Genomic DNA, 54,839 nt, shown 5'->3' with positions numbered 1-54,839 from the left:
GTGTGGGACCTGACCACTGGAGAACAGGTCCGTCAGCTCGTCGGCCACACCGACTGGGTCTTTTCGGTGGTGGTGGCGGAGCTGGATGGCCGCCCCCATGCCGTCACTGCCAGCAGCGATGGGTCGGTGCGGGTGTGGGACCTGACCACTGGAGAACAGGTCCGTCAGCTCGTCGGCCACACCGACTGGGTCTTTTCGGTGGTGGTGGCGGAGCTGGATGGCCGCCCCCACGCCCTCACCACCGGCTACGTCGGGTCGGTGCGGGTGTGGGACTTGGCTACCGGAGAACAGGTCCGTCAACTCGTCGGCCACACCGGCCCGGTCTGGGCGGTGGTGGTGGCGGAGCTGGATGGCCGCCCCCATGCCGTCACTGCCAGCAGCGATGGGTCGGTGCGGGTGTGGGACTTGGCTACCGGAGAACAGGTCCGTCAACTCGTCGGCCACACCAGCTCGGTCCGTTCGATGGTGGTGGCGGAGCTGGACGGCCGTCCCCACGCCCTCACCACCGGCTACGACAAGTTGCTGCGGGTGTGGGACCTGACCACCGGAGCCTGTCTCACCACTTATCGCCTGCCTGTCGCAACGAGCCCCATAGCTGTTGCCGCCGACGGCACTGTCGTTCTCGGTGTCGGCGACGACGTGGTCGTCCTCAGCCTGACCCCCCTCATTCGGAGGCTTCCATGACCAGCACCGCCACCTCTCCCCTTCGCATCGTCGCCGTGCACGGTGTGGGCAACGGCTTTGGCCCCGAGGTGTCCGGCGCCCGCCTCGAAGAGCTGCGGACGCTCAAGGCCCGAGCGTGGGCACGGCAGCTGACCCTCGGGCTCGACGTCGCCCCGGACCGGGTCGCTCTCGACTTCGCGTACTACGCGGACAGGCTCGTCAACGGTCCGGTGATTCAAGGGGCAGGGAGCCCCGACGCCCTGGACGACCCACTGGCACAGGAGATGCTCACCGCATGGGCACGGCAGCTGGGGGTTCCCCAGGAAGTGTCACAGGGCCACGCCACAGTTCCCCTGCGGGTACTGGCGTCTTGGGTGGCCCGGAGGTTCAACCTCGCCGAAGGTCCCCTGCGCGTCTTCATCCAGCTGCTGTTCCGCGAGGTGGCCGCCTACCTACGGGCCGAGAACGCCCCGGAACGCGTAGCGGCGCGCGACGAAGTAGCCCTGCGGATCACCCAGCACGCTCCCCGCATCGTCATCGCACACTCTCTGGGCTCCGTCGTTGCCTACGAAGCCCTGCACGCCCACCCGGAACTGCGACCCGAACTGTTCCTCACCCTCGGCTCTCCCCTGGCGCTGCCCCGCGCCGTCTTCGAGCGTCTCACCCCCGCGCCGCAGGGCGCCGGCCCGGCACGAAGGGGAGCGCGCCTGCCCGGCGGAACGCGATGGGTCAACATCGCCGACCCAGGCGACCCCGTGGCGATCCCGCCGCAGTTGGGTCGGTTCTTCGACGGGATCGCCCTGGACCACACCACCGTCATCAACCCCCTGTTCGGCTTCCACCACGCCGAGAACTACCTGAGATCCGCCACCACAGCCGCCACCATCGCCCCCTACCTCGAACCGTGATCCTCCGCGCCTTCTTCGCCCCGACCGGTCCGAGCACTACCTCGCCCTCGTCGGTATCGCCGCAACTCTCATCTGCCGCTGCCTCACCCAAATGAGACATGGTCGAAGCCACACAACCTCCTGCACGCCTTTCAACCGCCCCGGCCTCACGACCCGGGGCGGCTTTGGCCTTGCGCACGGCGGATCCCAGACTTCAAGAGGTCGACCTTCTTTTCCGTCGACGCAGAGGCGACCGCCTCAGCTTCTTCGCGATCTCGGGGACGGGGACACCGCGATCTCGGGGACGGGGACACCCTTGTCCTTGAGGGCGACGGCGACGACTCGCTCTGCTCCCCGCACCCGCGGGGATGCGATCTCCGCCGGGCCCGTCGGAGCCGGTCAGGGTGTGGCGGTGAGCCCCCAGCGGCCGGCCTTCCCGGTCCCGGTACCGAGGAACGTTCCCGCGTACGGATCGTCCGGGTCGCCCGCGGTGAACGGCAGCCGGCTGCCGGGCCACTCGCCGGCCGAGACCATCATGGCGTGCAGATCCGTGGCCCGGTCGATCCGTAGCAGCCCTTCCCCATGCGGAAAGGTGTTCAGGCCCTCCTCCGCCTCTTCGTCGCCGACCAGCAGTGCGGGCAGCGGTTGGCCGCCGCGTTCCCACAGCCACCGGATCTGGTCGGGCAGCGGGCGCCCGAGCGTCTCCGCGCAGCCGGGCTCCTGCTCGAATCCGGCCGGGTCCGGTGCCTGCGGGTACAGTGCGTCATGCACGTCAACCTATAGAGGCTGTACGGGACGGCTCTCTCAGTCCTTCCGTCGTCGGCCGCCCCGTGAGGACGGAACGTCGGGGCCGGCCCGGAACCGCTGCCGGTACTCCGTCGGTGTTGTGTCGAGTTTCCGGCGGAACGCCCGGACGAGGGTGTCGGTGGTACCGAACCCACAGGTGGACGCGATGCGTTCGAGCGTGGCATCGGTGGATTCGAGCTGGTTGCGTGCCCTCTCGACGCGGACCGACTCGACGTACGCACTCGGGGTCATGCCGAGCTCGGCCTTGAAGATCCGGGTGAGCTGCCGCTCGCCGACATGGGCGTACGCGGCGAGGTCCGCGACGGTGAGCGGTGCGCCGACGTTGCCCATGACGTGGTGGCGGAGGTCCTCGATGCGCCGTGTCGTGGAGAGGGGTTCGAGGGGGACGCTGAACTGGCTCTGTCCGCTCGGCCGCTTCAAATACATCACGAGTTGCCGGGCGACACGCAGCGCGACGCTCTCGCCGAAGTCGTCGGCGACGAGGGCGAGCGAGAGATCGAGACAGGCGCTGATGCCCGCTCCGGTCCACACGTCGCCTTCGCGGATGAAGATCGGGTCCGCGTCGACCTCGACCGCGGGATGGTCGGCGGCGAGTTGCTGCGCGGTCGACCAGTGGGTGGTGGCGCGCTTGCCGTCGAGCAGCCCGGCGGCGGCGAGGATGTGTGCTCCGACGCAGACCGATGTGACCCTCCGCGTCCTGGCGGCGAGTGCCCGCACCCGGTCGACCACGGCGGGGTCGGTGAGTGCGTGTACGCGGCGCCGGTCGTCCACTTCCACCGATCCGGGCACCAGGAGGGTGTCGATGCTTCGTGTGGCCGCCTCTTCGAAGGTGATGTCGGGGAGGATGCGCACGCCGGCGGAGGTGGTGACGGGGTCCAGAGTCTCGGCGGCGAGGAGCACGGTGTAGCCCGTCTCGTCGTCCGTCTCGCGTCGCAGGAGGGCGAACACCTCCGGTGGGCCGGTGACGTCGAGCAGATCGACGCCCTCGAAGAGGACGATGACGACGAGTCGTTCGATGGTGCTCATGCGGTCTCCGTCCGGTCGGTACCTGCGATGTCGCCAGTTGCGATGTCGGTATCGCCGGTCGGTACCCGCGATGTCGGTACCCGCGACGGCGGTATCTGCGATGTCGGTGCCTGTGATGTCGGTATCTGCATGTTAGACGGCATTGCAGACACGTCTCGGCCGACCGTAGCGTTCTGGATGCGGCTCACCGAGTGGGTGGGCGACAAATCCTGGCCCGACACGAGGCGGTAATTCCATGGCTACGACGACTCTGCGCGAACTCAACGGCTTCGATGAGACGCCCGCGTCGCTCGCCGATTCGACCCTGATCCTGGTCGACTACCAGAACACCTATGTCGGTGGCGTGATGGAGCTGGAGGGCTGGCAGGCCGCGCTCGACTCCGCCGCCGCGCTGCTGGGCCGGGCCCGTGAAGCGGGTACGAAGGTCATCCACGTCATCAACGACGGCGGCGAGGGCACCCCGTACGACATCCGGGCGGAGATCGGCCGGATCCACCCGAGCGTGGCGCCGGTCGAGGGCGAGCCCGTCGTCGTGAAGAAGGCCCCGAACGCCTTCGTCGACACCGACCTGGCCGAGCACGTCGACGCCGCCGGCAACACGGACGTCATCGTCGCGGGCTTCATGACGCACATGTGTGTCACGTTCACCACGGAGGGCGCTTTCCTGCGCGGGAACCGGCCCACGGTGGTGGCCGACGCCTGCGCGACGCGCCCGCTGCGTTCGATCGGCACCGAGCTGACCGCCGATCAGATCCACCGCAGCGCGCTCGCCACGATCTCCGACCTCTACGGGGTCGTCGTCGAGTCCGGGAAGTCCCTGACCTGATCCGCCCGACCTGTCTGATCCGCCTGACCGGCCTGACCTGTCTGATCCGCCAGACCTGTCTGATCCGTCCGACCTGCCTGACCTCTCCAACTCGCCGGGACCGCTCTGCCGGGACCGATCCTCGGGGGCGCTCCGCCGTTCCGCCCCGCTTCGGGCCGCGCGCCCAGCGCCGCGCGCAGTGCCGGGGCGAGGACACGGCGGGTCTCGGACGGGGTGAGGGCCGATGGGGTGGGGAGGGGGTTGAGGTAGCGGGTGTAGATGAGGCCGCCGAGGATCGTCACCACGGCCGTGGCGCGTGCGGTCGCGTCCCGGCCGCCGATAAATTCAACAAGCCGGGCCAGCAGCTCGTGTTCCAGGTATTCGCGGATCACCTCGGCGGCCTCCTCGCCCCGGGTGCTGAGCTGCCGGAAGTCGGAGTCCTCCCACAGATCGGTCACCGCGTCGATCAGACGGTCGGGGAGGGTGACCGGATCGCCGCCGAGGACATCGTCCACCGCCAGCGCGTTGGCGCACTGGAACTGCATCACGTCCGCGAACAGGCCCTTCTTCGAGCCGAAGTGGTACGCGATCAGCGCCGGGTCGACCCCGGCCGCCCCGGCCACCGCGCGCAGCGTCGTGCGCCGGTAGCCACGCTTCAGGAACAGCGTCCCGGCCGCGGAGACGATCGACTCGCGGGTCGGCGGGTTGCCGCGGGGGCGGCCTCGGGTGCGGGCGGAGGCAGGAGGGGCGTTATTCATCAGCGTTGAGCCTGCGTTCGGTGACCGGGACAGTCAAGGGCGTTCCGCGAACCACACGAAGGGATGGCCCGACATGATGCGTACCGCAGCCCTCGGCGCAGACGGACCAACAGACCGCCACCTCACCGGACACGACCCGGGAGGGGGCGGGGGCCGGCGGGCCGGGAGGGAGAGGGGGCCGGGCGGGGGTGAGGAGCGAGTGGGCCGGGCGGCCACCGAACTCCCGGCCACCACACGGGCGTTCCTCGCCCGCCCCCACACCGCCACCCTCACCACCCTGCGCCCCGACGGCACCCCGCACGTCACCCCCGTCCGCTTCACCTTCGACACGGCCACCGGCCTGGTGCGGGTGACCACCCGGGCGGGAGCGCGCAAGGCCCGGAACGTGGCGGCGGGCGGCCGGGCGGCCCATGTCGCGCTCTGCCAGGCGGACGGCTTCCGCTGGGTCACCCTCGAAGGCCGGGCCACCGTCACCGACGACCCCGTACGCCTGACCGAGGCGGTCCACCGCTACACCGCCCGCTACCGCGCGGCCCCGCCCACACCCGAGGACCTGGTCGTCATCGAGATCGCCGTCGACCGCGCCCTGACCCTCAACCTCTGAGCCCCCTCACGGAAAGCGAAGCGATATCGCGATGCCCACCCTTCCCGTTCTCGATTCCACCATCCACCACCGGGAGTCCGGTGACCCCGACGGGCTGCCGTTCGTCTTCCTGCACGGCAACCCCACTTCCTCCCACCTGTGGCGGAACGTCCTGCCGGGAGTGGCCGCGCCCGGCCGCCGCCTGCTTGCCCCCGACCTCATCGGCATGGGCGACTCCGGCAAGCCCGATCTCGCCTACTCCTTCGACGACCACGCCCGCTACCTCGACGCCTGGTTCGACGCCCTCGGCCTTGCCGAGGCGGTCCTCGTCGGCCACGACTGGGGCGGGGCGCTCGCCTTCGACCGCGCCGCACGTCTCCCGGACCGCGTCCGTGGCATCGCCTTCACCGAGACGATCGTCAAGCCGCTGGTCGGCGACGAATTCCCGGCGGCAGGACGGGAGTTGTTCACGCTGCTGCGTGCTCCCGGGGTGGGCGAGGAGATGATCCTGGAGAAGTCGCTGTTCATCGAGGGGCTTCCGGACACACTCGCCACCCCGCTCGACCCCGCCGACCTGGAGATCTACCGCCGTCCCTTTCCGACCCCGCACAGCCGCCGCCCGGTACTGGCGTGGACGCGCATGATGCCGCTGGACGGTGAGCCCGCAGACGTCGTGGCCCGCGTCGAGCACTACGACGCCTGGCTGGCCGCCAGCCCCGAGGTCCCCAAGCTGCTCGCCGCGTTCGAGCCGGGTCCGGGCGCGATGACCGACCGGGGGACGGTGGCCTGGTGCGAGGAGAACATCGCGGGCCTGGAGGTGTCCCGGCACGGTCTCGCGGGCCACCACTCCCCGGAGGACCGCCCCGAAGAGCTGGCCGCGGCGATCAACGCCTGGGCGGACCGGCACGCGCTGGCGCGTCGGTAGGGGAGCCCGCTGCCAGGGGCGGGCCGCCCAAGGTGCTGCCGGTCGAGGGCGAGGCCCAGGCGGCACGGGCACAGCCGAAGAGTGCTTTCCGCGGACGCGTTCACGGCGTCGCCGAACCCGGTCGCCACTGCCCCATCGCCGGCCTGATCATCATGGACAATGCCGGGAACGTCGCTCTGTACGGCTCGGAGTCCGGCGTACCGGAGTCCGGCGCACCGGAGTCCGGCGCACCGGAGGCCGGCGCACCGGAGGCCGGCGCACCGGAGGCCGGCCTGACGATCATCTCGGCCTCCCGGCACGTACCCCATTGCTCTGCAACTGTCCGATCAGGCATACGAGTTCTTGTCCCCCGGCTACCCGAACGGCACTTCGATGCCGGGTGGGCCGGTGACTCTGACGGGTACCCAGTAGTGCCCCCGCCCCCCGCTCCCGCCCCCGCGCCGGAACCCCGGAGCTCGTACGTAGGGACCGGACGGACGGTGCGGCATTGCCGCTCCTCGCGGCGGCTCGTCGGAAGGTGCCCGGTCTCGTTCCGAGGCCGGGCATCGCCGTCGGTGACGCCAAGAGCGCCCCCAGGGCTGCTGCTTCGTCATGCCCTGACCTGAAAGTCCAACATTCTTGTGACGTGCGACACATTTTAAAGTCCGCTTAAGGTGCCACATCACCAAAAGTCTTTTTTGGGGTTGATTGCGGCTAGTTGACGCCCAACTCCCGCGTGAGTCAGAGTCACCACATCCCCACAAGATCCCCCCGGTTCCACCATGACCTGGAGTTCCCGATGTGCCCCGGCCGCCCCCGGCCGTCATCCCGGCTGCCCTGGCCGTCACCTCGGCTGCTGCGGCCCCACACCCCCAACCGCGTGGATTTTCCGTCCGCGTCGTGCCCTGATCGCGCCCATGAACCTACCCGTTTGGACAAGGAGCTCAGAGTAAGTGAGCTTTCAGCAATGCACGTCGTGCGGATCGGGGCGTGACTCCGCCTCAGGGCCTGCCTGTGACTGCATGCCGCCCGGTGAGAGGCTCGTGTTCGGAAAGATAGCCGCACCTCATCAAGTCGGCGACGGCGTCCGTGAAGCGGACATCGAACTCTTCGACGACGCCGTTCACGCTCCCCGGCCGAGGTACTCACCGCTCCCCTCCCGGCAGGCCCCGCGCCGCCAGGATTCCACCGCACCCGTCCGGCGCCCGGTTCCCGGAAGGGGCAACGCGAAGGACGGCACCTCGGGAAGCGAGGAGGACAAGGGGAAAGGTACGGGGAAGGGGAAGGGAAAGGGGAAAACCAGTTATCCCGTGCTGTTGATCGGTGTCACGGTGGCGGGTATCGGTGCCGCGATCGCTGTCTATCTGGTCTGTGTCGCGATAACCAATCAGCATTCCGGCTACATTTCCTCGTCCTTCTCGGCCGCCTCCCCCTCCGTCTCCGCGGCGCCCTCGAAAGAGGTGCCTCGCACGTCCCTGCCCGCGGCTCCTGCGACCATTCCCGCAAGACCGGTACGGGAGCTTTCCGGAACCCCTGTGGCGCCGTCGGCACCGCCTTCGCGGTCCGCCACTCCTCCTTCTCCTCCTCCGCCTCCCTCGCCCACTCCGCCGCCCCCTTCGCCGCCCGCGAACGCCAGGTCGACGGACCGGAACACCATCGGTCTGGGCAGTACGGGCCCCGAGGTCAAGGACCTTCAGCAGCGGCTGGGGCAGCTCTACCTGTACCTCGGTTCGCCCAACGGAATTTTCACGCAGGATGTTCAAGTGGCGCTGAGTCGATTCCAGAAGGCGCGGAACATTCCCGAGGAACTCGGGACCTACGGGCCGTTGACCCGCGAGGCGCTCGTGGCGGAGACGAATTCGTCCGACCATGATTCCTATGCCCAGGCGGCCCCGCAAGGGTGGCATCGGTAATAGTTCTTCCGGCGTGAAGGTGATTCAGATTTCACGCATGGTTCCAGTGGGGCGTGAATAATGCCCCGTATTCTCCAACGATAGGGTGAGAAAAATTATGCGAATGAGTGGAAGTGCCGTTGCGGGAAGAAGCGGCGCAGTCGCGCTGGTTCTCTCTCTCGGCCTGCTCGGCAGCGGAACTTCCCATGCGGCCGTTCCCACCGACGTTTCCGACAGGTCGAAGTCGTGCCCGGCCTCCGGTGAGGTGCCGGGCATCGGTCACAACCCGATGTTCACCGACGGCAACGTGGCCCTCTTCGCCGGTGGGAACTACACCGTCGACGGCGGTTCGGCCGAGGCGGAGGGGCTGCTCGTCGTCAAGGGCGACGCGACCTTCGCGAAGGACTCGGGAGGAACGTTCAACGTCGGCCGGGTCGGCGCGGGCTCCGGCATCCTCCCGGAGTCGGGCGATGTGATGCTCGCCGTCGGCGGGGACCTGTCGATAGCCAAGGGAACGACCGTCGACGTCGGGCACGGCCTCACGGCCGGCCCCCGCTACGGCGGTTCCGTCCACGTGGGCAAGGGGATCGACGAGAAGGGCAACCTGGAAACGAACGGCGGCGAGCGCAAGTCGGGCGTGGGAGCCAAGGAGGCCCTTAGCCCCTACGACACGTTCGACCGGACCATCGGCGACGAGTCGTCGTCCCTCGGAGCGCTGAAGCCCACCGGCACGACCGTGAGCGAAGGCGGCACGGTGACCTTCAAGAGCACCGGCGCGAGCAAGGGAAACCTGCAGGTCTTCGAGATCTCCGCCGCTGATCTCGACGGCACCTCGACGTTCCTCTTCGAGGGCATCCCGGACGGTGCGTCCGTCGTGGTCAACGTGACCGGATCCCACACGGTGTCCGTCGCCCCGATGTCCGTCGGCTTCAACGGGGACCGTGCCGACACGTACGACTCGCCCGTCTTCGGCGAGGCCGCCTCGCGGATCCTGTACAACTTCGAGGGCTCCACCTCGCTCACCCTCGGCGGTGGGGGCAACTTCATGGGGTCGCTCCTCGCCCCCAAGGCCTCCGCCGATCTCACCGCGAGCACCAACGGCCGCGTGTACATCGGCGGCGACGTGAAGACCCACGGCTCGGGCAACGAGACCCACAACTACCCGTGGTCCGGCTCCCCGGCGTTCAAGTGCAAGCCCAAGCCGTCCCAGCCCGAGAAGCCGGCGCCGCCCGTACCGACCACGCCCGGCAAGTCCGTCTCTCCTTCGCCGACCCAGCCGGGCGAGTCGACTCCCCCGCCCACCGAGTCCACGAAGCCGTCCCAGCCGGCCCCCACGGAATCCGAGTCGACTCCCGCACCCACCGAGTCGTCCCCGGCCCCGTCCAAGGGCGAGGGTTCCCTCGCCACCACCGGTGCCCAGGTCACCATGTACGCGGCCGCGGCCGCCGTACTGGGCGCCCTCGGGTTCGGCCTCCTCGCGTTCACGCGCCGTCGCCGGAGCCGCGCGTAGCCGGCCGGCACCGCAGAACCACCGGCGGGGCGACGGCCGACCGTCGCCCCGCCGGTCCCGGGCGAGTCCGTCTGGCTACGACGTGCTCTGTCGGGGGAGTCGTTCTGTTACGACGTGCTCCGTCGGACCGCGGCCAAATCCTGGGGCACCGGCGGCAGTTCGGCATGCGTGACCTTGTAGCCGCCCTTGGTCACCGGGGCGTACGGTGCGGGCGCCATGCAGGTGCCGACCGTGGCTTCCTCGGGCGCGGCGTCGCCGTTCGGCACCAGGTTCACACCGTTCCAGGAGAACCCGACACGGTCACCGGAGCGCTGCCCGCTGCCCTTGCCGCCGTCGTAGACGCTGAAACCGATCCGGCGCCCGACATCGGGCGGCCCGCCGGGGCCGACCTCGGTGATGACCGCCGTCAGCGTCGCGGTGTGCGGACCGGTCACCAGACAGTCCACCCGCCCCTTGGACGTGTACGTGGTGTTCCGGTCGGCGGAGTAGTGGGAGATCTTTATCGTGCCCCGGGCATCGGTGGGGAGGCCCGTGGGGATCCCGGGCAGTGGCCGGCTGTACGGGGCGGCATGAGCGTCGAAGGTGAACGAGCGGATGTCGTCGTCCTCGTAGTAGGGCAGTACGAACTCCGCGCTTCCGGTGACGCTCGCGTAAGCCGGCTTCGCCCCACGTGACTCGGCAGTGGCGGAAGCGACCGAGGCGCCGCTCAGCGGCAGGCAGATGGCGAGTGCGGCGAGCACTGCAGTCGTCCTGCGGCGGGACATCGAAATCACTGTGTTCTCCCGGGAGTTGGCGTTCTTTGGTGGTGCGATCCATCCTTCACGCCCCCGCCTCCCGGCCCATCGGCCACGATCCGTAGATCCTGACGCGCCCACCTCAACCACGAGACGTATCGGCGTCAGCCTCCGGTCGCACGGGGCAGTACGTCTGAGGTTCCGGGTGCGGTTGGGGCGACGGTTGCCCTGTGACGGGAGGTTCACGGCTGTGTCCCGGCTGTGTGCCAGTCGGCGTCCGGCCGAAAATCGCCGGTTAGCCTGGCGGCGCTCAAGGGGTCCCAGGGGGACGTCGGAACAGCTGGACGGAAGAGGGAACAGACGTGAGCGGTCGTGGCGGGCAGATGGTGTCGCGCAGGCGGATACTCGGGCTGGCCGGGACAGGGGTGGGGCTGGCCGTGTTCGGGGCCGGACTCGTGGGGTGCGGCCCCGAGGAGGCTGCGGGCACGCCGAGCGGCAGCTCGAAGCCGGGCGGGGGTGAACAGGGCGGCGGTTTCACCACTCCGCCGCCGGGCACCGCGCCCGAGCCGCTGTGGCGGGCGGCAGCCGCGAACACCAGTCTGTCCGGCAACGAAGCGCTCGCGGTGATCGGGAACGTGGCCCTGGTGTCGGGCGATCCGCTGGTGGGACGGGACATGACCACCGGCAAGGAGAAGTGGTCGCGCCGCGGCGTCACCACACCCGGCGCCAAGCTCATCTTCGGCGGCGGCACGCTCTACCTCGCCAGCGCCGAGTACGACGGCGACGTGGTGGGACTGGATCCGGCCACCGGCAAGGAGACCTGGCGCAGCCGACTGGGCAAGCAGTACGAGCAGCCGCGCCCGATCGCCGCCGACGACCGCCATGTGTACGTACTCGCCGGCATCCTGGAGAAGGACTTCACCTCGCCGAACAACGTGATCGCCGCGATCGACACCACCTCCGGCAAGGTCGCCTGGCGCGAGCAGCGCGACGCGGGGACCGAGGAGTTCGGCATCACCGCCGCGGCCGTCGACGGGCGCCTGGTCTACACGGACTACCGGGAGAACGTGACCGTCCGCGACACGGCGACCGGCCGGCAGCTGTGGACGAAGAAGATCAGCCGGTCCAACAACCGCCGCTTTGCCGTGCACAAGGACCTGGTGATCGTGGCGGACGGTCGGCGGCTGCGCGCCTTCGACCTCGCCGGGGGCAAGGAACGCTGGTCGCTCCGGACGGAGGAGTTCAGCGCGTTCAACGACCCGCATGTCCTGGACGGGGTGCTCTATGCGGCCGACAGCGCACGCGCCATGTGGGCGGTGGACCCCGCCACGGGCAAGCAGATCTGGCACAACGAGGACCTGCGGGACAAGGCGACGCAGGCGTGGCAGTTCGCCAAGGTGAACGGCACCCTGTACGGCGCGACCGAGTTCGACAAGGCCGGCGGGGTACACGCCTTCGACGTGGCGACCGGGAAGCTGCGCTGGACGTACAACGACAAGAGCGGCGACATCCAGCAGTGGTACGTGGCGGCGGCGGGCGACCGGCTGGCCGTGATGCACGGAAAGCGGATCTACGCCCTCCCCGCCGTGTGATTCGGGCGTCCGGGCGTCAGTGTGGTCCGGACGTCTGTGTGGTCCGGGCGGTTCGCTCGATCCGGTGTCCGGGTGGTCCGGGCGTTCGTGTGGTCCGGGCGGTTCGCTCGATCCGGTGTCCGAGTGACTCGGGCGTTTGCGTGGTCCGGGCGTTCGCTCGGTGCCGGTGCCGGTGCCGGTGCCGGTGCCGGTGTCCGTGTGATCCGGGCATCCCGGGCGGAGTTCCGGACCTGCGGGACAGCGCTCATGGCTTCACGCGGCCGGCCCGGAACTCCAGGTAGCGCTGCTCGGCGATGCTGGCAGTGGCCTTCGCGGCGCGGCGGTAGTGCTCGTACGCACCGGCCGTGTCGCCGGTCCTCTCCAACAGGTGCGCGCGTACGGACAACAGCCGGTGGTGCCCGGCCATCCGCTGGTCGCCGTCCAGGGTGGCCAGCAGGGCCAGCCCGGCCGGCGGGCCCTTGGTCTCGGCGAGTGCGATCGCCCGGTTGAGGGTGACCATCGGGTTGGGCGCGATCCGCTCCAGTACCAGGTAGAGGGCGTGCACCTGCGGCCAGTCGGTCTCCTTCGCCGTGGCCGCGTCGGAGTGCGTGGCGGCGATCGCGGCCTGCAACTGGTACGGGCCCAGCGCCGGACCGGCCAGCGACGACTTGACCAGCCCCAGCCCCTCGTCGAGCAGTTCGCGGTCCCACTGCGTACGGTCCTGCTCGTCCAGCGGCACCAGGTCGCCCGCCGCCGACGTGCGCGCCGGGCGGCGGGCGTGGGTGAGCAGCATCAGCGCGAGCAGCCCGGTCACCTCGCCGTCCCCGGGCAGTTGCGCGTGCACCGACCTGGTCAGCCGGATCGCCTCGTGCGCGAGGTCCGCGCGGTGCAGCTCGCGGCCGGAGGAGGCGGTGTAGCCCTCGTTGAAGATCAGGTAGAGCACGTGCAGGACGACCCGCAGCCGCTCCTCGCGCTCCGCGCCCTCCGGTAGCCCGAAGGAGCTGCCGGCGGCCTTGATGCGCTGCTTGGCCCGGCTGATCCTGGCCGCCATCGTGGCCTCCGGCACCAGGAACGCGCGGGCGATCTCGGCAGTGGTCAGACTGCCGACCGCCCGCAGCGTCAGGGCGGTCTGGGAGGCCGCGGTCAGCGTCGGATGGCAGCACAGGAACAGCAGGACGAGCGTGTCGTCGGTGTCCGGCACGTCCTCGGGCACCACCTCGGCGGCCGTCGCCGACTCCCGCTCGCGGCGGGCGTGGTCGCTGCGCAGCTGGTCGATGAGCCGCCGGGACGCGACGGTGACCAGCCAGCCGCGCGGGTTGTCCGGCACCCCCTCGGCCGGCCACTGGACCGCGGCGGCGAGGACGGCCTCCTGCACTGCGTCCTCGCACTCTTCGAACCGGCCCTGCCGGCGTACCAGGGTGCCCAGGACCTGCGGCGTGAGTTCACGCAGCAGGTCCTCGATGGCTGGTGCTGTCATGCCTCCAATTGTCCGTCGGCGAACATCACCTGCCGCACCTCGATGCCCAGACCGTCGATCGCGGCATCCGGGATCCGCGCCGCCAGCTCGATCGCCCGCTCCTTGTTCTCGCAGTCGACCAGGTAGAAGCCGCCCAGGTACTCCTTCGATTCCAGGAACGGCCCGTCGGTCACCACCGGCTGGCCGTTGCGCACGGACACCACGACGGCCTGGGACGGGTCGACCAGCGCCTGCGTGTTGATCAGCTCGCCCGACTTCTTCAGCGCCTCGATGAACTCGCCGTGGCCGCCGCCGATCGCCGCCTTCTCCTCGTCGGTCAGCGCGTCCAGCACGGCCGGGTTGATGTGCATGCTGATCAGGAACTTCATCTCTGGCACTCCTCGTGATTCGCGGGCCCGGTCGGGCCCTTCGCCCAGTGGGTCGGAGCCGACGCGGCCGTCTTGACGTCCCCGCCGGAACTTCCGCGGAAGATTTTCGCCGCCGCGCCGCCCGTACCGATGTCAAGAAACTCCCGGCAGCTCCGACCAGTCGGCGACACATCGAAAGAACAGGGAGTTTCCGACATGCGAGTCAACCGGGCATGGCTGGGGCTGGTCGTCCTCATGCTGCCGACGTTTCTCGTCGCCATGGATATGACGGCACTGCTCCTCGCGCTCCCACAACTGAGCGCCGACCTGGGGGCCACCGACGTCCAGCAGCTGTGGATCAGCGACAGCTACGGACTCATGGTGGCCGGCCTGGTCATCACGACCGGCACGCTCGGCGACCGGATCGGCCGCCGACGGCTGCTGATGACCGGCTGCGCGGCCTTCGCGGTGCTGTCGGTCGTGGCCGCCTTCGCGGTCGACCCGCTGATGCTGATCGTCGCCCGAGCACTGCTGGGCGTCGCCGGGGCGACCCTGGTGCCCTCCACCCTCGCGCTGATCACCAACATGTTCCGCGACGAACGGCAGCGCGGGCGGGCCGTCGCGGTCTGGGCGACCTGCCAGTTCACCGGCGGCGCGCTCGGCCCCGTACTCGCCGGATTCCTCCTCCAGCACTTCTGGTGGGGCTCGGTGTTCCTGGTCGCCGTGCCGGCCATGGTGGTGCTGCTGCTCGCCGGGCCGGTCCTGCTGCCGGAGTTCCGCAGCGACCGGGCCGGGCGGCTGGACCCGCTCGGCGTCGGGCAGTCGCTCGCGGCGGTGCTCCTGCTGGTCTACGGAATCAAGCGGCTGGCCGTCGAGAGCGTGGGCGCCGGGAGCGTGCCCCTCGTCCCGGTGGGCGCGGTCGTCGTCGGCGCGGCCGTCGGCGTGCTGTTCGTACGCCGGCAACTGCGGCTGGAGACGCCGCTGCTGGATCTCCGGCTGCTGCGCGGCCGCCCGTTCACGGCCGTGCTCGTCGCGCTGGTCTTCGCCGGCATGGCCATGGCCGGTACGGGGTTGCAGGTGACCCAGTACCTCCAGAACGTGCTGGGCCATTCGCCGGTCGCGTCGGCGATGCTGTTCGCGCCCATGGGCCTGGGCGTGGCGGTCGGCACCATGACCGCGCCGGCGCTCGCCCGCCGGATGAAGCAGCCGACCGCGATCGCCGGCGGGCTCGCGGTATCGGCGCTGGGCAGTCTGCTGCTGGTTTTCGCCGACGGCGGGCACGCCCTGCCGCTGGTGATGACCGGTATCACCGTACTGGCGCTGGGCACCGGGCCACTGTTCGCGCTGGGCACCGGGCTGGTCATCGGGTCCGTGCCACCGGAACGCGCGGGCTCGGCGGCGTCGATGTCGGAGACCGGCAACTACTTCGGCGGCTCGCTCGGCTTCGCGCTGCTCGGGGTGCTGGCCGCAGTGGTCTACCGCAGCCGGACTGACGGCACGTCCGAATCGCTGGCCGGCGCGGTCGAGGCGAGCCGGCACCTTCCCGCCGACCGGGGCGCCGAACTGCTGCACACGGCACGCGAGGCGTTCACCACCGGTCTGCACGTCATCGGCGGTGTCGCCGCGGTCCTCTTCACGGGGACGGCCGTACTGACCTTCTGGGCCTCCCGCGTCCGGACCGCCCGGGACGAGGGAGCGCCTACGCGTCTTCCCAGGCCATCGAGCTCATCCGCCAGCCGGTAGGAGTCCGTACGAACTGGATCGTCTTGCGGCCGGAACCCTCGAACCGCTCGCCGTCGCGGATGCCGGACTTCCGGTACTGGCTGAACCGGTGCGCGACGGACCCGAAGACCTCGGTACGCTCGGCGACCTCCCACTCGGAGAAATCGGTCAGCGTTCCGTCGGTGAGCATCTTCTCCCGGGGAGCGATGAAGGACTCCAGGTCGTACACCACCGGCTCGGCGTCGGTGCCTCCGGTGTTCGCGATGATCGTCCCCTGCGGAATGAACACCTCACGGACGACACCGAGGTCGGGCCGGCTGCCGCCGGTGTTGGTGAAAGCGCCGAAGAGGGTGCGCGTCAGCCGGTCGAGTTCGGCCTTGACCTCGGAAACGGGTGCTCCTCCCGCGGGTGCCTCCGCCGCGGGGGACCACTCCTCGGTCAGGACCGACCAGACCTCGATGTCGTGCCGCTCGCCCCGGTACTCGGTGTGCTTCCGCAGCACACCGTCACGGGTCATCCCCAGCCGGCGCGCGACCTCGACGCTCCGGGTGTTGCCCGCCCGGACCCACCATTCGGCCCGGCTCATCCCACGCTCCGCGAAAGCCCAGTCGAGCAGCGCCCGGCACGCCCGGGTCACCAGCCCCCGGCCCTCCCCGGCGGCCTCCAGCCAGCAGCCGACCTCGCACACTCCGGAAGCGCTGTCGAAGCGCGTGAACATGACGCCGCCGACGAGCGTGCCGTCCAGCCAGATCCCGCAGATCCGGCCGGCGTCCCCGGCCTGCTTGTCGGCGTAGCGCTGGAGGACCGCGGTGGCGGAGGCTCGGTCGGTGCTGAAGGTCGCCCAGGGTATCCAGGGGTCCACATGGGGCCGCGCGCGGTCTATGTGGGCGAGGAACTCCTGCGCGTGCCAGGGTTCCAGAGGGCGTAGCTGAGCGGTGTCGCCGAGCGGCAGTGTGAACACGGAAACCTCGTCCCTGGGTACGTAACAAGCGTTCGGTACGTAAGGTAGCAGCATGCCGCCCGCACCCGGAGACCGTGAAGCCCGACGTGACGATGTGTCCCGGGCGGTGTGGCAGGTCCTCGCCGACAAGGGGTTCGGCGGGCTGACCCTGCGCGCCGTCGCAGCCGCGATGGGCGTCTCGACCGGGATGCTCATGCACTACTTCCCGACCAAGCGGGCCCTGATCGCGCATGCCCTGGACCTGCTGGAGAAGCGCACCGCGGAACGCCCGCGCCGCGACCGTCCGGCCGACGGCCTGGCCACCGTGCGGGCCATGCTGCTGGACATCCTGCCGCTGACCGAGGGCGACACCGCCCGCAACCGCATCTGGGTCAGCTCCTGGGACCTGGCCCTCGCCGACGACGGACTCGCCACGGACCAGGCCGACCGCTACACCCGGTTGCGCTCGACGCTCCGCCCGCAGTTCGAGGCCGCGCGCGGCCTGGGCGAAGTGCCCGCAGCCGCCGACCCGGAGCGACTCGCCGCCACCGCCGTCGCCTTCACCCACGGACTCGTCGTCCAGGCACTCTTCGACCCCGGCCGGTTCCCCGAGGACGTACAGATCGCCATGGTCGACGACTTCCTCGCCTCGATCACACCGCCCGGGCCCGCACGGCGATGAGCCGCCCGCTCCTTCGCACGGCGATGAGCCGCCCGCCCCCTCGCACGGCGACGAGCAGCCCGGATCCCCGTGCCATCACCGCGCGAACGGCCCGTCGAGGGCGGCCCACTGGAGCAGCATGATGGTCTTGGCGTCGGCGATCGTGCCGTTGCGGATCCGGTCGAGCGCCTCGGTGAACGGCAGTTCCACGGTGGTGATGTCCTCGCCCTCCTCGGCGACTCCGCCGGGGCCGCCACCGACCGGGACGTCGGCCGTGTCGTAAGGGGCGGCGAAGAAGTGCAGGCGCTCGGTGACCGAGCCGGGGCTCATGTAGACGTCGAAGACGCGCTCGACGGCGCCGACGGTGTGTCCGGTCTCCTCGGTGGCCTCCCGGCGGATCGCCTCCTCCGGGCCGTCGCCGTCGAGGAGACCGGCGGCGGTTTCGAGCAGCATCCCGTCGGGATGTCCGTTGACATAGGCGGGGAGGCGGAACTGACGGGTCAGCAGCACGGTGCGCCGGTCGGTGTTGTGGAGCAGGATGGTCGCCCCGTCGCCCCGGTCGTACGTCTCGCGCTGCTCGCGGCTCCAGTGTCCGTCGCCGTGCCGGAAGTCGAAGGTGGTCTTCCGCAGGACGTACCAGTCGCTGGAGAGCAGCTCCACCTCGCGGATCCGCACGTCCGGGTTGCCGGTGAGGTCGCGGCCGTGCTGGTCCAGGCCGGTGCGCCCGCGCCGGTCGGGGGTGTCGATCCCGGCGGTCATCGGGCGGCCGGGACGGCGTCGAGGGCGGGGTAGACGTCCTTGCCCTGCGCGCGGGCCCGGGCGACCATCCGGTCCGCCCCCTCGGAGGGGCCGCCGATGCGCAGGACCGCGTCGCAGCGCGAGAGCAGCCGCTCGGCGACGGGGTGGAAGATCTCCTGGAAGACCGCGTCGCCGGGGCCGGCGCTGTCGGCCGTCTCCAGGAGCGGCAGGGCGAGGGCCTCGCCGGTGACGGGCAGGTGCCCGGCGCGGAAGAGGACGAGCGCGGCCTCGTTCATCGCCCGTACGTTGGCCTCCAGTTTGCGGGGGTCGTCGTCGGTGCCCGAGCGGTAGGGGCCCGCGACGAGAATCATCAGGGCGCGCGGAAGGGCGTCAGGGCGGGCGTCCGGGCGGTTGTCCGGAAGGGCGTGCGGGCGGGTGCGCGGAAGTGCGCGCGGAACGTCGGTCATGGGCGTTCACTCCTTGGGGACGGGTGCCGGATAGGGCACCGGGCACGGGTTCAGACGAGGAGGCTGTCGACGCCCGCGTCCCGCAGGGCGTCCAGGGTCGCCGGACCGCTGGGGTGCGTGGTGGCGTCCTCGGCCGCCCTGTCGGTGACGAAGCGGTCCACCGCGTCGAGCGGGGCGACCCGGCTGAACGCGCGTACGCCCAGCTTGGTCGCGTCCGCCACCGCGATCGTGCGGGTGGTCCGGGCGATCCCGGCCTGCTTGACGGCCGCGTCGTCCAGCGAGAACTCCGACCAGCCGTGCTCGGCGTGCACACCGCCGATGGACATCACGAAACAGTCGAAGGCCAGGGACTCCAGCGTGCGCAGCGCCAGCGGGCCGACGAGGGATCGTTCGCCGGGGCGGGAGCGGCCCCCCACGACCAACAGATCGATCCCGGGCCGGTCGGCCAGGGTCAGGGCCGCCTGCAGGCTGAGTACGGCGACCGTGAGCGGGGCCCGGGCGGCCAGGTGTTCGGCGACGTGCACGGTCGTGGTCCCCGCGTCGAGCAGCACCCGCGAGCCCGGCTCCACCAGCCCGGCCACGGCAGCTCCCAGACGGTCCTTGGTGGCCGTCTGCCAGGGTTCCCGCGCGGAGAATCCCGCGTCCTCCTCACGAGGACGGGTGGCGACAGCGCCACCGTGCACCCTTCGCACCAGGCCCTGACGCTCCAGCGCGTCGAGGTCCCTGCGCACGGTCATTTCCGAGACGCCCAGACGATGGGAGAGCTCCGACACGGAAACCCGGTCGGAGCCCTGCACCAATCGCAGGGTCAGGTCCAGACGATTGGCGACACCCATGGCCCATTTCTACCACGGTCAAGTTCAAATGAACATTCGAGTGTGCGGATTCCGCTATTGGTCGTCGTGGCCGTCGTCGTCGTCGCGCAGCCTCCGCCAGATGCGAGTGCGGTGCAGCGCGTAGAGGGCAACGAACAGGAACACCACCTGCAGTCCCACGGCGAGCAGCCAGAAGATGCCCCGGCTCTCCAGCTCGTCGGTCAAGTAGGTGAAGTTCATGCCGAAGAACCCGGTCAGGAAGCTCAGCGGCAGGAAGATCGTCGACACGATCGCCAGCCGGTTGATCACGCTGTTCTGCTCGCCGGACACCAGCGAGGAGTAACTGGCGAAGGCGCGGCGGGCGGAGTTCTGGAGCGACTCGATGTCCGTGAGCACCAGCCTCGTGGTGTGCTGGTAGTCGCGAGCGAGCTTCTGGCGCTTCTCGGGAAACCCGGGGTTCATCATCCGGCGGGTGAAGATCTCGTCCGTCACCTGAAGGTACGGCAGCAGCGCGTGGTGCAGCAGTGCCCCGCGCCGGCGCAGCTGTGCCAGGCGGTAGACATGCTGCGGAACCCGGTGCTGGAACATCTCGTCCTCCAGGTCCTCCACCTCCAGCAGGGCCTGCACGGCGGACCGGCGGAAGGTGTCCAGGGCCTCTTCCAGCAGCAGGAACAACACGGCCACGCTGTCGGGCGGCCGTTCGTGCGGCAACCTGGAAGTGAGGCTCCTGACCGGTCCGGCCGGTCCTCGGTGCACCGTGATCAGATATCGCTCGGTCACGAAGGCATGGACGTGCGTGATCCGCTCCGCCTCGACCGCGGGCACGACGAACGCGGCGCTGTCCCCGAGGAATTCGGCCCGCGCGGATTCGCCTTCCCTGCCGAGCCACGCCACGTCCTCGGCCTCCAGCCCGAGCAGGTGGGCGACCGGCTGTTCGTCGGGCGGCTGCTCCTCGGGCAGTTCGACGTCCACGAGCAGGAAACGGGATGCCGCCAGATGCTCACGTGCCTCCGACACATGGGGGTTGGTGACGGTCCCTTCCGGCATCGACACCATCGATACGATCATCGTTCCTCGCCATGGGTCACCGGGACCGGCCGCGGCCACCACGTACGCCTCGGTACGCGGAGCCGGAGCCGGGACCGATACGGATCCGTATGCTGACCCATCTTCGGGGCGGGAGGCGCGCCGGGCCGGACGCACGCGCCGACCACGAGGATGACGCCGCCCCGCCCGGCGGACGGACGCCCGGGCTGTTCGGCGTAACGGACTGTGTCGTGCGGGGCGGCGCGGACTCCCCGACTCCTACGGTCGCCGGTATGACGTACGTACCGCAGGAGGCGTCCCGGCCGAACCGGCGCACCGCGCTCACCGGGCTCGTCGGCTGGGGCGGGGCCGCGCTGGCCGCCGGCTGCACACCCGCGAACAGGGCCCCCTCCGCGCAGGGGCCCTCGCCCGTGCCCACGGCGTCGGCCACCCGTCCGTCAGCGAACACCACGCCCGGGGCGATGACGCTCTTCCAGGACCCGGCGTTCAACTTCAACGGCCTGTGGGCCCTCGGCGGCGCGGGGTTCGGCGGCAGCGAGGTGGGCGAGGTGCTCACCGCCGTGAACACGATCAACAAGGACGGTCTCTCCGCGCAGACATACGTCGAGACCTTCAAGAAGCTCGGCGACCGGCTGACGGGCACGCCCGAAGGCAGCCGGCCCGACCGGCAGACCAGGCGCTTTCGCGCGCTGCGCGCCGCGCAGTACTACGCCCAGGCACTGTTCTTCGTGCTCGGCTCCGACGCCCCCGCCGACGAGGAGCAGCTCTACCGGGCGGGACGCGGCGCCTGGGACACGTTCTGCGGGCTGTGCGAACCGGCGCCGGTCACGTCGGACGTTCCGTACGGGCGGACCCCGCTGCCGGTGTGGTTCTTCCGCCCCGACGACTCCGGCAAGAAGCGCCCCACCGTCATCCTCACGAACGGCAGCGACGGACAGAACGTCGACATGTGGTCCTACGGCGTCGCAGCCGCGCTGGAACGTGACTGGAACGCCCTCGTGTACGACGGGCCGGGCCAGGGACAGTTGCTCTTCGTGGACCGGGTGGTCTTCACACCGCGCTGGGAGACCGTGGTCACGCCGCTCGTCGACTGGCTGGTCGCCCGTTCCGACGTGGACGCCGGCCGGATCGCCCTGGCCGGGCTGAGCATGGCGGGCAATCTGGCTCCCCGGGCCGCGGCCTTCGAGAAGCGGATCGCCGCCCTGGTGGCGATGCCCGGATGCCTCGAACCCTGGCTGGGGTTCCCACCGGAGATCCGGAAGATCCTCACCCCGAGCAGGACGGAGACCAACGACATCTGGAACAAGGAGGTCGTCCCCGAACTGTCCGCCGCCGATGCCGCGACGATGAAGAAACGCTTCGAACCCTTCTCCGCCCCGGCGATGCTCGCCGCCCGCGAGGGCAAGGTCTTCACCGACTTCCACACCCCCGCCAGACGCATCGAGGCACTGACACTCACGGGCGTGGTGGACCGCATCACGGCGCCCACCCTGGTCCTGGACTACGAGTACGAGCAGTTCTACCCCGGACAGCCGCGCCGGTTGTTCGACAGGCTGACGGCACCCAAGGACTACGTGAAACTCACCGCGGCCACCGGGGCGCAGCTGCACTGCTCCCCGATGGCCCCGCGGCAGCACTGCGATGTCGTCTTCGACTGGTTGCAGGAAAAGCTGCCGACGCGCTGACAGAGGTGCCCCGGGCGGCGACCCGGAGCACCTCCGCTCCGCCGTCAGACGACCACGAGACGCTTGGGCGCCGCGCCCCGGCCGAGGTTGCGGAAGAGCTTCTTGATGTCCTCCGGGGCGAGCTTGATGCAGCCCGCGGACTTGTAGTCGCCCACGCCGTCCCAGCGCCGGCTCTCGGTGCCGCCCTGCCCTCCGGCGCGGGTCATCTCGCTGTGGATGAAGAGTCCGGTACGCGTGGTCCGGCCGTTCTTGCACGTCTTGTTGCTCAGCGGGATGGCGTAACCCTTGATGAGGTTGCCGTTGTAGCGGGTCTGGCGGGCGCCGACGGTGTAGGTCCCCGCGGGCAGCCACCCCTTCGCCGAGGCGCACTCGTCACGCCCCTCGGCGTGGTTGCGGCCGAGTCCGGAGCCGGCCCGGAAGACGGCCTGCGTCTTGTTGCCGCGCACCACCAGCAGACGCGAGTTCTGCGGGTCGGCGGAGTTGCGTACGAACTTCAGGGTGGTGACAACGACGCCGGCGGCGGCCGGCCGGCCGTCGGCCGGGGCGGCGGCCCGACCGCTCGGGGCGGTGACGGCGGCAACGGTCATCAGGGCCATGGCACTCAGGCCGATGGCGGCGGCACGGACACGCAGGGGAGAGGTCGCGGACATGGGTGATCGCTCCTTCGAGGACGGGGGAGGCGGCGTGCCCCGGGAGTCCGGGGCGCCGTGGACCAACCATGCGATCTCGGGGAGCCGGAACGGAACTCCTGGCGGCGATGCGCCGATGGGCGGCCATGCATGCCCTCATGCGTGCCTGATGCACCGCTCCGGCCTGCGCTTATGCACGCCGGACGGCCAAGGGCCGTCCCGCAGTTCCTGGCGGGCGCACGACGACGGCTACCTCGCCGCGTTGTCGGAACGCCCGAATACATCCGGTATTCGGGCGTCCCTCCGCCTTGCGATGCACCGCATCCGACGCCGCGCGCTGTTCCACCAGGAATTGCGGGACAGCCCTTACCGGACGCAGGGTGGTCGAGCGGCGGACGCGGAGGGCCCGGAGCGGGGACGGGCCCGCACACCCGGCGCCGGGAAGCTCACCTCCCGGCGGCCGACTGCCGTACCCACACGCCGAGTTCCTCTTCTTCGACGATGGTCGGATCGATCACCGCTGCTACGGTTCGTACCCATGCCCACCAAGACGCTGCAGATTCCCACCGAAGACGGCCAGGCCGACGCGTTCGCCGCCTTTCCCGAAGGCGGTGGGCGGCACCCCGGAGTGCTGCTGTACATGGACATCTTCGGAGTACGTCCGGTGCTGGAGGAGATGGCCCGCGAACTGGCCGGGCACGGGTACTACGTGCTCGTCCCCAACGTCTTCTACCGGAACGGCCCGGCACCGGTGACCGACCTTCCGGAGCGCATCGGAGCAGAGGCCCGGCCCGCGCTGTTCGCCCGGCTGGTGCCCCTGCTTGAGGCGCACACCACCGAACGCGCCCTGCGTGACGCCGACGCCTATCTCAAGTTCCTCACTGCCCAGCCCGAGGTCGGCGCGGGACCGGTCGCCGCGATCGGCTACTGCATGGGTGCCGCCCTGGCGCTGCGCACCGCGGCGGCCCACCCCGGCCGGGTGGCCGCCGTCGCCGGATTCCACCCCTCCGCGCTGATCACCGACGCGCCCGACAGCCCGCACCGCATCGCCTCCCAGGTCACCGCCGAGGTGCACTTCGGCATCGCCGAGAGCGACATGTCACCCGAGGCCGTCGGAGAGCTCGACCAGGTGCTGGAAACCGCGGGCGTCGGCCACACCTGCGAGATCTACCCCGGCACCGTCCACGGCTTCACCATGGCCGACACCGAGGCATTCGACGCTGCCGCACTGCAACACCACTGGGACCGGATGCTCCACCTCTTCGACCGAACCCTGGCCAAGGGCTGAGGCCGCGCCCCGGGGACCGGCGGTGGAAGCCGCGAGGCGTTCACGAGGGATTCGTGAGGCGCGGATCGCGGAGCCGTGCCTAAGGGCTGTCCCGCAGTTCCTGGCGGGCGTGCGACGACAGCTACGGCACCTCGCCGCGTTGTCGGAACGTCCACATATATCCAGTATGTGGACGTCCCTCCGCCCTGCGATGCACCGCATCTGACGCCGCACGCTGTTCCACCAGGAATTGCGGGACAGCCCCTAGCATGATCGTTATGGACATCTCCATTCACACGAGTTCCCTCCCGCACGACGATCCGGAGGAGTCCCTGGTCTTCTACCGCGACGTCCTCGGCTTCGAGGTACGCGCCGACGTCGGCCAGGGCAAGATGCGCTGGATTACGGTCGGTCCCGCCGACCAGCCCGGCACGTCCATCCTGCTGGCCCCGCCCGCCGCCGACCCCGGAGTCACCGAGGACGAGCGCCGCACCATCGCCGAGATGATGGCCAAGGGCACCTACGGCTGGATCCTGCTGGCCACCCGGGACCTCGATGCCACCTTCGAGCAGGTACGGGCCGCCGGCGCCGAGGTCGTCCAGGAACCGACCGAGCAGCCGTACGGCATGCGCGACTGCGCCTTCCGCGACCCCGCGGGCAACATGGTCCGGATCCAGGAACTGCGCTGAGCCGCTCGGCGGCGACGAGGCAGGTGGCGCCGGCCGGCGTACGGACCGAACCGGTCAGGAATCGAGAAGCCCCGGTCGCCGTGCCGTAACTAGCGTGATGGACATGGCATCCATCGAAACCGTGACCCTTGAGGTGGCCGACCCCGCGGCCGCCGAGCGCTTCTGCGCCACCGCCTTCGGCCTGGACACCCAGATCCGCCTGCGCGCCTCGGAGGCCCCCACCACCGGCTTCCGCGGGTTCACGCTCGCGCTCACGGTGTCCCGGCCCGCCACCGTCGACAGCTTCATCGGCTCCGCACTCGACGCGGGCGCCACCTCGCTGAAGCCCGCCGCGAAGTCGCTCTGGGGCTACGGCGGCGTCGTGCAGGCCCCGGACGGGACGATCTGGAAGGTCGCGACCTCGGCGAAGAAGGACACCGGCCCCGCCACCCGGCAGATCGACGAGATCGTGCTCCTGCTGGGCGTCGAGGACGTGATCGCGAGCAAGCGGTTCTACGTCGGCCGGGGCCTTGCCGTGGCGAAGAGCTTCAGCCGTGTGTACGTCGAGTTCGCGGCCGGCGAGAGCCCCGTCAAACTGGCGCTGTACCGGCGCCGCGCACTGGCCAAGGACCTCGGCGTCTCTCCCGAGGGCACCGGGACGCACGGGCTCGTGATCGGCGGCGCCGCCGGCCCGTTCACCGACCCGGACGGGTTCGAGTGGGAGGCCGCCTCATCGGCCGTTCCGGCCGAACACCACCGGGCGTGACCGCGGCGACAAGGCGGGCGCGAAGGTGCCGGCCTCAGTGCTGAGGCCGACGCCCCGGCCCTCCACGCCGCGCCCGGCACATACCGCCGGCCCGCGTGAGCCCGAGGCCGCCGCAAGGGCAAGGGCCCGGACAGCCGTCCGGGCCCTTGCCGTACAGGGAACGTCGCTCAGTGCCCGGAACGCTGCTCAGTCACCGGTGTTGGTGGCCCAGACGGGCCGGTTGGCGCTGTCGTAGACGACCACGTTGCCGTCGTCCTGGACGGAGAGGTACCGGCCCTTGTGCCAGGTTCCGGCGGCCCAGAGCGGGTCACCGGCCCGGTTGTAGACGACGAGGTTGCCGTCATCCTGCATGACGAGGCGGTCGGCGTTGGGGTAGACGTTCGGGGCCTGCCAGACGGGGTGGCCGTCCTTGTAGACGACGACGTTGCCGTCGCTCTGGACGCGCAGGATGGTACGGCCGTTGCCGGAGGTCCAGGCCTGGTTCCGGCCGAGGGTGGCGGTCGGGTAGAAATGGGAGTCGCTCCGCAGTGCCGAGTGGGCCTGCGTGCTCCGGACGGGGTGGCTGCTCCCTGCGGCGTCGGCAGCCGGAACGGCGGCCAGGACGGGCAGGACTGCGAGGGCGAGCGCGGGAAGACCGCGTCGCACGAGGTTCTTGATCACAATCCCGGATTTACGCAGGTCACAGACGTTCGCGCCAGGCACGCGGCCACGAACGCACTCGGACGGCCCAGCGACTTCAGTGCCGAAACGACACTGCTTGCGCCGGTTGCGTGGCACCGTGCGGACCCGCGCGGTCCATCTCGGCGGGCTCGACTTCGACTTCGGCTTCGATTGCGGCTTCGATTCGACCGAGCACGGCCTGGGCCACGGCCATGCCGACGTCCTCGTCGCACACACCCTGGCCGAGGCGAAGTCCGGCGGCGAATGAGCCCTCGGGCACCGCGTGCGAATTCCCGGCCGCGCCGCGCCGGAGAGTTCGCCGTCGGCGGTCCGTGCACACTGCCGGTCACGCGGTCGAGTCCGGCTGCCGTTGAGGGGGTATGGATCTCCTATGAAGTGGTGGTCACCGCAGACCGGTTCGCGTTCACCCGGACTGCGGCGCACCGTACACAGGGTCCGCGACGTCCCGTACACCCCGGGCCGAAAGGGAAACGAATGGCTGGTCCTCTGTCCGCCTCCGCTGTACTGAAGGCGTTGCGCGCCGAGGGCGTGCGCGTGGTCGAGGTAGGAAACTGGCGTACTCACAACCGCAATTCGAAGGGCCCCTGGGGCCCGGTCCACGGCAGCATCGTGCACCACACAGTGACCAAGGGCACCGCGGCGACGGTCCGGATGGTCCGCGACGGCTACGCGGACCTGCCCGGCCCGCTGTGCCACGGGATGATCGCCAAGGACGGCCGGGTGCACATGGTCGGCTGGGGCCGCGCGAATCACGCCGGTGGCGGCGACCCCAAGGTGCTCGACCAGGTCATAGCGGAGTCGTACGGCACCCGGCCGACTCCGCCGACGCGAGGCAACAGCAACGGAGTCGACGGCAACGCGCGCTTCTACGGGTGGGAGTGCGAGAACCTCGGCGACGGCAAGGACCCCTGGCCCAAGGCCCAGTACGACGCGATCGTCCGTGTCCAGGCCGCGCTGTGCCGCGCGCACAAATGGTCGGCGAAGTCCGTGATCGGCCACCTGGAGTGGTCGAACGACAAGATCGACCCCCGCGGCTTCACCATGCCCAAGCTCCGCGCCGATGTTTCCGAGCGGCTCAAGCACCCCGCGAGCTGGAACCCCGGCTCGGACCAGGAGGAGGACCCCATGGCAGGCATCACCAAGCGCGACATCTTCGACGCCGTGTGGAAGACCGACGCGATCGGCGGCCCGTCGGACGCGGCGGACCACTCGACGAATCCGACGTGGCAGCCGCAGTCCATCCTGAAGGACATGCAGGCCCGCATCCGGTCCATGGACAGGCGGATGGCCGCCCAGACCGCCGCGATCACCGCGCTCGCCGGGCAGGTCGGGACGGGCGCCGACACCCGGACCGTCGTCGCCGCGGTCGAGGCCGCGATCGAGCGGGCCGCCGCCGAAACCGACACCGATACCGTGGACGCCTAAGGGCTGTCCCGCAATTCCTGGTGGAACAGCGTGCGGCGTCAGATGCGGTGCATCGCAAGGCGGAGGGACGTCCACATACTGGATGTATGTGGACGTTCCGACAACGCGGCGAGGTGCCGTAGCTGTCGTCGCACGCCCGCCAGGAATTGCGGGACAGCCCTTAAGCGCCTGCCGGCCGGCTGCCCGTCGCGGGGCCGGGCGCGGCGCTCAGGGGCAGCAGTCGGGGACGTTTCGCGGTGCGGCCGGCGCCGGAGGACCGGCCGCGGAGGCGGCGTCCGAGCCAGGGGCCGAGGAACGCGGCCGCCCAGCGCAGCTCGGCCGCGGTGGCCTGACGGCGGGTGGGAACCCTCTGCGGCGGCAGGGGGAGAGTCCAGGCGTCGTCGCTGCCGGGCAGGTGGATCGCTTCGGCGACGGCTTCGGCGATCCGCTCGTGGCCCAGGGGACTGGCGTGGAGCCGGTCGGCACTCCACAGCCGGGGATCGGTGGTGACGGCCGCCCGGCCGGTTTCGGCGACCGCGACCCCGTGACGGGCGGCCGCGGCACGGATGCGGGTGTTGAGGTCGAACACGCGTGACCTGATCGGCCGGGCAAGGGGCACGATCTTCCCCACGTCGGGGAAGGTCAGCGTCACCACCCGGGCTCCGGCCCCGGTGAGCGCCGCGAACATCTCCTCCATGTGCCCGGCCACCGCCGCGGCGTCGAACCGGGGCCGGAGCAGATCGTTGACCCCGGAGACAACGGTGGCCAGATCGGGCCGCAGGGCCAGGGCGGGCCCCAGCTGTTCGGCGCGGACCTGACCGGTGACCCGGCCCCGCACGGCGAGGTTGGCGTACCGGAGCTCCGGGTCGACGGCCGCGAGGTGCTCGGCGAGCCGGTCGGCGAAGCCCCGCAGCCCGACGGTGTCGTCACCGTCGCCGAGCCCCTCGGTCTGGCTGTCGCCCAGGGCGACGTAGCGCAGGTACTCACCCTTCGGCATGCGTCGACTGCCTCTCGTGGAGAACGGCAGCGATCCGCCGGCACCAGTCCAGGTGCTCCTGTTCGAAAGCCAGGCCGCGCAGACAGGTCAGGTACGGCCCGATCCGCTCGCCCCGGCGGAGGAACTCGTCCTCGTCCACTTCGCCGCGCAACTGCCGCAGCAGCTTGCCGAGAAGCTCGATCTTGGCCTCGGCCGCGGACGCGCGCTCCTGGAGCTGCTCGATCACCGACGCCGTACCGATACGGTCGGCGACCTGGACCTTGACGAGCAGGTCGTCGCGGATGAACGAGGGCTTCGGCACGGCCGCGGCGAACTTCTCCAGCTCGGCACGACCGGCGTCGGTGACCTGGAACAGCCGTTTGTTGGGCCGGGTCTCCTGGATCACCTGCCGCCCCGCGACCAGCCCTTCCTTCTCCAGCTTGGCCAGCTCCGCGTACAGCTGCTGCGGCAGGGCGTGCCAGAAGTTCGCGACGCCGATGTCGAACGCCTTCGCCAGCTGGTACCCGCTGTACTCACCGTCCAGCAGCGCCGCCAGCACGGCATGTCGCAAGGCCATCGAAGCGCCCCCTTCCCTTTCCTCGTCCGCCACTGCATCATACTCAAGAAAATGACTAATCATATTCTTGAGTACTCTTGAGCTTCAGGAGGAGCCATGGAGACCGTGAAGGCAGCGGAGACCACCGAACGCTTCCGCGCCGCCGTGGAGAAGGGCGAACCGGCCGCGCTGAGCGAGCTGTTCACCGAGGACATCCGTCTCTACAGCCCCGTGAAGTTCACCCCCTTCGAGGGCAGGCCCATGGTGCTGGGGCTCTTCGGAGTGCTGCTGCGCATCTTCGAGGACTTCCGCTACGTCGGACGCTTCGAGGGCGAGGCCGAGACGAGTGCCGACGGCGAACAGGCCCCGTCGACGATCCTGCTCTTCCGGGCCACCGTGAACGGCAGGCAGATCCACGGCATCGACCTGCTCCAGTTCGACGGGACGGGCCGGATCAAGGAGTTCACCGTGATGGTCCGCCCCCAGTCCGCCGTGCACGCCCTGGGTCAGGCGGTACTGGACGGCCTGGTCGCCGACGGTCTCGTCCCCGGGGCCGTGGACCGATAGGGCCTCTCGTTTGGACCATGCCGGGCTCGCGTGCCCCGGGGTCGCAGCCGAATCCGGGATGCGCGCGGACGGCCGGTGCTGGGAGACTTCGGGCATGCCGCATGTCGAAGCCCTGCCCGGAGTGTCCATCGAGTACGAGACCTTCGGCGACCCTGCCGATCCGGCCGTCCTGCTCGTGATGGGTTTCAGTGCCCAGATGATCGCCTGGCACGAGGACTTCTGCCGCGCGCTCGCGGAACGTGGACGCTATGTGATCCGGTACGACAACCGCGACTGCGGGCTGTCCACCAAGTTCGACGAACATCCCGTCGACGTGGGCCGCTTCATCGACGCCGTGAGCTCGGGCGACATCCCGTCCGCCTGTGCGATGGCGCCCTACACGCTGCGGGACATGGCCGACGACGGCCTCGGCCTGCTCACCGCGCTCGGCATCGAGCGGGCTCATGTGGTCGGAACCTCGATGGGCGGAATGATCGCCCAGACGATGGCCATCAGCCGGCCGGAGCGAGTGCTGACCCTGACGTCGATGATGTCCTCGACCGGCGAGCCCGACTACGGCCGACCCAGCCCCGAGGCCCAGGCGGTGGTCTCCAGCCCGAAGCCGTCGGATCGCGAGGGGTACATCGCGGCGGCGGAACGGGACCTGGTGTGGGCCTCCAAGCGGTACGGCGACCCGGCACCCCTCCGTGAGCTGGCCGCCCGGAGTTACGACCGCGCCCACCACCCGGCCGGAGCCGGGCGGCAACTCGCGGCCATGGTCCTCAGCGGCCCGCGCACCGACGCGCTGCGCGGGCTTCGAGTGCCGACCCTGGTGATCCACGGCCTGGACGACACGCTGACCGACCCCAGCGGAGGAAGGCGCACCGCCGAGCTGGTGCCCGGCGCGAAGCTCCTGCTGATCGCCGACATGGGACACGACCGCCCCCGCGAACTCTGGCCCGGGATCATCGACGCCCTGGAGACCCACACCCGGCCGTGAACCAGCGCTCGACCGCCGTCCGCAACCCGGCGAGTTCGGCCGGGTCCGGTACGGGGGAGCCGCCGGCCCAGGCCACGTATCCGTCGGGGCGTACCAGCAGGGCGGAGAGGCCGGCCGGGCCCTTGACGCCCTGTGCGACGACCGGGTCGATGGCGTCCTGATCCGTTGCCAGTACGGCCGCCGCCGATCCGTCCTCGGTCAGGTCGATCAGCAGCGGACGGGCGCTGCGGGCGAGTTCGGCCAGCCGGACCTTCTCGGTGCCGGTGATCAGCTCCAGGTCCGGTGCGAAGTAGCCGACCGCGGGGTGGGGGTCGAGGACGCCCATCTCGTAGCGCACATCGGTGCCCGCGGTGAGGTCGGCGAGGCGCTGGACGACCTCCTTGCCGGTGAGCAGCTCGGTGAAGAGCTCGCGCAGGGCCGTGGTGTCGCTGCCCGGCGCGGTGAGCGCGGACTGTGCCTCGGCGTTGAGCACCATCCGGCGGGCGGCCAGGCGGCGCTCGGTGTCGTAGCTGTCGAGCAGGCCGGGCGGGGCGGTGTCGCGCAGCGTGGCGGCGAGCTTCCAGCCGAGGTTGGCGGCGTCCTGGAGGCCGAGGTTCAGCCCGGGGCCGCCGCCGGAGGTGTAGACGTGGGCGGCGTCGCCGACGAGGAGGACCCGGCGGTCGCGGAACCGGTCGGCGACCCGGGTGTTGCCGCCGGTCAGCCGCCGCAGCACATGGGGGCCCGGCCCGTCCGGCGGGCCGAGCGGCAGATCGGCGCCGAGGACGCGGCGGACGCTCGACTCCATCTCGGCGAGAGTCATCGGCTCGTCCGTCGCGGGCCGGTCCCACTCGGTGGTGCTGATCAGCGGCGGCTGCCCGGGGAACGGCGCGTACGAGAAGCCGCCCCGGTCGGCGCGGTGGGGCAGGAAGGGCAGCACCGGCCCGTGGCCGGGCACGGTGAGCGCGCCGTTGACGGGGTCGACCCAGTCGGCCGGGACGGTGGCGTGGGCGGTGCGGTTGGTGCGGCGGTCGTAGCTGACGCCGGGGAACCCGATCCCGGAGAGCTTGCGGACCACACTGTGCGCGCCGTCCGCGCCGACCACGTAGCGGGCGCGGAGCTGTCGGTCGCCGTCGGGGCCGGTGACGTCGAGGGTCACGGCGTCCTCGTCCTGGGCGACGGCCCGGACCCGGTGTCCGCGCCGCAGGTCGACCCCGAGCGACCGGGCGCGCTCCTCCAGGACCTGGACGATGCGGTGTTGCGTGGCGGCGAGGCCGAAGACCGGACTGGCGTCCAGCAGGCCGAGGTCGAGGCCCATGGCGGCGAACATGAAGTAGGCGGAGTTCGGCCGCGGGGGTTCCGGGCTGCCGCTGAGCGGCTCGTGCAGACCGCGGTGGTCGGCCAGGCGCACCACCTGGCCGAGCAGGCCGTTGGCCTTGGGCTCGGTGCTGGGCTGCGGGAGCTGCTCCAGCACGATCGGGCTGATGCCGGCCAGGCTCAGCTCGCAGGCCAGCATCAGCCCGTTCGGGCCGCCTCCCACGATGATCACGTCGGCTGTCACGGTCGTGCCTCCTTGGCGCGGAAAGGAAAAGGAAGAGAAGAGGGAGGGGGAGGGGGCGCGGTGTTACGGGACCGGCAGGCCGGCGGTGAGCTGCTCGAAGACCTGGGCCAGGACCGCGCCGAGCGGTGCGGCTTCGTCGGCGCGCAGGCTGTGCTCGACGGCCACCGCGGTGCCGGCCGAGACCGCGGCCGCGACCAGCTTCGGGTACACATCGCGTTCGGCGTCGGTGCCGGTCCGTTGCGCGACGGCCCTGGCCAGCTCCTGCTGGGCGGCGGCGTTGGTCTTGACGATCTCACCGGCCAGCGCGGGTTCGGCCAGCATCAGCCGCACCCCCTCGCGCCACCGTTCGTTCTGTGGCGCGTTCCGGGACGTGGGGCTCTCCGGCGGCACGAACCGGCCCAGGACCACGTGCAGTAGCGAGTCCCAGAGCGGTTCGCCGGCCGGGCGGTCGAGCAGGTCGTCGGCGATCCGGAGCATCCTCTCCAGATGGCCGGCGGCGATCGCCTCGGCCTTGCCGGAGAAGTAGTTGCGGAAGGTGCGGACGGAGACATCGGCCTCGGCCGCGATCTGGTCGACCGTCACATCCGCCCAGCCGTGCAGGACGCAGAGCCGGATCGCCGCCTGGCTCAGCGCGGCCCTGGTCTCCCGCTTCTTGCGCTCGCGGAGTCCGGACTGCCCGGTCGTGCGGGCCTCGTCTGCTGGTGTCATGCGAGCAGCGTAGAACAAATCTTGCCGTTGCGGCAAGATTGCTGAAACGGAAAAGTTGCCGAGATGGCAGAATTTTCGCTGCCCGCTGCCCGCTGCCCGCTGCCCGCTGCCCGCTGCCCGCTGCCCGCTGCCCGCTGCCCGCTGCCCGCTGCCCGCCCGGGTGGGCGGGGAGGCGGGGGCAGGTCGATGGTGGCCCCTGTCGCGTCGCCCAGGGGGAGCGGTGCTCCGCGCTTGCGCATTCAGGATTTCCTTCTGCGGGAAGGCGATGGAGGTGGGGCGAGGTGGGATCCCGCCGTACGGAATTGGGGACCGCAACCACTTTCGAGGAATGCGCCGACCCCGTACCAATTGGTCGTGACCGACTCAACTGGGCTTGTTGGAAGTGGAGTTGACGGACCACGTGGACGGCGTGCGAAGTGGTCCACCGGTACCCCGGCATAGGAGCCGCGTAGTCCCCCGCAAGGAATCCGTCGTCCCATGAGAGGCCGTGGGGATCTCCGCAGTGAACTCCCCGGAGGCGAAGGAGGGTGAGATGGACAGTCCGGACAGCTCCGGGATCGCGCTGAGCGTCGAGCGGGGGCAGGCCACCGACGAGGAACTGGCCGCGCTCACCGTGGTGCTGCTCGCGCTGCGGGCCGAGCCCGAACAGTCGCCGGAGAGGCAGGCCGTCGCCGGCTCGCGGTGGTGGCGGCACGCGGACCGGTACAACGCCCCGCTCAGCTGGCAGTGAGGGGACCGCCATGACGACGACCATCGACCCCTCGGCCTCCGCTTCCCCCGCCCCCGACGCCGCCGCCCCGGCCGATGTCCGGGGGCGTGTCGTGGAGCTGCACGCCCTGCGGGAACTGGCCCGCAGCGGGCCGAGTGAGAAGGCGACCGAGGCCCAGCACGCCAAGGGCAAGCTGACCGCGCACGAACGGCTGGCGCTCCTCTTCGACGAGGGCACCTTCTGCGAGGTCGAGCAGTTGCGCCGGCACCGGGCCACCGGCTTCGGGCTGGAGGACAGGAGGCCGTACACCGACGGTGTCATCACCGGCTGGGGGCTCGTGGACGGCCGGACCGTCTTCGCCTTCGCCCACGACTTCCGGATCTTCGGCGGTGCGCTGGGCGAGGCCCACGCCACGAAGATCCACAAGATCATGGACATGGCCATCGCGGCGGGTGCGCCGCTGGTGTCGCTGAACGACGGCGCCGGCGCCCGTATCCAGGAAGGTGTCTCCGCGCTCGCCGGTTACGGCGGGATCTTCCAGCGCAACACCCGGGCCTCGGGCGCGATCCCGCAGATCAGCGTGATGCTCGGCCCGTGCGCGGGCGGCGCGGCCTACAGCCCGGCGCTGACCGACTTCGTCTTCATGGTCCGCGAGACCTCCCAGATGTTCATCACCGGACCCGACGTCGTCAAGGCGGTCACCGGTGAGGAGATCACCCAGAACGGGCTGGGCGGCGCGGACGTGCACGCCGAGACCTCGGGCGTCGCGCACTTCGCGTACGACGACGAGGAGACCTGCATCGCCGAGGTCCGCTACCTGATCGGGATGCTGCCCTCCAACAACCGGCAGGACCCGCCCGTCCAGCCCACCCGCGACCCCGCCGACCGGCGCAACGACGGGCTCCTGGACCTCGTGCCCCTCGACGGCAACCGCCCGTACGACATGCACGCGGTGATCGAGGAGCTCGTCGACGACGGGGACTACCTGGAGGTCCACGAGCGCTGGGCCCGCAACATCATCTGCGCGATGGCCCGGCTCGACGGCCAGGTCGTCGGCATCGTTGCCAACCAGCCGCAGTCACTGGCCGGGGTGCTGGACATCGGCGCCTCCGAGAAGGCCGCCCGCTTCGTCCAGATGTGCGATGCATTCAACATCCCCATCATCACGCTGCTCGACGTACCCGGCTTCCTGCCCGGCGTCGACCAGGAGCACGGCGGGATCATCCGGCACGGGGCCAAGCTCCTGTACGCGTACTGCAATGCGACCGTGCCCCGGATCTCCCTCATTCTGCGCAAGGCGTACGGCGGTGCGTACATCGTGATGGACAGCCAGTCCATCGGTGCGGATCTGACGTACGCCTGGCCGACCAACGAGATCGCGGTGATGGGCGCCGAGGGCGCCGCCAACGTCATCTTCCGTCGGCAGATCGCCGCCGCCGAGGACCCGGAGGCGATGCGCGCCCGCATGGTCGAGGAGTACCGGACCGAACTCATGCACCCCTACTACGCCGCCGAGCGGGGGCTCGTGGACAACGTCATCGACCCGGCCGAGACCCGGGAAGTACTCGTCAAGTCCCTGGCGATGCTCCGCAACAAACACGCCGACCTGCCCTCCCGCAAACACGGAAACCCCCCGCAGTAGCCCCTCCGGCGGGTCCGATCACAGCTGATCGGACCCGTGCGGATGTGACCGCATATGACAGGTAAACGGTCCCGGACGGTGTGCCCGCGCCCGGAGCCCGAAACCGGCCATCGAGAGTTCGCCGCCGATCACCCGCTTCGAACTCCTGGACGGGTAATGTGATCCCGGAATTCCTCGGGGTGGGGGAAACGGGAGGCCCGGTGGGGGAACGGTTCTTATTCAAAATCCTTGGCCCACTCATGGTGACGTCGGGCGAGCGAAAGGTGGTCATCGGCGGGGCACGTCAACGGACCACGCTCGCTCTGCTGTTGCTCAATCCCGGCCGAACCGTGCCGGTGGACACTCTGGTGCACGAAGTGTGGAACGGGAATCCGCCCGCCACCGCCCGTACCCAGATCGCCATCGTCATCGCCGCGCTCCGCAAGACGTTCAAGGCGCAGGGCGCGGCCGACGACACCATCGTGACCGCGCATCCGGGCTACCTCCTCGACGCCGAGAGCCACTACATCGACTCGGTGGAGTTCACCGCACTCGTCGCCCAGGCGGAGATCGACGCGCGGGAACAGCGCCTGGAGGACGCGGCGGGCCGGTACCGGCGCGCCCTCGACCTGTGGCGCGGGCCCGCGCTCGCCGGGGTGTCCGGGCTGCTCGTCGAGGAGGAGGCAGGCCGTCTCGGTGAGCACCGGCTCAACGCCTACGACGACGCCACCGCCGTCCAGCTGGCGCTGGGGCGCCACTACGAGCTGCTGCCCGAGCTCGGCGGGGTCGTGCAGGAGAACCCGCTGCGCGAGCGGACCCGGTACCACCAGATGCTCGCCCAGTACCGGGCGGGCCGGCGCGCCGAGGCCATGGAGTCCTACCGGGAGGCGCGCGAGCAGTTCATCGAGGAGCTGGGACTCGAACCGGGCCCGGACCTCCAGGAACTGCACGACCTGATCCTGCGCGACGACCCGTCGCTGACCCCGGCCGACGGACCCGTCTCCGTCGCGGCCGAGGCCGCGGTGCCCGATGTCGTCGTGGTTCCCTCCGAACTGCCGCCGGACGTACCGGGGTTCACCGGACGCGAGAGCGAACTCGCGGCACTGGACGCGCTGATGATCGAATCCGGGGCCGCGCTCCAGACCCCCACCGTCGGCCTGATCACCGGTGTCGCCGGGGTCGGCAAGTCCGGCCTCGCGCTGCGCTGGGCGCACCGGGTCGCCGACGACTTCCCCGACGGGCGGCTCTTCGCGGACCTGCGGGGTTACGACGAGCAGCACGAGCCCGCCTCCGTCGCCGACGTCCTCGGCCGCTTCCTGCGCTCGCTCGGTGTGCCGGGGCAGCAGATCCCGGAGGCGCTGGAGGAGCGGATCGCGCTCTACCGCAGCCTGCTCACCGAACGCCGCGCGCTGATCGTCCTGGACAATGTGCGCACCCACGCCCAGGTCGTCCCGCTGCTGCCGGGCAGCGGTGCCAGCTGTGTGGTCGTCACCAGCCGCGACCAGCTGGAGCAGCTGGTGACCTGGCCCAAGGAAGCCCGCGTCCACCTCGGCGTACTGCCGCCCGACGCGGCCGTCGAACTCGTCGCCAAGATCGCCGGCGAGGAGCGGATCGCCGCCGCCCGCACGGACGCGACCCGCCTGGTCGAGCTCTGCGACCGGCTGCCGCTCGCCCTGCGGATCGCCGCCGCCCGCCTCGCGTCAAAACCGCACTGGTCGGTACGGCACCTGGTGGCCAGGCTCAGCGACGAGCGGCGCAGGCTCGACGAGCTGAGCCAGGGGGAGTCCCGGGTCCGGGCCGGATTCGAGCTCAGCTACCGCTACCTCTCCGTCGACGCGGCCCGCCTCTACCGGCGCCTCGGCCTCGCCGACGTACCGGACTTCACCTCCTGGGTGGCCGCCGCGCTGCTCGACGTCGACGTGATCGACGCCGAACTGCTCCTGGAGGACCTGGTGGACACCCAGTTCCTGGAGGTCGTGGGCGTCGACGCGACCGGCCGGCTGCGATACCGCTTCCAGAACCTGCTGCGCCTGTACGCGGGGGAGCGCGCCCGGGACGAGGAGTCGGACGAGGCCTGGCACGACGCCTGCCGCCGGGTCTTCCGCACCGCCCTGACCATCGCCCGCGAGGCCCACCGCAGGGAGAGCGGCGGGGAGTTCAGCATCGTGCACAGCGGCACCGAGCCGGCCACCATCGACACGGACCTGCTGGAGGAACTGCTCGCCGACCCGCTGGCCTGGTTCGAGGCGGAGCGGCTCTGCCTGGTGGGCATGGTCGAGCAGGCGGCCCGGATGGGCATGGCCGATCTCGCCTGGGACCTCACGGGGTCCGCGTCCGTGCTCTTCGAGACGCGCAGCTACGTGGAGAACTGGGAGAGCTGCGCCGTGCACGCCCTGGCCGCGGCCCGCGCCGCCGACGACCGCCTGGGCCAGGCGGTCATGCTGCACCACACCGGGGCCGCCGCGCTGATGCGGCAGAGCATGGACGAGGCGAAGGCGCGCTCCGAGGAGGCGCTGGAGCTCTACGGGGACCTGGACGAGCGGCTGGGCCGAGCACTGGTTCTGCGTAACCTCGCGGTGGTCCACCGTCTTCAGGGCGACCCCGACGCGGCGGCGGACCGGCTGCGCGGTGCCCTGCCCATCTTCCGCGAGGCCGGCGATCTGTCGTCGGAGTCGTCCGTCCTCCAGAACATGGCCCAGCTGGAGCTGGACCGGGGCAACTACGAGGCCAGCCTCGGCCATGCCCGGGACGCGGTACGGGTCGCGGAGTCCATGGAACCCGCCGCCTCCCGCAGCCTCGCCCAGTGCCTGTACCGGCTGGGCAGCGCGCAGCTCCTGTCCGGGCGGGCGGAGGAGGCCGAGGAGTCCTACCTGCGTGTGGAGGAGCTGTCCCGGGCGAAGGCCGACACCCACGGGCTCGCGCACGCCCTGTACGGACTCGGCCAGGCCCGGGTGGCGCTCGGCGCGCTCGAATCGGCCGAGACCGCGTACGTCCAGGGCCGCAAGGTCGCCCGCGGGCTCGGCAGCCCCGTGGTCGAGGGATCGATCCGGCTGAAACTCGGCGTACTCCTGCGGGAGCTGGGCCGGGACGAGGAGGCCCAGGCCGAACTCCTGGGCGCCAAGGAGCTGTTCACCCGCAGAGGGGCCACGCACTGGCAGGAGGAGGTCGCCCGGGAGCTCAGCGGTTCTCCGGAGATCGATCCGGAAGTCCTGCCGGAGCTCTCCCCGGAGCTCTCCGCGGAACTCGCGCCGGGGAGAGCTCCGGGCCCTTCCCCGGGGGTGGGAATCGGCACGTAGGAGGAAGAGGACCGGCCCTTCTTCCGGGGGCCGGCCACGGGCGGTGGGGCAGGGTCCGCTTAATCCGGCGATATCACGCCGATAAGGCGATTGCCTAGCGTCGTCACAGAAATTCGGTTTCCCGAGAGCTGTGGAGTCTGTGATGCCGCCTACCCCCGGGGTGCCCTCGTTCGCCGTGATCCCCGGCGCACAGGTGCACCGAGTCCTCGACGGCCGGCACGAGGAAGTGGTCCGGCTGATCGAGTCGGCCTACCGCGTGCACGGCGGTGGTGACACGGTCAACCCGCCCTCCTATTTCCTGCGGTTCCCCGACCGCCCCACCTCACGCATCATCGCCCTGCCCGCCTCGGTCGGAGGCGACGCACCCGTCGACGGCATCAAATGGATCTCCAGCTTCCCCGAGAACGTGGCGGCCGGGATCCCCCGGGCCTCCGCAGTGCTCATCCTCAACGATCCGGCCACCGGCTACCCGCTGGCCTGCCTGGAGAGCTCCATCATCAGCGCGGCCCGCACCGCCGCCTCGGCGGCGCTCGCCGCGGACCGGCTCACCGAAGGGCGTGACCGACCACGCCGGATCGGCTTCTTCGGCACCGGCCTGATCGCCCGGTTCATCCACCAGTACCTCGCCGGCACCGGCTGGAGCTTCGAGGAGACCGGGGTGTACGACCTGTCGGACGAGCACGCCCGGGGCTTCGCCGAACACCTGGAGCGCGAGGGCGACAACGGCACGGTCACCCTGCACACCGGCCCCGAACAGCTGATCCGCTCCAGCGACGTCGTCGTCTTCGCCACCGTCGCCGGCGCCCCGCACGTGACCGACCCGGCATGGTTCACCCACAACCCGCTGGTCCTGCACGTGTCGCTGCGCGACCTGTCGCCCGAGGTCATCCTCGCGGCCACCAACGTCGTCGACGACATCGACCACTGCCTCAAGGCCGACACCTCCCCGCACCTCGCCGAACAGCTCAGCGGGAACCGGGAGTTCATCGACGGCACCCTGTACGACGTGCTCACCGGCGAGCTGAAGATCCCCGACGACCGGCCCGTCGTCTTCTCGCCCTTCGGGCTCGGCGTACTGGACCTCGCGGTCGGCAGACACATCTACGACACCCTGCGCGCCGACGGCCGACTCGCCGTCGTGGACGACTTCTTCCACGAGATGCGCCGATACGGCTGAGATGAGACGACAGTGACCACTCTGCTCGACAGCCCGCCCCGGCCCGCAGGGCCCGGCCCCGGCCCCATCACCGTACGGGTGGAGGAGACCGCCCTCGCCCCGCACGAACCGCTCGACCTGTACGCCGCACTGCGCGAACAGTCGGCGCACGACGTCTTCCTGCTGGAGAGCCGCGAGGGCCCCGGACAGTCCCCCGGGGCCACCGTCGTCGGCCACGGACTGCTCGCCGAGATCCGGGTGCACGCCGACCGGATCTCCGTCGGTGGCGCCGAAGCCGTCGCCGCCGCGGCCCTCGCGGCCGCCGACGGCCTCGGCCTCGCCCCCCGGCCCGGCAACGAACGCGGTCTCCTCCACGGCGACCAGGTCTGGCAACTGCTGCGCGCCGTCCAGGACCTGTTCACCGTGGAGACGAGCCGGCCGCACGACAGCTACGCCTTCGGCTTCCTCGCCACCTTCGGCTACGGCTCCGCCTGGCACATGGAGACGCTGCCCGAGCGGGGCGACCGGGACCACGACGAACCCGACATCGTGCTCGGCCTGTTCCGCGAGACCGTCTGGTACGGTCCGGAACCCGGCACCGTACGAAGACTCACCGCGCACAGCGAAGCCTTCCCCGACCCGGCGCCCCTCGACCTGACCGAGGAGACCGTCCGGGCGGTCGCCGCCGTCGGCCCGGTCCCCGAGGTCCTGCCCGAGGCGCCCCGGCCGCGCTCCGTACAGGACACCTGCGACGAGCAGACCTTCCTCGCGCGGGCCCGGCGCTGCCTGGAACACATCGGCGTCGGCGACATCTACCAGATCCAGATCGGCCACCGCATCGACGTCGAATCCGGCCTCGAACCCTTCGAGGTCTACCGGCGGCTGCGCGGCCGCAATCCGTCTCCGTACATGTACCTCGTCCCGCGCGACGGGCGCACCGTCATCGGCGCCAGTCCCGAGGTGCTCTTCCGCACCGAGGGCGGCAAGGTCGTCATGCGGCCCATCGCCGGGACCGCGCCGCGCAGCGGCGACCCCGGCATCGACGAGGCCCGGGTCGCCCGGCTCGTCGCCGACGAGAAGGAACGGGCCGAGCACGTCATGCTCGTCGACCTGTGCCGCAACGACGTCGGCCGGGTCTGCCTGCCCGGCACGCTGGAGGCACACGGCCTGATGACCGTCGAGACGTACTCGCACGTCTTCCACCTCGTCTCCACCGTCGAGGGCACCCTCGCCCCCGAGGACGACACCTGGTCCGTGCTGCGCGCCACCTTCCCGGCGGGCACGGTCACCGGGGCGCCCAAGATCCGCGCCATGGAGATCATCGAGGAGCTGGAGAGCGAGCCGCGCGGCATGTACGCGGGCGCCGTCGGCCTCGTCGACCTGCGCGGCTGGAGCCAACTCGCCCTGTGCATCCGCACGATCGTGCACGACGGCCGCAGCGGCACCTACTCCACCCAGAGCTGCGCGGGCATCGTCGCCGACTCGTCCCCCGGGGCCGAGTGGCGCGAGACCCTGCACAAGATGGGTGCGGCCTACTGGGCGCTGACCGGTGAGGAGCTGCTGCCGTGAAGGTCCTGCTCGTCGACGCGTACGACAGCTTCACCCACATCATCGACCAGTACCTGCGCACCCTGGGCGCCGACACCGACGTCGTGCGGTCGCACACCCGCACCCCGCAGCAGCTCGCCGCCCTGGGGCCCGACGCGGTGGTCCTCGGCCCGGGGCCGGGCCACGCGGCCGACTCGGGCCACGTGGAGCTGGTGCGCACCTTCGCCGGGTCCGTACCGCTGCTCGGCATCTGCCTGGGCCACCAGGCGATCTGCCTGGCGTACGGGGGCCGGGTCACGGTCGCCGAGCGGCTCAAGCACGGCAAGACCAGCCTCGTACGCCACGACGGCGCGGGGGTGTTCGAAGGGCTGGAGCCGGTGATGACAGCCACGCGCTACCACTCGCTGATCGCCGACGAACCGCTGCCGCCCCCGCTGATCGCCACCGCGCACGCCCAGGACGACGGCTACGTGATGGGGCTGAGACACCGCACGCTGGCCGTGGAAGGGGTGCAGTTCCACCCCGAGTCCATCACCACCGTCGGCGGCCTGCGGATCCTGGACAACTTTCTGACGGCCGCCCGCCGGGTCGGCCCCGCACGGGAGGAGGCCGATATGCGGAACTCGCCTGCGGGATCGGTCGGAAATTGAGATCGGCCCCCCGTCCACACCCTCGGGATGGCTGGAATATTCACGTCCGTATGGCGCTGATCAGCGGTTATATCAAATATATTGCTGCGTCTGATGGGCGGAAGTCCCTGTGATAATGATTCGAAACAGGTCCTTCCTAATGTTCTGGGTGTCGGAACGAACCGCAACAGTTCATAGGGGGAAAAGGAATCATGAAGCTCAATGCGATCACCGGGAAGATCCAGCAGACCGTAGTCGTGACGCTCGCCGGTGCGGCGATATTCGCCACCGTGCAGACCGTCTCGGAGGCCGGCCGGGCGGACCACGCCGGCTCCTACACCACTGCCGCCGCCACGCCGCTCGACGACCCGTGGCACCCGAGCCCGGTGACCGCCCAGGCTTCGACCCCGGACGACCCGTGGCACCCGAGCCCGGTGACCGCCCAGGCTTCGACACTGGACGACCCGTGGCACCCGAGCCCGGTGACCGCCCAGGCTTCGACACTGGACGACCCGTGGCACCCGAGCCCCGTGACCGCCCAGGCATCGCCGCTGGACGACCCGTGGCACCCGGCGCCGAGCGCCTGACCCGAAGAAGGAGAAGACCAGTGAGCGCCACGACACCCGAACAGGACCGCTCCTGGCCCCCGTTGCTGGGGCAGGTGCTCGACGGCCGGGATCTGACCGCCGTCGACACCGCCTGGGTGATGGACCAGGTGATGCGGGGCCGCGCGACCGACGCACAGATCGCCGGCTTCCTGGTGGCCCTGCGGGCCAAGGGCGAGACCGTGGGCGAGCTCGAAGGGCTCGTACACGGGATGCTGGCCCATGCCGTACACATCGACGTGCCGGGGAGGACCGTCGACGTGGTGGGCACCGGGGGCGACGGGGCACACACGGTCAACATCTCCACGATGTCCGCGATCGTCGCGGCGGGAGCGGGGGCACGGGTCGTCAAGCACGGCAACCGTGCGGCGAGTTCGGCCTCCGGCTCCGCCGACGTACTGGAAGCACTGGGCGTCACCCTGCGGCTGCCGCCCGAGCGGATCGCCGCCGTGGTCGACGAGGCGGGCATCACCTTCTGCTTCGCGCCGGACTTCCACCCGGCGATGCGCCACGCGGCGGGGCCGCGCAAACAGCTCGGCATCCCGACCGTCTTCAACGCGCTGGGCCCGCTGACCAATCCGGCCGCACCCACCGCCCAGGCGGTCGGGGTCGCCGACGCCCGGCTGCTGCCGCTGATCGCCGGAGCACTGGCCCGGGCCGGTGGCCGGGGCCTGGTCTTCCGTGGCGACGACGGGCTCGACGAGCTCACCGTCACCACCACGTCCACCGTGCTGACCGTGGGCGACGGCGACATCCGGCAGGAGCGGTTCGACCCGCGCGACGTGGGGATCGCGCTCGCACCGCAGGAGGCACTGCGCGGGGAGGACGCCGCGTACAACGCGGCCGTCGCCCGGCGGGTCCTCGACGGCGAGCGCGGACCGGTGCGGGACGCGGTGCTGCTCTCCGCGGGCGCCGCGCTCGTGGCGGGCGAACCGACCGGGGGCCGTACCGTCACCGAACGGCTGGGCTGGGCGGTGGAAGCGGCGGGCCGGGCGATCGACTCCGGCGCCGCGGCCGACACCCTCGAACGGTGGGTACGGGCCACCTCGGCCCCGTGCGCACCGGTCGTCGAAGCCCCGGTCACCCGGGTCGCGACGGCTGCGTGACCGGGTACTCGGGGCGGGCACGGATCGTGGACGGCGCCATGGCGGTACCTCCCGGGAGACCGGTGGGTACGGCCATGGCGCGTCCGCGCGGTCACCGGGCGGAGGTGGGCTCCAGAGCCTGGTCCCGCTCCTGGTCCCGTTCCGGGTTCCGTACCTGGTCCCGCTCCGGGTTCGCCCCGCCGGCCGCGGCCGGCTTCGTGCCGTCGAGGGCCGGCGGCTCGGACGCCGTCCGCGCGGACCCGCGCAGCTTCTCGCGCCGGATCCGGGAGAGGGCCGGCGATGTGAGACCCGTGGTGATCAGCGCCATCAGCACCAGCATGGTGAACAGATCGGGCCCGATCACACCGAGTTCGAGCCCCAGGTTCAGCACCACCAGCTCGGTCAGGCCCCGGCAGTTCATCAGCGCCCCGATCGCCAGGGAGTCGCGCCAGGACTGACCCGCGAGCCGGGCCCCGGCCGTGCTCCCGCCCCACTTGCCGAGCATCGCGACGGTGAGGATCGCCAGCGCCCACAGCCACTGGACCGGGTCGCCGCCGAGCAGCGAGACATCGGTGTTCAGCCCGGTGGAGACGAAGAACAGCGGCAGCAGCACCGGGACCGAGAACGCCCGCAGCCGTGCCGTGCAGCGTTCGATGACCATGGACCCCCGCGGAGTGACCAGGCCGAAGACGAAGGCGCCGAACAGGGCGTGCACACCGATCCGGTCGGTGGCCAGTGCGGAGAGGCACAGGCCGCTGAAGAGGACGACGAGGACCACACCGTCCACTGTCCGCTCGGCCCGCTTCGCCCAGCGGGCGAGCAGCGGACGCAGCGCGTAGACCATGACGGCGAGGAAGACCGCGGCGAGCGCCGCCGTCGTCAGCGCCTCGGCCGGCGAACCGCTCGTCGACACCGCGACCACCGCCGCCAGCAGGCACCAGGCGGTCACGTCGTCGACCGCGGCGCACGCCATGGCCAGCGAGCCGATCCGGGTGCCGACCAGGCCCCGGTCGGTGAGGACCCGGGCGAGCACGGGGAACGCGGTGACGCTCATCGACACGGCGATGAACAGCACGAACGGCAACCGGCCCACGCCCGGCGGCGCGAACGAGCCGAACATCGCGAGGGCCAGCAGCGAGCCCAGGAGCAGCGGCAGCACGATGCTCGTCTGACTGACCGCGACCGCGGTCCCGCGATGGCCCCGCAATGTGCCGAGATCCAGTTCGAGACCGATCAGGAACATGAAGGCCAGCAGGCCGATGTTGCCCAAGGCACCGATGTACGGGAGCACCGAATCGGGGAACAGCCAGGCCTGTGCCGCGGGCGAGATCCAGCCCAGCAGCGACGGCCCCAGCATGATGCCGAGGGTGATCTCGCCGATGACCGGCGGCTGGCCGAACCTGCGGAACAGCTGGGCGCCCGCCTGGCACACCAGGATGACCACCGGGACGGCGATCAGGAGATCGGGCAGGGGGTCACGTGCCGACACGGCCGGCTCCTTCCCTGGCGGTCGCTGTGGCGTCCGACCAGCGTGCGTAGCGGCGCCGCCCGTACAGCAGCGGCTGGGCGGACTCCTCGGCGGTGAACCGCCGTACCTGCGCGAAGACCGTGGTGTGGTCCCCGACCTCCCGCGTACCGACCACCGTGCAGTCGGCGATGGCGTGCGCGGCCTCCGTCAGATGCGGGCCGCCCGCGCCCAGCGGCAGCCGCCACTCGCTCAGCGTGAACCGGTCGGGGTTGCCGGAGGCGAAGAGGTCGGAGGTGGCGTGCGCTCCCTCGTGCAGCAGGTTGAGCGCCAACTGCCCGCCGGCGAGTACGGCTTCAGTGGTGGGGCTCGCCGTGCGCAGGCAGATCACGAGTGTCGGCGGGGAGAGCGCCACGCTCGCCAGTGAGCTGCAGGTCATCCCGCGGGGCGTGCCGTCGGCGTCGAGCGCTGTCACCACGGAGACGCCGGAGGGGAAACTGCCCATCAGCGGGCGTATGTCGGTTTCCGGAACGGGCCAGTCGGTCATGGTTTCTCCTGTCGAAGACGTGTGCCGCGCGCCCGGCAGCCGGCCGGAGAGGAATACCGGCTGTCGGGCGACGCGGTGCGGCACGACTACTTGGCGTGCAGCCGACGGAGCGCCTCGTGGGTGCTCGGCAGGGAGTTGAGGAGTTCCTGCTGCTCCTTCTTGACCTGGGTGAACATGGCCTGCGCGGCGGCCACCGACTCCGGCTTGTGGTAAAGGATCGGCAGCGGAGCGTCCGGCTCCAGACCGAGGCCGGCGAAGATGCAGTAATAGCGCTCGTTGGTCCAGAAGTTCCGGAATTCGGCCTCGAAGTTCCCGTAGTACGTGGTGTCGTCCGTGGCCGCGGGGTTGACCGGAAGTCCTGCCTTGTACGCGTCGATCTTCTCGCGGATGCTGGCCGGGAGTTTCAGCTCCTTGTTGGCGCGCCAGAAGGGCGAGTCGGTGCGCGGGGCGAAGTAGAAGTGCGTCTGGATGAAATCGCGGGTGTCGTCGAACATCACCTCGATTTCCTTGTTGAAGTTGTCTACCAGGGCCTGGTTGAACGTCTTGTCCGGGAAGTGCTTGGCCAGCTGGTAGGCCGCGGCGGTGATGAAGTAGATACCGGTGGACTCCAGCGGCTCCAGGAAGGCGCTGGAAAGACCGATGCCGATGACGTTCTTCACCCAGGCGCGGCGGTTGCGGCCGACCCGGAACTTCACGTGGTTGAACTCGGTGGTCTCCGGGTCCAGGCCCCACAGCTCGCAGAACTCGGCGGTGGCCTCCTCCTGCGTGGTGAAGCGGCTGGAGTAGACGTAGCCGGTGCCGAAGCGGCCCGGCATCGGTATCTTCCAGGACCACCCGGAGGACATCGCGATCGCCGAGGTGTACGGCTCGACGCCGTTGGCCTCGTCGTCGTGCGGCACGGCCGTGGCGACCGCGCGGTCGCACAGCAGCTGGTCGCTCATGTCGACGAAGGGCTCCTCCATCGCCTGGTTCATCAGCAGGCTGCGGAAGCCGGAGCAGTCCACGAACAGGTCCGCGTCCAGGACCCGGCCCTCCTTGGTGTGCAGGGCCTTGACGAAGCCCCGCTCGTCCTTCTCGACCCGCGTCATCTCGTCCTGGACGTGGTTCACGCCCTGCTTCTCGGTGGCGAACCGGCGCAGGAAGTCCGCGACGAGCGCCGCGTCGAAGTGCCACGCGTACCGGGTCGGGGAGGTGCCGTCCAGGTGCCGCGGCGACTTCTTGGCGTCCATCAGCGGCGCCTCGCGGAAGCAGGCGTAGTCGTACGGCTCGTCCGTCTTGCCCTCGAACTTGTTCTTGAACCAGTAGTGCGACATCGGAACGTTGTCGTGCTCGGGGCTGATGCCGAACGGGTGGTAGAAGTGGTCCGGGCCGCCCTTGTCGAGCTCACGCGGATTGCTCTGGCCCTTGCCCGGAGTACGCCAGTTGATGAAGCGGACCGCCATCTTGTAACTGGCGTTGCACTCGCGCATCCACTCCTCCTCCTCGATTCCGAGGAAGTCGAAGAGCACACGGTGCAGATTGGGCACGGTGGCCTCGCCCACACCGATACGCGGAATGCTCGGTGCCTCCAGGACCGTGACGTCGACCGTGCTGTGGAGAGCCTTGCCGAGATAGGCGGCGGTCATCCAGCCGGCCGTACCGCCGCCGAGGATCACGACCTTCTTGATGGCGTTTTCTGTTGCGGGGGACGTGCCCGTCATATCGAATTACCTCTTCTGGCCGAAGTTGTGGTGTCGGAACTGTGGGGATGGCCAGAATCGGCAGCTTCCCTACGGCACTTCTATAACCCGGCGGAAAAGGCCGAATGAGATCGCTGGGCGGCGGGATTTATGGAGGGCGTATAGCGCGCGGGCACAGCCTGGGACCTGTTGATTCCACACTCGTATCTCCCAGCAGAGGATGGCCGCATCACATGGCGCGCACAGAACGGGAGCCGGAGACGGGGCTGAAAGGCATCCTTTCCACTGTGGGAGGAACCCCGCTCGTAGAGCTCGAACGGTTGATGCCGGGGTTCACCTCGCGGGTGTTCGCCAAGGTGGAGCGTTTCAATCCCGGCGGTAGTGTCAAGGACCGCTCGGCGCTGAACATGGTGGCCACGAAGATCCGGTCCGGGGAACTGGTCCCGGGCCGTTCGACGGTCATCGAGTCCAGCTCGGGGAACCTCGCGATCGGGCTCGCGCAGATCTGCGGCTACTACGGCCTGCGGCTCGTCTGTGTGGTGGACACCCGCACCACCCGGCAGAACATCGCGATCCTGCGGGCCTACGGGGCCGAGGTCGAGATCATCAGCGAGCCCGATCCGGCCACCGGGGAACTGCTGTCCGCCCGGCTGCACCGGGTCGCCGAACTCGTGGCCACCACCCCCGACGCCTACTGGCCCGACCAGTACGCCAACCCGCTCAACCGGCGGGCCCACGAGACCACGATGGGGGAGATCGCCGAAGCCCTCGACGGCAAGGTCGACCAGCTCGTCGTGGCCGCCGGCACCAGCGGCACGCTCGGCGGCTGCGCCGAGTACATCCGCCGGCACGGCCTCGGTACCACCGTCAACGCGGTCGACGCCCTCGGCAGCGTGCTGTTCGACTCACCCGTCGACTGCGCCCGTCTGGTGCCGGGCCACGGCGCGTCCGTCGCGCCGAAGCTGCTGCGGCGGGCCGACGCCGACCGGGTGGTGCACGTCGGCGACCTGGACTGCGTGGTGGGCTGCCGCACCCTGGTGCGCCGCGAGGCGATCCTGGCCGGCGGCTCGTCGGGCGCGGTCGTCGCGGCCCTGACCCGGCTCGCCCCCGGCATACCGCCCGGCTCCAATGTGGTGATCGTGCTGCCCGACGGCGGCGACCGCTACCTCGACACGATCTACGACGACACCTGGGTGCAGCGGCACTTCGGGGACGTCGCCCACCTGTGGGACGGGCCGTCGGACGCCGGGTTCGTGGGCCAACTGGCCGATATAGCCCAGTAATAGCGCGTCACCGCAGGATTTCCTCATCACCGAGCAGTTCCGGCGAGCAGTTCCTGTGACCAGTTCCGGCGAACAGCTCCAGTGAACAGTTCCGGCGAACAGATCCAGTGAACAGCACCCGAGACCCGAGAAATCCCGAACCGAGAAATCCCGAACCGAGCCCCGGAGGCACCACATGACCACCCAGATCGCCGACCTCAGCACCGAGCGCAAGGCCGAGATCAAGGAGATCGTCTGCGACATCCTCGAACTCGAACTCGACGAGGTCACCGACGTCAGCCTCTTCAAGGAGGAGCACGACGCCGACTCCCTGCGCACCATCGAGATCCTCGCCTCCATGGAGCGCAACTTCGGTCTCGTCCTGGAGCAGGCCGAGCTCAGCCGCATGGTCAACCTGGCGGGCGTGTACGCCGTGGTCGCGGAGGCCGAGGGAAAGTGAACGGAGCGACGGGCGGCACGGCGCCGCGCACGGCCCCCCGGCACCGGGTGGTGATCACCGGGCTCGGCGTGGTGACCAGCATCGGCACCGGGGTGGACGCCTTCGCCGACGGCCTGCGGGCCGGGCGCAGCGGCGCCAAACCGATCAGCGCCTTCGACACCACCGGATTCGCGTACTCCAACGCCTGCGAGATCACCGATTTCGACCCCGAGGAGTGGCTGCGCGACATGGCGGCCGACGAGCTCGGCCGGGCCGCGCAGTTCGCGGTGGCCGGCAGCCGGATGGCGGTCGCGGACGCGGGACTCACCGAGGACGACGTACGGGCCAGGCGCACCCTGGTCTCGGTCGGCACCACCGACGGCGAGTCCCGCGACCTGGACCACCTGATCGGCCTTCAGGTCACCGAGGGCGAGGACCGGCTCGACGCCACCGTCGCCCGCCGGGTGTGGCCCGGCCGGCTCTCCGCCGGCATCGTCCGCGAACTCGGCCTGGAGGACGTGGAGACGGTCACCGTCCCCACCGCCTGCGCGGCCGGCAACTACGCGGTCGGCTCCGGCTACGACGCGATCAGCTCCGGGGACGTCGAGATGGCGCTCTGCGGCGGGGCCGACGCGCTGTGCCGCAAGACGTTCACCGGTTTCTACCGGCTCGGCACCATCGCCCCCGACGTGTGCCGCCCCTTCGACGCCGACCGCCAGGGCATCCTGACCGGCGAGGGCGCCGGGATCCTCCTGATGGAGTCCCTGGAGTCCGCGCTGGGGCGCGGCGCCCGCATCTACGCGGAGGTCCTCGGGTACGGGCTGTCCTGCGACGCGAGCCACCCGGTCGCGCCCGACCGGGACTCCATCGCACGCTGCATCACCGCCGCCCACCGCAACGCCGGCATCGAGGCGTCCGACGTGGACTTCATCTCGGCGCACGGCACCGGCACCAAGGCCAACGACGTCACCGAGGTCGGCGCGATCCGGCAGGTCTTCGGCGACGAACTGCCGCGCACCGTGTCGATCAAGTCGATGATCGGCCACACCATGGGCGCCGCCAGCGCGCTGGCCGCCGCGGCCTGCTCCCTGGCGCTGCGGGAGGGCTTCATCCCGCCCACCATCAACCACCGCACGACCGACCCGGAGTGCGCGGTGGACTGCGTACCCAACGAGGCGGTCGAGGCCCGGCTGCGGGTCGTGCAGAACAACGGCCTCGCCTTCGGCGGGAACAACGCCGTACTGATGCTCGGCCACTGGGACGAGAACGCGGCCGAGACCCTGCCCGCCGACGCGACAGCGGCGGCCTGAACCGGCCCGACGCGGCCTGAGAGGAGTTGGACGGCATGTCAGCCGACGCGGTCACCACCGCGCATGACCTGGTCGTTTCGGGCTGGGCTGTGTCCTCCCCGTACGGGCTGGGCCGGGACGGGTTCACGGCCGGACTGCGCGAGGGACGGCGCGCCGTCGCCGCCCTGGACAGCGAGCAGTGGCCGGTGCCCTACGAAGAGGCCGGGCTCATACCCGGCTTCGACATCAAGGCCGTCCTCGGCCGCAAGGGCACCCGATCCATGGACCGGGTCACCGCCATCGCCGCCACCACCGTGGGCATGCTCCTGGAGGAGTACGGGGCCGGCCTCGCCGCCGACCCCGAGAGCACCGGCCTGGTGCTCGGCACCTCCGGCAGCGTCCAGTCGATCATGGACTTCACCCGGGACGCGCTCACCGGAAAGGCGCCCTACCTGGTCGACCCCGCCAGGTTCCCCAACACCGTGATGAACTGCCCCACCGGGCAGAGCGCCATCCGGCACACGCTCAAGGGCCCCAACGTCACCGTCTCCGGCGGCGCCGCCACCGGGCTGCTCGCCCTCAACTACGCCTCCCGGCTGCTGCGCGGCGGGCACGCCACCGCACTCCTGGCGGGCGCCGCCGAGGAGTTCTCCGTACAGCGCGCCCGGCTGGAGCAGGTCGCCGACCACGGCGGCAGCGCCGCCGAACCGCTCGGCGAGGGCGCGGCGCTCTTCCTCCTGGAGAGCGGGGCGGCGGCCCGCGACAGCGGACGCACCGTCCTCGCCACCGTCCTCGGCTGCCGGTTCCGGGCCTTCCGGAGCACCGGCCGCGCCTCCGTCGTGCTGAGGAACTGCATCGACGAGGTCCTGGCCGCCGCCGGCGCCACCGCCGACGACATCGCGCTCATCGCCCCCGGCACCCCGCCCGGCGTCTTCGGCAAGGAGGAGGCGGCAGCACTGAACGGCCTCGCCGCGCCCCACCTCGCGGTCCGCCCCCTCATCGGCGACGCCACCGCGGCCGGCGCGGCCTTCCAGCTCGCCGCCGTACTCGCCGAGTCGGCCGCCCGCCCGGAGCTGGTGGACCGGCTCGCCCTGGTCACCGCCGTCGACCGGGACAGCACCGTCGGCGCGGCCCTGCTCCGCCTCGGCTGAGCCGCCACCGCACATTCCCCATTTCCCGCGCAGCACTCGCAGAAAGGCCACGCACCATGTCCGACACTCCGAGACCGGTAGCGCTCGTCACCGGTGGATCGCGCGGCATCGGGCGTTCCGTCGTGGAGGTACTGGCCCGCGACGGATACGACGTGGCCCTGTGCTACCAGTCCCAAGCGGAAGCGGCCGAGCTCGCCGCGAAAGCGGCCCGGGAGCACGGGGCCCGGACCCTGGCCGGCCGCGTCGACGTCACCGACCGGGACGCGGTGCGCGCCTTCGTCGCCGAGACCGAGGACACCCTCGGCCCGGTCGACACCCTCGTCACCGCCGCCGGGATCGTCCGGGACAGCAACCTGGCCACACTCGCCGACGACGACTGGGACGCCGTGGTGCGCACCAACCTCGACGGCACGTACAACTTCGCCAGGGCGCTCGTCTTCCCGATGATGAAGCGCCGCCGGGGCACCGTGATCACCCTCTCCTCGGTCGCGGCCCAGGGGCAGGCCGGACAGACCAACTACTCGGCCTCCAAGGCCGGGATCATCGGCTTCACCAGGGCCCTCGCCAAGGAGGGCGGCCGGGCCGGGCTGCGCGCCAACATCGTGGCCCCCGGCTTCATCCGTACCGACATGACCGGCGGACTCTCCGAGAAGTACGCCAAGGACATGACCAGGAGCATCCCGCTCGGCCGGTTCGGGGAGCCCGAGGAGGTCGCCGAACTGGTCGCGTTCCTCGCCTCCGACCGCGCCTCCTACATCACCGGACAGGTCTTCTCCATCGACGGCGGCCTGGTCGTCTGACACCCCGGTCCTCCCGTCATCCCAAGGAGTTCGCCATGACCGCCCGCACCACCAAGCCGCCCCGGTTCTACTTCAACCTGCGCAGCCCCTACAACTTCTTCGCCCTCGCCGACCTGGAGCGCGACCACCCGGAGCTGCTCGACCGGGTCGATTGGCGTCCGTTCTGGGAGCCGGACCCGACCAGCGAGAAACTGCTCGCCGAGACCTCGCCCGGCGCCGAGTTCCCGTTCCACCCGATGTCCCGGGCCAAGCAGTTCTACATCCTGCGCGACGTGCGCAGGATCGCCGCAGACCGCGGCCTGGCGCTGACCTGGCCGGTGGACCGCAAGCCCTGGTGGGAGCCGGCCCACCTGACCTGGTTCCTCGCCGAGCGCGAGGGGCTCGGCCGCACCTGGGTCGAGCGCGCCGGGCGGGCCCGCTGGCTGGAGGGGCGCGACATCTGCGACCCGGACGTGGTGCGCGAACTGGCCGAGGAGATCGGTCTGGACGGTGCGGAGGTCGACCAGGCCCCCCACCACCCGCTGGTGCGTGAACAGGGCGTACGGGCGCTGCTCGACGTGCACCGCGACGGTGTCTTCGGCGTGCCGTACTTCATCAACGGCAGCGAGCCGTACTGGGGCCTGGACCGCGTCACCGATTTCGCCGCGTCCTTCGGCCCCGCGACCGTCCCCGCGGCCGCCACCACCGAGCCGCCCGCCGTCCCGGCCGCCGGCCGGACCACCGACATGAGCCACGCGGGAGGCTGCGGATGAGCACCGTGACCGGCACCGACGAGCGCGCCACGGCCGAGGGAACCCTGCCGCTGACCGCCATTCAGGAAGCGATGTGGACCGCGTACCGGGTCGCACCCAGGAGCGCCTCCTACAACATCGTGATGCCGCTGCTGCTGCGCGGACCCGTCGACCCCGCCGCCATGGCCGAGGCGGTCACCGCCGTCGGCGACCGGCAGGAACTGCTGCGCTCCGTCTTCACCGAGCAGGACGGCACCCCGGTCCGCACCGCCGCCGAACGGGCCCTGGTCCGGATGGAGTTCAGGGACCTCGACGGCACCGACGAGGAGGGACTGCGACAGGCCGCGGAGGAGGCGGGCGCCCGCCCCTTCCGCCTGGAGTCCGGCGCCTTCCGGGTCGTCCTGCTGCGTCGCTCCGACGACGAGTGGGCGCTGGTGACCGCCGCCCACCACATCGTCAGCGACTTCACCTCGCGCTGGCTGCTCGTCCGCGACCTGCTCGACGCCTACGCGGGCACCTCCACCGGCACCGCGCCGGCCTGGCGGCCCATCCCCGGCTCGTACACCGACCACGCCGCCGAGGAACTGCGACACATCGCCTCCGAGGCGGGGCGGCGCGGCGCGGACCGGTGGCGCGATTCGGTCGCCGGGGCGCCCGCCGCGGAACTCCCGCTGGACCGGCCGCGACCCGTCGTGCGCTCGCTCCGGGGCGGCACCGTGGTCCGGGCGCTCGCCCCGGCCACCGCCCAGGGACTCGACGCGGCGGCCAACGGCGCGGGCGTCACCCCGTTCGCCTATCTGCTCGGCGTCTTCCAGGCGCTCACCCACCGCTGGACCGGCCAGGAGGAATTCGTCCTCGGGGTGCCCGCGACCAGCCGGATGGGCAAGGCACAGCGGGACGTGATCGGCTGCTTCCTCAACACCATGCCGGTACGGGCCGAGTTCGACGCCACCAGCACCTTCCGGAGCACCGCCGCGCTGGCCGGCGAGCGGGTGATGCGGGGCATGGTCAACGTCCGCTACCCCTGCGCCCTGGCCTTCCCGCAGGCCACCGTCTTCCGCACCGCGCTGTTCCTGGTCCAGATGGACCGGATGGACCCGCCGGTGCCCAACGTCCCGCCGGGGCAGGTCATCGGCCCGTCCGTGGCGTACAAGGGGCTGGACATCGCCCTGATCGACGTACCCCAGCAGGAGGGCCAGCTGGACCTGCTGCTGCGCATCGAGCAGACCCCCGACGGTGTCACCGCCGTCTTCTCGTACGACACCGACCTGCTCGACCGGGCCACGGTCGAGCGGTTCGCGGACGGCTACGAGCGGATGCTCGCCGCGGCCGTCGCCGACCCGGACACCCGGACCGGTGACGTGGAACTGGCCGGACAGGACGAGACGGCCGCGCTGCTCGCCCTCGGCACCACCTCATTCGACGACGCCGCCGATTTCGCGGACCTCTCCGACTTCGACGACTTCGAATCCTTCGAGAACTCCTGGGAACACCGATGACCATGCGCATCGCGATCGTGGGTGCGGGACTCGGCGGTCTGACGGCCGCCGCCGCACTGCACCACCGGGGCCTGGACGTCCAGGTCTACGAGCGGGGGGAGGAGCTGCGCGAGCAGGGCGTCGGCATGCACCTCGGCCCCAACGGCACCCGACTGCTCCAACGGCTCGGCCTCGGGCCGGAGTTGGAACGGTGCGCGGTGCGCCCCGAGGCCCTGGAGGTCCGGGCCTTCCACAACGGCGCCACCGTGGCCCGCCAGGAGATGGGCGAGGCGTGGCAGGAGCGGTTCCGCGCCCCGTACTACACCGTGCACCGCGGTGACCTGCACCGGATGCTGTCCTCGCGGGTCCCCGCCGAGCGCGTGCACACCGGCAGGGAACTCGTCCGGTTCGAGGAGACCGTGTACGGGGTCGTCCTGCACTTCGCGGACGGCTCCGACGCCCACGCCGACGTGCTGATCGGCGCGGACGGGGTGCACTCGGCGGTCCGGCGCGCGGTCGCGGGCGACGACGCCCCGGTCTACTCCGGCAACAGCGCCCTGCGCGGTGTGGTC

54 protein-coding genes and 1 pseudogene (1 of these 55 only partly in view) are annotated in these 54,839 nt (G+C 70.8%); 34 read left to right on the top strand and 21 right to left on the bottom strand.

Annotation, left to right across the window (positions count from 1 at the left end; genetic code table 11):
• Both ACGF8B_RS38830 and ACGF8B_RS38825 read left to right on the top strand, forming a co-directional pair.
• On the top strand, positions 1-684 hold a 684-nt coding region (locus ACGF8B_RS38830), incomplete at its 5' end, for a WD40 repeat domain-containing protein (RefSeq protein WP_392747284.1).
• A complete protein-coding gene (locus ACGF8B_RS38825) occupies positions 681-1,571 on the top strand; it encodes a serine peptidase (protein WP_392747282.1) in 891 nt (296 codons plus the stop codon). The genes ACGF8B_RS38830 and ACGF8B_RS38825, both read left to right, overlap by 4 nt.
• Before the next feature lie 378 nt (positions 1,572-1,949).
• Here ACGF8B_RS38825 and ACGF8B_RS38820 read toward each other — a convergent pair whose 3' ends face one another.
• Complete coding sequence (locus ACGF8B_RS38820) at positions 1,950-2,321, bottom strand: hypothetical protein (RefSeq protein WP_392747280.1); 372 nt, start codon at positions 2,319-2,321, stop codon at positions 1,950-1,952.
• Positions 2,322-2,354: 33 nt separating this feature from the next.
• The gene (locus tag ACGF8B_RS38815; protein ID WP_392747279.1) at positions 2,355-3,383 is read right to left on the bottom strand and encodes a GlxA family transcriptional regulator; all 1,029 of its coding nucleotides are present in this window, start codon (positions 3,381-3,383) and stop codon (positions 2,355-2,357) included.
• Positions 3,384-3,618: 235 nt separating this feature from the next.
• On the opposite strand from ACGF8B_RS38815, the gene ACGF8B_RS38810 reads away from it, so the two are divergent.
• Positions 3,619-4,209, top strand: a complete 591-nt coding sequence (locus ACGF8B_RS38810) for a cysteine hydrolase family protein (protein WP_392747278.1) — start codon at positions 3,619-3,621, stop codon at positions 4,207-4,209.
• A 140-nt stretch (positions 4,210-4,349) separates the two neighbouring features.
• Here ACGF8B_RS38810 and ACGF8B_RS38805 read toward each other — a convergent pair.
• Positions 4,350-4,946: pseudogene (locus ACGF8B_RS38805) on the bottom strand (TetR/AcrR family transcriptional regulator); the annotation flags it as partial.
• A gap of 199 nt (positions 4,947-5,145) precedes the next feature.
• Here ACGF8B_RS38805 and ACGF8B_RS38800 point away from each other — a divergent pair.
• Positions 5,146-5,550 carry a pyridoxamine 5'-phosphate oxidase family protein gene (locus ACGF8B_RS38800; RefSeq protein ID WP_392747277.1) on the top strand — a complete coding sequence of 135 codons (405 nt, stop codon included), beginning with the start codon at positions 5,146-5,148 and terminating at the stop codon, positions 5,548-5,550.
• Positions 5,551-5,575: 25 nt separating this feature from the next.
• Positions 5,576-6,454 (top strand): haloalkane dehalogenase, encoded by an 879-nt coding sequence (locus ACGF8B_RS38795; protein WP_392747349.1) that lies wholly within the window; start codon positions 5,576-5,578, stop codon positions 6,452-6,454.
• Between the two features lie 1,378 nt (positions 6,455-7,832).
• Here ACGF8B_RS38795 and ACGF8B_RS38790 read toward each other — a convergent pair.
• Entirely contained in the window at positions 7,833-8,003 is a 171-nt protein-coding gene (locus ACGF8B_RS38790) for a hypothetical protein (protein WP_392747354.1), read from the bottom strand.
• On the opposite strand from ACGF8B_RS38790, the gene ACGF8B_RS38785 reads away from it, so the two are divergent.
• A complete protein-coding gene (locus tag ACGF8B_RS38785) occupies positions 7,969-8,346 on the top strand; it encodes a peptidoglycan-binding protein (RefSeq protein ID WP_392747347.1) in 378 nt (125 codons plus the stop codon). The two genes, ACGF8B_RS38790 and ACGF8B_RS38785, sit on opposite strands and share 35 nt — an antisense overlap.
• Positions 8,347-8,449: 103 nt before the next feature.
• Positions 8,450-9,835: a choice-of-anchor A family protein gene (locus ACGF8B_RS38780; protein ID WP_392747275.1), complete on the top strand. Its 1,386-nt coding sequence runs from the start codon at positions 8,450-8,452 to the stop codon at positions 9,833-9,835.
• 107 nt (positions 9,836-9,942) lie between these two features.
• On the opposite strand, the gene ACGF8B_RS38775 is transcribed toward ACGF8B_RS38780, so the two are convergent.
• Positions 9,943-10,599 carry a hypothetical protein gene (locus ACGF8B_RS38775; protein WP_392747273.1) on the bottom strand — a complete coding sequence of 219 codons (657 nt, stop codon included), beginning with the start codon at positions 10,597-10,599 and terminating at the stop codon, positions 9,943-9,945.
• 353 nt (positions 10,600-10,952) lie between these two features.
• Here ACGF8B_RS38775 and ACGF8B_RS38770 point away from each other — a divergent pair, with 353 nt between their 5' ends.
• On the top strand, positions 10,953-12,161 hold the full coding sequence (locus ACGF8B_RS38770; RefSeq protein ID WP_392747346.1) for a PQQ-binding-like beta-propeller repeat protein: 1,209 nt from the start codon (positions 10,953-10,955) through the stop codon (positions 12,159-12,161).
• A gap of 244 nt (positions 12,162-12,405) precedes the next feature.
• On the opposite strand, the gene ACGF8B_RS38765 is transcribed toward ACGF8B_RS38770, so the two are convergent.
• Both ACGF8B_RS38765 and ACGF8B_RS38760 read right to left on the bottom strand, forming a co-directional pair.
• Entirely contained in the window at positions 12,406-13,617 is a 1,212-nt protein-coding gene (locus ACGF8B_RS38765; RefSeq protein WP_392747271.1) for an RNA polymerase sigma factor, read from the bottom strand.
• Positions 13,614-13,985 carry a YciI family protein gene (locus tag ACGF8B_RS38760; RefSeq protein WP_266694972.1) on the bottom strand — a complete coding sequence of 124 codons (372 nt, stop codon included), beginning with the start codon at positions 13,983-13,985 and terminating at the stop codon, positions 13,614-13,616. Before ACGF8B_RS38760 ends, ACGF8B_RS38765 begins: the two co-directional genes overlap by 4 nt.
• Positions 13,986-14,180: 195 nt before the next feature.
• Here ACGF8B_RS38760 and ACGF8B_RS38755 point away from each other — a divergent pair, with 195 nt between their 5' ends.
• The gene (locus tag ACGF8B_RS38755) at positions 14,181-15,707 is read left to right on the top strand and encodes an MFS transporter (RefSeq protein ID WP_392747269.1); all 1,527 of its coding nucleotides are present in this window, start codon (positions 14,181-14,183) and stop codon (positions 15,705-15,707) included.
• Here the strand turns inward: ACGF8B_RS38755 and ACGF8B_RS38750 are convergent.
• A complete protein-coding gene (locus ACGF8B_RS38750) occupies positions 15,664-16,647 on the bottom strand; it encodes a GNAT family N-acetyltransferase (RefSeq protein ID WP_392747267.1) in 984 nt (327 codons plus the stop codon). The genes ACGF8B_RS38755 and ACGF8B_RS38750 overlap by 44 nt on opposite strands.
• A gap of 52 nt (positions 16,648-16,699) precedes the next feature.
• Between ACGF8B_RS38750 and ACGF8B_RS38745 the strand changes: the two genes are divergently transcribed.
• A complete protein-coding gene (locus ACGF8B_RS38745; protein WP_342281091.1) occupies positions 16,700-17,308 on the top strand; it encodes a TetR/AcrR family transcriptional regulator in 609 nt (202 codons plus the stop codon).
• A 75-nt stretch (positions 17,309-17,383) separates the two neighbouring features.
• Here the strand turns inward: ACGF8B_RS38745 and ACGF8B_RS38740 are convergent, their stop codons facing one another.
• The 4 genes from ACGF8B_RS38740 to ACGF8B_RS38725 form a co-directional block, all read right to left on the bottom strand.
• Positions 17,384-18,046: an NUDIX domain-containing protein gene (locus tag ACGF8B_RS38740; protein WP_392747266.1), complete on the bottom strand. Its 663-nt coding sequence runs from the start codon at positions 18,044-18,046 to the stop codon at positions 17,384-17,386.
• A complete protein-coding gene (locus tag ACGF8B_RS38735) occupies positions 18,043-18,396 on the bottom strand; it encodes a DUF4406 domain-containing protein (RefSeq protein ID WP_392747345.1) in 354 nt (117 codons plus the stop codon). The genes ACGF8B_RS38740 and ACGF8B_RS38735 overlap by 4 nt, the downstream gene beginning before the upstream one ends.
• Positions 18,397-18,542: 146 nt before the next feature.
• Positions 18,543-19,328 carry a DeoR/GlpR family DNA-binding transcription regulator gene (locus ACGF8B_RS38730; protein ID WP_392747264.1) on the bottom strand — a complete coding sequence of 262 codons (786 nt, stop codon included), beginning with the start codon at positions 19,326-19,328 and terminating at the stop codon, positions 18,543-18,545.
• A gap of 54 nt (positions 19,329-19,382) precedes the next feature.
• A complete protein-coding gene (locus ACGF8B_RS38725; RefSeq protein ID WP_392747263.1) occupies positions 19,383-20,375 on the bottom strand; it encodes a CorA family divalent cation transporter in 993 nt (330 codons plus the stop codon).
• Positions 20,376-20,626: 251 nt separating this feature from the next.
• On the opposite strand from ACGF8B_RS38725, the gene ACGF8B_RS38720 reads away from it, so the two are divergent.
• Positions 20,627-22,039, top strand: a complete 1,413-nt coding sequence (locus ACGF8B_RS38720; RefSeq protein ID WP_392747262.1) for an alpha/beta hydrolase family protein — start codon at positions 20,627-20,629, stop codon at positions 22,037-22,039.
• Between the two features lie 44 nt (positions 22,040-22,083).
• Here the strand turns inward: ACGF8B_RS38720 and ACGF8B_RS38715 are convergent, their stop codons facing one another.
• Complete coding sequence (locus ACGF8B_RS38715; protein WP_392747261.1) at positions 22,084-22,689, bottom strand: L,D-transpeptidase family protein; 606 nt, start codon at positions 22,687-22,689, stop codon at positions 22,084-22,086.
• A 517-nt stretch (positions 22,690-23,206) separates the two neighbouring features.
• Here ACGF8B_RS38715 and ACGF8B_RS38710 point away from each other — a divergent pair.
• The 3 genes from ACGF8B_RS38710 (at position 23,207) to ACGF8B_RS38700 (ending at position 25,369) form a co-directional block, all read left to right on the top strand.
• Positions 23,207-23,956 carry a dienelactone hydrolase family protein gene (locus ACGF8B_RS38710; protein ID WP_392747259.1) on the top strand — a complete coding sequence of 250 codons (750 nt, stop codon included), beginning with the start codon at positions 23,207-23,209 and terminating at the stop codon, positions 23,954-23,956.
• A 257-nt stretch (positions 23,957-24,213) separates the two neighbouring features.
• A complete protein-coding gene (locus ACGF8B_RS38705) occupies positions 24,214-24,624 on the top strand; it encodes a VOC family protein (RefSeq protein ID WP_392747258.1) in 411 nt (136 codons plus the stop codon).
• A 103-nt stretch (positions 24,625-24,727) separates the two neighbouring features.
• Positions 24,728-25,369 (top strand): glyoxalase, encoded by a 642-nt coding sequence (locus ACGF8B_RS38700; protein ID WP_392747256.1) that lies wholly within the window; start codon positions 24,728-24,730, stop codon positions 25,367-25,369.
• Between the two features lie 186 nt (positions 25,370-25,555).
• Here the strand turns inward: ACGF8B_RS38700 and ACGF8B_RS38695 are convergent, their stop codons facing one another.
• Positions 25,556-26,029, bottom strand: coding sequence for a hypothetical protein (locus ACGF8B_RS38695; RefSeq protein WP_392747254.1), 474 nt, complete (start codon positions 26,027-26,029; stop codon positions 25,556-25,558).
• Positions 26,030-26,147: 118 nt separating this feature from the next.
• Here ACGF8B_RS38695 and ACGF8B_RS38690 point away from each other — a divergent pair, with 118 nt between their 5' ends.
• Positions 26,148-26,297, top strand: coding sequence for a hypothetical protein (locus ACGF8B_RS38690; protein ID WP_392747252.1), 150 nt, complete (start codon positions 26,148-26,150; stop codon positions 26,295-26,297).
• A 227-nt stretch (positions 26,298-26,524) separates the two neighbouring features.
• A complete protein-coding gene (locus tag ACGF8B_RS38685) occupies positions 26,525-27,475 on the top strand; it encodes an N-acetylmuramoyl-L-alanine amidase (RefSeq protein ID WP_392747250.1) in 951 nt (316 codons plus the stop codon).
• Between the two features lie 160 nt (positions 27,476-27,635).
• On the opposite strand, the gene ACGF8B_RS38680 is transcribed toward ACGF8B_RS38685, so the two are convergent.
• Both ACGF8B_RS38680 and ACGF8B_RS38675 read right to left on the bottom strand, forming a co-directional pair.
• Entirely contained in the window at positions 27,636-28,451 is an 816-nt protein-coding gene (locus ACGF8B_RS38680; RefSeq protein ID WP_392747248.1) for an SGNH/GDSL hydrolase family protein, read from the bottom strand.
• Entirely contained in the window at positions 28,438-29,007 is a 570-nt protein-coding gene (locus tag ACGF8B_RS38675; protein ID WP_392747247.1) for a PadR family transcriptional regulator, read from the bottom strand. Before ACGF8B_RS38675 ends, ACGF8B_RS38680 begins: the two co-directional genes overlap by 14 nt.
• Positions 29,008-29,103: 96 nt before the next feature.
• Between ACGF8B_RS38675 and ACGF8B_RS38670 the strand changes: the two genes are divergently transcribed.
• Positions 29,104-29,553 (top strand): nuclear transport factor 2 family protein, encoded by a 450-nt coding sequence (locus tag ACGF8B_RS38670; RefSeq protein WP_392747245.1) that lies wholly within the window; start codon positions 29,104-29,106, stop codon positions 29,551-29,553.
• Between the two features lie 94 nt (positions 29,554-29,647).
• Positions 29,648-30,532, top strand: a complete 885-nt coding sequence (locus ACGF8B_RS38665) for an alpha/beta fold hydrolase (RefSeq protein WP_392747244.1) — start codon at positions 29,648-29,650, stop codon at positions 30,530-30,532.
• On the opposite strand, the gene ACGF8B_RS38660 is transcribed toward ACGF8B_RS38665, so the two are convergent.
• Together ACGF8B_RS38660 and ACGF8B_RS38655 are read right to left on the bottom strand one after the other, a co-directional pair.
• Positions 30,498-32,069, bottom strand: coding sequence for an FAD-dependent monooxygenase (locus ACGF8B_RS38660; protein WP_392747243.1), 1,572 nt, complete (start codon positions 32,067-32,069; stop codon positions 30,498-30,500). The two genes, ACGF8B_RS38665 and ACGF8B_RS38660, sit on opposite strands and share 35 nt — an antisense overlap.
• A 63-nt stretch (positions 32,070-32,132) precedes the next feature.
• Complete coding sequence (locus ACGF8B_RS38655; protein ID WP_392747241.1) at positions 32,133-32,777, bottom strand: TetR family transcriptional regulator; 645 nt, start codon at positions 32,775-32,777, stop codon at positions 32,133-32,135.
• Between the two features lie 532 nt (positions 32,778-33,309).
• On the opposite strand from ACGF8B_RS38655, the gene ACGF8B_RS38650 reads away from it, so the two are divergent.
• The 8 genes from ACGF8B_RS38650 to trpD all read left to right on the top strand — a co-directional run bounded on the left by ACGF8B_RS38650 (position 33,310) and on the right by trpD (position 43,447).
• Positions 33,310-33,507 (top strand): acyl-CoA carboxylase subunit epsilon, encoded by a 198-nt coding sequence (locus tag ACGF8B_RS38650; RefSeq protein ID WP_392747240.1) that lies wholly within the window; start codon positions 33,310-33,312, stop codon positions 33,505-33,507.
• A 10-nt stretch (positions 33,508-33,517) separates the two neighbouring features.
• Positions 33,518-35,128 (top strand): acyl-CoA carboxylase subunit beta, encoded by a 1,611-nt coding sequence (locus tag ACGF8B_RS38645; protein ID WP_392747238.1) that lies wholly within the window; start codon positions 33,518-33,520, stop codon positions 35,126-35,128.
• Between the two features lie 239 nt (positions 35,129-35,367).
• Positions 35,368-38,403 carry a BTAD domain-containing putative transcriptional regulator gene (locus ACGF8B_RS38640; RefSeq protein WP_392747236.1) on the top strand — a complete coding sequence of 1,012 codons (3,036 nt, stop codon included), beginning with the start codon at positions 35,368-35,370 and terminating at the stop codon, positions 38,401-38,403.
• 142 nt (positions 38,404-38,545) lie between these two features.
• On the top strand, positions 38,546-39,580 hold the full coding sequence (gene sbnB, locus ACGF8B_RS38635; RefSeq protein ID WP_392747234.1) for a 2,3-diaminopropionate biosynthesis protein SbnB: 1,035 nt from the start codon (positions 38,546-38,548) through the stop codon (positions 39,578-39,580).
• Between the two features lie 12 nt (positions 39,581-39,592).
• Positions 39,593-41,128 carry an anthranilate synthase component I family protein gene (locus tag ACGF8B_RS38630; RefSeq protein ID WP_392747232.1) on the top strand — a complete coding sequence of 512 codons (1,536 nt, stop codon included), beginning with the start codon at positions 39,593-39,595 and terminating at the stop codon, positions 41,126-41,128.
• A complete protein-coding gene (locus ACGF8B_RS38625; protein WP_392747231.1) occupies positions 41,125-41,757 on the top strand; it encodes an anthranilate synthase component II in 633 nt (210 codons plus the stop codon). The genes ACGF8B_RS38630 and ACGF8B_RS38625 overlap by 4 nt, the downstream gene beginning before the upstream one ends.
• 191 nt (positions 41,758-41,948) lie before the next feature.
• Positions 41,949-42,323, top strand: a complete 375-nt coding sequence (locus ACGF8B_RS38620) for a hypothetical protein (RefSeq protein WP_392747230.1) — start codon at positions 41,949-41,951, stop codon at positions 42,321-42,323.
• A 20-nt stretch (positions 42,324-42,343) separates the two neighbouring features.
• Positions 42,344-43,447 (top strand): anthranilate phosphoribosyltransferase, encoded by a 1,104-nt coding sequence (gene trpD, locus ACGF8B_RS38615; RefSeq protein WP_392747229.1) that lies wholly within the window; start codon positions 42,344-42,346, stop codon positions 43,445-43,447.
• A 91-nt stretch (positions 43,448-43,538) separates the two neighbouring features.
• Here trpD and ACGF8B_RS38610 read toward each other — a convergent pair whose 3' ends face one another.
• From ACGF8B_RS38610 to ACGF8B_RS38600, 3 genes are all read right to left on the bottom strand, one after another.
• Complete coding sequence (locus tag ACGF8B_RS38610) at positions 43,539-44,915, bottom strand: cation:proton antiporter (RefSeq protein ID WP_392747228.1); 1,377 nt, start codon at positions 44,913-44,915, stop codon at positions 43,539-43,541.
• On the bottom strand, positions 44,902-45,438 hold the full coding sequence (locus ACGF8B_RS38605; RefSeq protein WP_392747226.1) for a flavin reductase family protein: 537 nt from the start codon (positions 45,436-45,438) through the stop codon (positions 44,902-44,904). Before ACGF8B_RS38605 ends, ACGF8B_RS38610 begins: the two co-directional genes overlap by 14 nt.
• A gap of 86 nt (positions 45,439-45,524) precedes the next feature.
• Positions 45,525-47,138 carry a tryptophan halogenase family protein gene (locus ACGF8B_RS38600; RefSeq protein ID WP_392747225.1) on the bottom strand — a complete coding sequence of 538 codons (1,614 nt, stop codon included), beginning with the start codon at positions 47,136-47,138 and terminating at the stop codon, positions 45,525-45,527.
• 212 nt (positions 47,139-47,350) lie between these two features.
• Here ACGF8B_RS38600 and sbnA point away from each other — a divergent pair, with 212 nt between their 5' ends.
• The 8 genes from sbnA to ACGF8B_RS38560 all read left to right on the top strand — a co-directional run.
• Positions 47,351-48,400 carry a 2,3-diaminopropionate biosynthesis protein SbnA gene (gene sbnA, locus ACGF8B_RS38595; protein WP_259933427.1) on the top strand — a complete coding sequence of 350 codons (1,050 nt, stop codon included), beginning with the start codon at positions 47,351-47,353 and terminating at the stop codon, positions 48,398-48,400.
• Between the two features lie 175 nt (positions 48,401-48,575).
• Positions 48,576-48,839 (top strand): acyl carrier protein, encoded by a 264-nt coding sequence (locus ACGF8B_RS38590; protein WP_392747223.1) that lies wholly within the window; start codon positions 48,576-48,578, stop codon positions 48,837-48,839.
• The gene (locus tag ACGF8B_RS38585) at positions 48,836-50,128 is read left to right on the top strand and encodes a beta-ketoacyl-[acyl-carrier-protein] synthase family protein (RefSeq protein WP_392747222.1); all 1,293 of its coding nucleotides are present in this window, start codon (positions 48,836-48,838) and stop codon (positions 50,126-50,128) included. The genes ACGF8B_RS38590 and ACGF8B_RS38585 overlap by 4 nt, the downstream gene beginning before the upstream one ends.
• A gap of 35 nt (positions 50,129-50,163) precedes the next feature.
• On the top strand, positions 50,164-51,258 hold the full coding sequence (locus tag ACGF8B_RS38580) for a beta-ketoacyl synthase N-terminal-like domain-containing protein (protein WP_392747220.1): 1,095 nt from the start codon (positions 50,164-50,166) through the stop codon (positions 51,256-51,258).
• Between the two features lie 56 nt (positions 51,259-51,314).
• Positions 51,315-52,058, top strand: a complete 744-nt coding sequence (gene fabG, locus ACGF8B_RS38575; protein WP_392747218.1) for a 3-oxoacyl-ACP reductase FabG — start codon at positions 51,315-51,317, stop codon at positions 52,056-52,058.
• A gap of 35 nt (positions 52,059-52,093) precedes the next feature.
• The gene (locus ACGF8B_RS38570) at positions 52,094-52,810 is read left to right on the top strand and encodes a 2-hydroxychromene-2-carboxylate isomerase (protein WP_392747216.1); all 717 of its coding nucleotides are present in this window, start codon (positions 52,094-52,096) and stop codon (positions 52,808-52,810) included.
• Positions 52,807-54,288: a condensation domain-containing protein gene (locus tag ACGF8B_RS38565; protein WP_392747214.1), complete on the top strand. Its 1,482-nt coding sequence runs from the start codon at positions 52,807-52,809 to the stop codon at positions 54,286-54,288. Before ACGF8B_RS38570 ends, ACGF8B_RS38565 begins: the two co-directional genes overlap by 4 nt.
• On the top strand, positions 54,285-54,839 hold the beginning of the coding sequence (locus ACGF8B_RS38560) for an FAD-dependent monooxygenase (RefSeq protein WP_392747212.1). The gene runs 621 nt beyond the window's last position; only the first 555 of its 1,176 coding nucleotides appear in the window; it begins with the start codon at positions 54,285-54,287; the stop codon falls past the right edge of the window. Before ACGF8B_RS38565 ends, ACGF8B_RS38560 begins: the two co-directional genes overlap by 4 nt.

The organism is Streptomyces sp. NPDC047917 (assembly GCF_043204345.1).
Taxonomy (GTDB): Bacteria; Actinomycetota; Actinomycetes; order Streptomycetales; family Streptomycetaceae; genus Streptomyces; species Streptomyces sanglieri.
This window is presented reverse-complemented; position numbering and strand designations above follow the sequence as displayed.

Coding starts and splice junctions, on each gene's coding strand:
- ACGF8B_RS38780 (WP_392747275.1), top strand. CDS start 8,450: ATGAGTGGAAGTGCCGTTGCGGGAAGAAGCGGCGCAGTCGCGCTGGTT.
- ACGF8B_RS38600 (WP_392747225.1), bottom strand. CDS start 47,138: ATGACGGGCACGTCCCCCGCAACAGAAAACGCCATCAAGAAGGTCGTG.
- ACGF8B_RS38570 (WP_392747216.1), top strand. CDS start 52,094: ATGACCGCCCGCACCACCAAGCCGCCCCGGTTCTACTTCAACCTGCGC.
- ACGF8B_RS38735 (WP_392747345.1), bottom strand. CDS start 18,396: ATGATTCTCGTCGCGGGCCCCTACCGCTCGGGCACCGACGACGACCCC.
- ACGF8B_RS38715 (WP_392747261.1), bottom strand. CDS start 22,689: ATGTCCGCGACCTCTCCCCTGCGTGTCCGTGCCGCCGCCATCGGCCTG.
- ACGF8B_RS38650 (WP_392747240.1), top strand. CDS start 33,310: ATGGACAGTCCGGACAGCTCCGGGATCGCGCTGAGCGTCGAGCGGGGG.
- ACGF8B_RS38685 (WP_392747250.1), top strand. CDS start 26,525: ATGGCTGGTCCTCTGTCCGCCTCCGCTGTACTGAAGGCGTTGCGCGCC.
- ACGF8B_RS38725 (WP_392747263.1), bottom strand. CDS start 20,375: ATGATCGTATCGATGGTGTCGATGCCGGAAGGGACCGTCACCAACCCC.
- ACGF8B_RS38700 (WP_392747256.1), top strand. CDS start 24,728: ATGGCATCCATCGAAACCGTGACCCTTGAGGTGGCCGACCCCGCGGCC.
- ACGF8B_RS38640 (WP_392747236.1), top strand. CDS start 35,368: ATGGTGACGTCGGGCGAGCGAAAGGTGGTCATCGGCGGGGCACGTCAA.
- ACGF8B_RS38710 (WP_392747259.1), top strand. CDS start 23,207: ATGCCCACCAAGACGCTGCAGATTCCCACCGAAGACGGCCAGGCCGAC.
- ACGF8B_RS38565 (WP_392747214.1), top strand. CDS start 52,807: ATGAGCACCGTGACCGGCACCGACGAGCGCGCCACGGCCGAGGGAACC.
- ACGF8B_RS38810 (WP_392747278.1), top strand. CDS start 3,619: ATGGCTACGACGACTCTGCGCGAACTCAACGGCTTCGATGAGACGCCC.
- ACGF8B_RS38665 (WP_392747244.1), top strand. CDS start 29,648: ATGCCGCATGTCGAAGCCCTGCCCGGAGTGTCCATCGAGTACGAGACC.
- ACGF8B_RS38825 (WP_392747282.1), top strand. CDS start 681: ATGACCAGCACCGCCACCTCTCCCCTTCGCATCGTCGCCGTGCACGGT.
- ACGF8B_RS38755 (WP_392747269.1), top strand. CDS start 14,181: ATGCGAGTCAACCGGGCATGGCTGGGGCTGGTCGTCCTCATGCTGCCG.
- ACGF8B_RS38675 (WP_392747247.1), bottom strand. CDS start 29,007: ATGGCCTTGCGACATGCCGTGCTGGCGGCGCTGCTGGACGGTGAGTAC.
- ACGF8B_RS38605 (WP_392747226.1), bottom strand. CDS start 45,438: ATGACCGACTGGCCCGTTCCGGAAACCGACATACGCCCGCTGATGGGC.
- ACGF8B_RS38720 (WP_392747262.1), top strand. CDS start 20,627: ATGACGTACGTACCGCAGGAGGCGTCCCGGCCGAACCGGCGCACCGCG.
- ACGF8B_RS38705 (WP_392747258.1), top strand. CDS start 24,214: ATGGACATCTCCATTCACACGAGTTCCCTCCCGCACGACGATCCGGAG.
- ACGF8B_RS38770 (WP_392747346.1), top strand. CDS start 10,953: ATGGTGTCGCGCAGGCGGATACTCGGGCTGGCCGGGACAGGGGTGGGG.
- ACGF8B_RS38580 (WP_392747220.1), top strand. CDS start 50,164: ATGTCAGCCGACGCGGTCACCACCGCGCATGACCTGGTCGTTTCGGGC.
- ACGF8B_RS38655 (WP_392747241.1), bottom strand. CDS start 32,777: ATGACACCAGCAGACGAGGCCCGCACGACCGGGCAGTCCGGACTCCGC.
- ACGF8B_RS38645 (WP_392747238.1), top strand. CDS start 33,518: ATGACGACGACCATCGACCCCTCGGCCTCCGCTTCCCCCGCCCCCGAC.
- ACGF8B_RS38745 (WP_342281091.1), top strand. CDS start 16,700: ATGCCGCCCGCACCCGGAGACCGTGAAGCCCGACGTGACGATGTGTCC.
- sbnB (WP_392747234.1), top strand. CDS start 38,546: ATGCCGCCTACCCCCGGGGTGCCCTCGTTCGCCGTGATCCCCGGCGCA.
- ACGF8B_RS38760 (WP_266694972.1), bottom strand. CDS start 13,985: ATGAAGTTCCTGATCAGCATGCACATCAACCCGGCCGTGCTGGACGCG.
- ACGF8B_RS38670 (WP_392747245.1), top strand. CDS start 29,104: ATGGAGACCGTGAAGGCAGCGGAGACCACCGAACGCTTCCGCGCCGCC.
- ACGF8B_RS38620 (WP_392747230.1), top strand. CDS start 41,949: ATGAAGCTCAATGCGATCACCGGGAAGATCCAGCAGACCGTAGTCGTG.
- ACGF8B_RS38815 (WP_392747279.1), bottom strand. CDS start 3,383: ATGAGCACCATCGAACGACTCGTCGTCATCGTCCTCTTCGAGGGCGTC.
- ACGF8B_RS38680 (WP_392747248.1), bottom strand. CDS start 28,451: ATGCCGAAGGGTGAGTACCTGCGCTACGTCGCCCTGGGCGACAGCCAG.
- ACGF8B_RS38775 (WP_392747273.1), bottom strand. CDS start 10,599: ATGTCCCGCCGCAGGACGACTGCAGTGCTCGCCGCACTCGCCATCTGC.
- ACGF8B_RS38590 (WP_392747223.1), top strand. CDS start 48,576: ATGACCACCCAGATCGCCGACCTCAGCACCGAGCGCAAGGCCGAGATC.
- sbnA (WP_259933427.1), top strand. CDS start 47,351: ATGGCGCGCACAGAACGGGAGCCGGAGACGGGGCTGAAAGGCATCCTT.
- ACGF8B_RS38730 (WP_392747264.1), bottom strand. CDS start 19,328: ATGGGTGTCGCCAATCGTCTGGACCTGACCCTGCGATTGGTGCAGGGC.
- fabG (WP_392747218.1), top strand. CDS start 51,315: ATGTCCGACACTCCGAGACCGGTAGCGCTCGTCACCGGTGGATCGCGC.
- ACGF8B_RS38765 (WP_392747271.1), bottom strand. CDS start 13,617: ATGACAGCACCAGCCATCGAGGACCTGCTGCGTGAACTCACGCCGCAG.
- ACGF8B_RS38740 (WP_392747266.1), bottom strand. CDS start 18,046: ATGACCGCCGGGATCGACACCCCCGACCGGCGCGGGCGCACCGGCCTG.